Below are 54,162 nucleotides of genomic sequence, written 5' to 3' on the forward strand. Positions count from 1 at the left end.
TATCAATTTTAAATATAGAAAATTTGATAGAAAAGGTGATTATTATTTTGTTGGTGCTTCTTATCGTTTCCTTAATGATCAATTTATGAAGCCTTTAAATATAGGACCAATGGCTGGTATTACATTTAACCAGTTCTTTTTTGCATATTCATATCAGTTAACGTTAAATGATTTATCTGGTTTTAATTCAGGAACACATATGGTAACTATTGGTTTAGATTTTCTACAAGGTGCTAGTAATTGTGCATGTACAAAAGGAACGAGTCAGAGTTATTACAGGTAGATTCATTTTTTTTTATATAAACTAATCACATTAAAAAGTAATTATTACATAAACTGATTACCAATTATTTTTTATAGAACACCTGTTTTCTAATTTATGCCAATAAGTATAACCGCCTCATTATGTTGTAATTATGCTTTAACCGATTAACTAACACATACATCGGAATTATTCATTTTTAAGATTATTAATTAGTACGTTTATTACGCTATTAATCATATTATCTTAACAATGAAAAATTATTTCCACAAGGAAACGTTTGGATCTGTGCTTTTATTCATCAGGTCCAAATCGTTTAATATTAGATCTGTTATAGTAATTTTTGGATCTTTACTATTGTTTGGTGCCTTTCCTTACTTCAGCGGACAAGGGCCTGGTTTAACATTACAAGACCACGGAACTATTGGGCCATACGCAAATTTAGCGTTTCCTGACGAAGCTAATATTGATTTAAGCATATCACATAGAATTGCTTACCCTAACTTAATATTTAATTCTCCTATTGTTTTTAAAACCGTACCCAACCAAAATCGCATTATTTTGGCGCAGCTCGATGGTGAAATTTATTGGTTTGATGATGATGAAACGACCTTAACCAAAAACCTCTTAGTGGATTTAACTGATGAAGTTGGAGTCGTTCATGATGGTGGATTTCTTGGATTAGCTTTACACCCTGATTTTAATGCTGCTGTAAATCCTAAAAATTATATATACGTTTATTATACGTCCAAGAATAGCGCCGGACAAAATAGTCCGCCAGTTGGGTCTCATACAGGTCAAGGTTGTAATTGGAGTGAATCTAGAAATGAGTATCAAGGTAACTCATTAATTTTAGAGCGATTTGAAGTTAATCCAACTAATTTATCTTTTATTTTAGGCTCTAAAACAAATCTTTTTGATATAAGAATGTATGGAACAACCCACTATGGTGGTGGTATGGACTTCGGTGATGACGGTTTTTTATATCTAACTTTAGGCGATCAAGCGTCTTGGAGAAGAGCACAAAATATGACCGATAATTTAAATGGAGGTGCTTTAAGAATAGATGTAGATAAAGACCCGACTAAGAGTCATGCTCCAATTAGAAAAAACAAAATGTTGGTTATGCTGGCGAATCTTCAGGGATTAATTATTGGATCCCAAACGACAATCCTTTTTTGAGTCCAGATGGCTCTCGCTATGAGGAATATTATAGTGTCGGATTAAGGAATCCCTTTAGAATGACGAAAGACCGTGTTACTGGAGAATTTTATATTGGTGATGTTGGATTAAGCTCACATGAAGAGGTTAACGTACTTAAAAAAGGAGCTAATTATGGTTGGCCAATATATGAAGGATTCGGGTTTCGTAATACCAATTGTGCTACGATGTTAGATGGTATGCCACATGAAGAACCCTTAACAGAGTTTTCAAGAGATGACGCTAGGGCTTTAGCTGGTGGATTTGTGTATAGAGGATCAGCTATTCCTGATATATATGGAAAATATGTATGTGCAGATTATACTAGAAATGGAATTTTTACTGTAAATACAACTTCGGGTGATTACGAACAGGTATCCATCCTACAAAATGTGATTTCATTTGGTGAGGATAATGATGGTGAATTGTATTTACTTCGACATGGTACTAATAGAAATATTCATAAATTAATAGAGGGTATCGATAATGGTTATGTGCCAATGCCTCAGCTACTTTCTGATACGCAAGTGTTTTCTAACTTATCAACTCTAGAGGTCATTGATGGTGTTGTACCTTATGAGTTATACGAATCATTTTGGTCAGATGGAGCTTTAAAACGACGTTGGATTGCAGTGCCTAATAATGATGGTGTGCACAATGGAACTAATGAACAAATAAAGTATTCTGAATATAGCGACTGGGAATTCCCTCCAGGAACAGTTATTATTAAACAATTCGACTTACAGGTAGATGACAACGATCCATCAATTACTAAAAAAATTGAAACCCGATTTTCTATTGTTGATAAAGATGGTGATTGGTACTTTTTAACCTATAATTGGAATGATGCCCAAACAGATGCCATACTACAAAAAACGAGTTTAAATGAACCAGTAACTATTTCGATAGATAATTTAGGAGGTACGAGAACTCAAATTTGGCATTTTCCATCAAATACAGAATGTAGAGCCTGTCATAATGAGGTAAATAAAGGTAATCTAGGACTAAAAACTAGGTATTTAAATACAGACTATACCTACGAAGAAACAGGACTAGAAAGAAACCAATTGGTAACTTTAAGCCATTTAGGCATTATTGACCAATCCATTACTAACACTGATACAGAAAGTATAATAACAAATAAATCAATTGACGATCCGGTAGCTTCGTTAGAAGAAAGAGCAAGATCATATTTAGACTTAAATTGTGCTTATTGTCATAGACTAGATAACCCGATAAGAACTAGTTTCGATTTACGTTATTATAATAGTCTTGAAGCTACAGGAATATTATCAACAGGTATCTTAACTCCATTAGAGGTTGATCCTGATGAAAAAATTATTTATCCCGGTGATGCTTCAAAATCAATATTATATCATAAAATCAATAGTGTCGATCAAGCGATTATGATGCCACCTTTAGCCAAGTTAGAGATAGATGATCTTGGCGTTGATTTAGTAGAAGCATGGATAAATCAATTAGATACAGATATTACGGATATTACAAATAATCCGAATCCCATGAGTAATTTGGCTCTTTTACCATCAGCTGTAGTTTCTGGATCTGTTGGTCCTAATGCAGATGCAGGTAGAGGTGCGCCAAACGAAATTCTATACGATCCAATGATTAAAGCTTACAAAACATATTCGCAATATGCAGAGTATGGATGGCCATATCAGTTTAATGCTGGTACTGTTGATGAAGCTAATGGATTCTTTTTAAATGTTGAATGGCCAAATCCAAAATTTGTGAATTATATAACCATTGGAGGTGCCTATAGTAGTCAACCACAAACCAATACAATGTGGCGTGTCAGTTACCTAAGAGAAGGGAATTGGATAACTTTAGACCAAGGTAAAGGTGGTTGGATCAAATCAGGTATTTATAAATGGGGAGGTCCTAATCAAACACCTATTCTTGCAGAAGCTATCAAAGTCGTCCTATATAGCGATGGTATTAATGATCTATATAGTAGTCATTTAAGAGGAAGGGGCGGAAATTCAGGTGTAGGTGATAATAATCCTACAAATCCTTATTACAACGATGTTAATACACAGACGAAGGCAACCTTATTCCAGTTTTTGCCTTATCAGAATAAAACGACTATAGAAAGCGTAGTTGCAGGAATTCAACAAACTACATGTGATGTATCTAATAATACCTACTCACAAGACTTAATTGTAACTTATACCAACCCTCCTACTACAGGATTTTTAGAAATAAACGGTCAAAGTTTTCCTATTACAACAAGTCCACAGACAATTACTCTAACTGGATTACTGTCTGACGGACAAGATGTAGAAATTGAAGCTGAATTTACTGATGGTTATAAAAGTGTTTATTTAAGTCATGCAACCGTATTCACAGCACCAACCAATTGTGTAGACTTAATCATTGGTATTGACGAAACTCTAATTATCGATTCTGATTATACCGTTTCCGCTGTAGGTAAAATAGAAATATTTGAAGGAGGTAGTTTAACTATAACGGGTAATTTAACTATTAACGGTGAAGTAGTTTTAAATTCCATTTCTAATAAATTTTCAAGTTTAATTGTTGAAGGTATAAGTACCGGAAATATTACCTATAAGCGGCACGTAAATGCGTTTAATAGTATCACTGGTAACGATTTAATATCTACACCTGTCAGTGGACAAACCTTTGGTAATTTTGCAGTAGATAACAACCAAAATTTATACGAAAACCCAAATGACACAACTCAGAAATTGTTTGGCCCATTCGATGAAACTAACGGAACTTATAGTGTTTACGAAACAGATACAAATGTTGCTACAATTTTAGAACTAGGAATGGGATATAGAGCAGCAAGAGAAAGTTTAGACGATACCTTATATGGTACTACATTAGCTTTTTATGGAGGTGTTAAAACAGATGCTGTGACTAGAACTATTACGACTTCCGGATCTTCCTTTAACGGATGGAATTTAATAGGTAACCCCTACAGCTCTTATATAGATTTTGATACTTTCTTTAATCACAACAAAAACCAATTAAATGCTGGTGCACACCAAGCTATTTATGGCTATGATGGTAATGCTTCTAATGGTTGGACCGTTTTAAATAATTTAACAACACAACAATTAATTGCGCCAGGTCAAGGTTTCTTTGTTAAAAGCAAGTCTGGTGGTGGCTCCATTGAATTTACACCAGAAATGCGTGCTAGTGGTTCTAGCGATGATTTTATATTAGGTAGAGGAATCTCTTCTACTCATATAGGTTATTTAAAACTGAAATCGAGCACTACAAATTCAGAATACTATACTGATATTTACTTTAATACAAATGGAAGCTCTGGTTTAGATCTGGGTTATGATGCCGCGCTTTACAACAGTAACGTGCCAGCGTTTTCTATCTATACACACTTAGTAGAAGACAGTACAGGATTGCCATTTATGATTCAGGCCCTTGGTGAAACAGCAATGAGTAATGTTACCATACCATTAGGTATTCATGCCAATCAAGGCCAAGAAATAACAATTGATATTTCTGAAACTGATATACCAAACACTATTAATATTTATTTAGAGGACACTTTTAATAATACATTTACACTGTTAAACAATAGTGACTATACATTTATGGCGAGTAATGATTTATCTGGTATTGGTCGTTTTTATCTGAGATTTGAAACTGAAGTGCTAAATGTAAATAATCCTATGTTTGATGCCTTAAACATTTCAACTAATCAAATTAAGCGAACTATTGAAGTTACAGGTCAATTAGAAGAACAAACCTCATTTGTACTTTATGATATTCATGGACGTGTCATATTAATTAACAAACTAGATGTAAGGTCTACAAATCAATCTATAGATGTTAGTCACTTAAGCACAGGTATTTATATTGTAGAGTTAGAAACTGTTTCAGGAGATAAACGCATACAGAAATTAATAATCAGATAGCACAATTTCAAACTAAAATAAGGAACGCAAAATCTAATACTGATTTTGCGTTTTTTTATTTAACAGTATGTCGAATTATCATAGTAAAAAGCGCTTGTTCATATTTCAACAAAATAAGAAAACAAGTGTTTATCGTGGTAAAAAGGGATTACGTTAAGGAATATTTCTTTTAAGCTAAATAGATAAAAGAACAATACATACATTGTATAAAACTTTTAAAAACGAATACAATGGATATAATATTTAAGTACCACGATGTAGCTACAAGCGATAGATTAGAAGCACATGCTAGAGAAAAATTAGAAACACTATTAACACGATACGATTTTATCATTAGAGCCGATGTGTTCTTTAAAACAGAAAACACAACTAGTGATCAAACAGGAAAAATATGTAGTATACGATTAAGTGCTCCAGGCCCAAGATTATTTGCAGAGTCCTCATTTGACAATTTTTATGATGCTGTTTCTAAAACAGTTAATGAATTATCAAGTCAATTGGAAAAACGTAAAGATAAAATGAAAACATACTAATAAATGGGAAAGATAATGGGAGTAATTAGTAGAGATAAAAGCCAAATTAACTGTATTTATGCCAACGATTCAGATTTTGGAAAACAACTTGAAGGCTATTTAAAAGCCTCAGGAAAAGAAATTTTAATGATTAATATTAATGAAACAATGCCAACTCCAACTCAATGGCAAGAGTTGGCAGTTGATCTTAATACAGGAATTGAAAATTTCCTAGATTTTTCAAAAATTGAAAACATGAATAATAATTCTAAGTTTGATGCCAATGATTATGTCACAATTTTAGAAAATAACCCAAAAGCATTTCAAGGAGCAATTATTATTAATGGTAAAAAGACCGAACATATTACAACAGTAACTGAAGTTCTTAAATATTTTGATAGTGACAGTGCTAACATAGAGCTTACTAACCAAGCTGAAGAAATAGACCTCAATAAATCTAAAGACAGGGATAACTTTCTCTAAAATAGTTATACTTTTATTCCACAATGGATAAAAGCACACTTTTACGTTATAAAGGCTATTTAGAAACATCTACACTACTTAAAACTATTGGTTTATCTGGAATTGATCAAATTAAACTCGGTTCAGAATCTGATCTCATAGGTGATGAGTTTGAGTTTAAAAATCAACGTTTGGGTAAACTTGTGGAGGAATTTGTTTTTTGTCAACTACAACAACAAGCTTCAGTAAAATGGATTGTTGAAAATTTACAAATTCAAAAAGAACGTAAAACCATTGGTGAATTGGATGCGCTTTATTTTCAGGGCGATAAGCCTATTCACCTCGAAGTGGTTTACAAATTCTATTTATACGACTCATTAAATACATATAATGAGCCACTCGCCTATTGGATTGGTCCTAACCGGAAAGATTCGCTCTGCTACAAATTAGAGAAGCTAAAGATTAAACAATTTCCACTTCTGTTTAATAATGAAACGACTAATCAACTTCTTAAATATAATATTGACACAGCAGGTGTTTCTCAAAAACTCTGCTTTAAAGCGCAATTATTTTTACCATATAATAATCCTGAAATAAATATAGAACCACTCAACGAAAACTGCATTTGTGGATTTTATATCTCGTTTAATGCTATTTCAACGTTTAAAACCTTACAATTTTATATACCTCAAAAATTAGATTGGTTGGTGATTTGTCATAATGATGTCTTTTGGGAAGATTATGAAACAGCCAAAATTAAGATTCAAGAAGAAATTGAAGACAAGCGTTCACCATTAGTTTGGTTAAAATACAGCGAGACTAAATTCGTAAAATGTTTTATAACTTTTTGGTAATTATGAAAGAGCACAGCTACTATAAGTTATACAAACCTTATGGATATTTAAGTCAATTTGTAAATCATCAGACTAAGCGAAAATCTAAAAAACTTCTAAGTGAGTTATTCGATTTATCAAATGATATTATGGCCGTTGGTAGATTAGATGAAAAATCTGAAGGCTTATTATTACTCACCACAGATGGCCAGTTTAGTAATTATATAACAAGTTCGGCAATTGAAAAAGAATACCATGTAATGGTTGATGGTATAATTACTCCAAAACTAATTTCAGAATTGAGAAATGGTGTTGAAATTTCTGTTGAAGGAAAACCGTATAAGACGAAACCATGTAAGGCTGAAATTTTAACAGATACATCACATATTATAGAACGATTTGTTCGTGATGAACGTCATGGTATTACATCATGGTTATCCATTTCAATAACAGAAGGAAAATTTAGACAAGTGCGAAAAATGACAGCTAAAGTGGGTTTGCCTACATTGCGTTTAGTACGCGTTAGGATTGGAGATTACAAATTAGGAATTATGGAACCTGCTGAGGTTTTGCCTATTAGTTATTAGAAGCTTCCGCTGTCTCTTGAGCTGTTTTCTCTTTAATAGTAACCTTTTCATTCTGAAAAATAATGGTAGCTTTTACACCAGTAAGAAGATTCCATTCTTTAGAAGAAATCATATTACCTTTATCGTCATATACTACAAATTCCGCAGTATTTGGTCCAGACTCACCTTGGTTTAACGCCACAATATCAACGGTGTTTGTTCCCTCTACTAAGTTTACCTCTACCCTTCTGTAACTACTAGTCAGTAATAAATTACTTTTAACAACAGCGCCATTTATTAAAATCTGAACACGATCACCATCAGGATATTGATGATCTCTACAAACTATATTTACGAATTTAGTATCTACACGATGTTCTCCAAGAAATTGATCTGACATTGTTCTTATAATGCCACCTTTAACCGCTTCTTTTGTCCAACGTTTCTCATAAATTTCACTTGGACTTTTTAAACCATCATCATCGTCAGTCATTGAAAATGGTTTTTCGGTTTCTCTAATTACAAATTTTTCTTCATCTTCCTTAGAGCTCCCACCAGACTTTTCATTTTCTTTTTTTAGAATTGGTGCCACTTTCACTTTAACTAAAGAAGAATCAGTTTTCTTCTTAGATTCTTCAGCAGGAATACGAATAGATTTAGTCTCTTTATCCTTAATAACTTGGGCAAAAACCGTTGTGCTGCAAAAAATGCAGAAGATAAATGCTATGATATTAATGGTTTTCACTATTATATTTTTGTTTTTAAGTATTTGAGTAGTAAGTTACAAAAACCGTACCTATTTCAAATTAAAGATATAAAAATAGAAATCTTTACAAAAAAAGTTAAAACTTCCCGTTGAAGCTAATTCTTAACTTTCTATTATACTCTTCAAATAGCCAGTCTTTATAGTTTTGTGTACTATTCATAATACAATAACAGTACTGTTTTATTCTATATGCAATTTCATCTTGAAGATCTTTAATTAACTCTCTAGCATCATAAACATCTTCGCTATTATCAATGCATATTTGCGAATGTTGAGCAATAGAACGCTCAATTACAGTAAAGGATTTTTTACCTTCACTGATCACCTCTTTGTATTCTGACTTCACATCAAAATTTAATGTGTACGACTTTTTGAATTTCACTTTTAATGAATCTGGCATGGTATACACAAAATCGCGCTCTAATAAATCGTCATCTACAATATTTTCTAAATAATAATCGGGATGTTTAAAAATGTGTTGCCAATCTACAGGCTGATTCCAAGGTCCAAATCGCGCTTCATTATTTCCTAAATCTATGACTTGAAACGATTTTCGATCTTTATAAATTCGGCTACCACGACCAATCATTTGAAAATATAAGGTTAAAGAACGTGTCGCTCTATTCAAAATTATTGATTCTACAGAGGGTTCATCAAAACCAGTAGTCAGTATACTTACTGAAGATAATACCGCATCTGGAGTATGCTTAAACCATTTTAAAATATCTTTACGATCTTGCTTAGTGGTGGTATTATCTAAATGTTGCACATTATATCCCGCCTTTTTAAAGGTATGATAAACTTCTTTAGAGGTGTAAATTCCATTATTGAAAATCAGCGTTTTTTTACCTTTCGCCATCTCTTCGTAAGCCATTAATAGCTTAGATTGCATTAAACTATTAGTATATAATGCTTCTGAAGATTTAACCGTATAATCACCATTAATACCAATCTTTAAAGATGTAAGTCCAACATCATAATTAGAAACTTCCGCATTCGCAAGAAATCCGTTTTTTATTAAGGTTGAAATATCGTCACCAACAATTAATTTGTTATAATTATCTTTCATTGGTAGTTTAATATTACTACTCAATGGCGTTGCTGTAACACCTAAGATAAAGCAGTTTTCGAAAAACTTAAATAGTTTTCTAAACGAATTGTAATGTGCTTCATCAATAATTACTAAACCCACATTTTTTAATTCGAAATCTTTGTCCGATAAGCGATTATTTAAGGTTTCAACCATCGCTACAAAACATTGAAAATCATCTTGATCTGGAAGCGTTTTAACTTTACTATTAATTACTTTATTCTTAACATTAAAACCAGACAATACATTAGAGGTTTGTTTACAAAGCTCAATTCTGTGTGTAAGAATCACTACTTTTTTCTGATGCTGCTCAACATAACGCCTAACGATTTCAGAAAAATAACCGTTTTTCCTCCACCTGTTGGTAACTGATATAGAAGGTTAAAATCATCAGCCTCATCTCGCATTACATCAAAAATGCGATTAAGGTCTTTGATCTGATAATCATATAGACTTTTCTCAGTAGCATTTTGTTGAATGGTTCCGTTTTCTGACGACATAGAATAATTTTAGCACTTAATTAATTTTGCAAAAATAGCACATTGTAAAGGTTTATGGAATGAATTGTTAAGAAGATTTTACAAGATTGGTATCGTTATTGTGTTTAACATACTATTAACATTTAAATCAAATATTATGAAATCATTTAGAAGACATTCTGTATCGGTCAATGCAGGATCCATGGCAGACATTGCTTTTTTGCTACTAATTTTCTTTTTAGTAACTACAACCATTTCTGCAGACAAAGGTATTTTAAGAAAACTACCACCTATTTGCGATACAGCTGATTGTATAGCTAATATTCCCGAACGAAATTTATTGCGAATTTCAATGAACGAAAATCAAGAAATTATGATTGAGGATGCTATTGTTGAATTGGCTGATGTCAAAAAAATAGTTGAAACGTTTATTGATAATAATGGAATTGGAAGTTGTAATTTTTGTGAAGGCAATCAATCCCAAGAGTCATCTGATCATCCCAAAGTTGCTGTAATTTCTTTACAACTTGCTTCATTAACTAAATACGAACGCTTTATTTCGGTACAAGATGAAATTACTAAAGCGTATTACGATTTAAGAACGCGTTATGCCAAAGAAACTTATAATAAAACACCTGATCACTTAACCAAAACTGAATTAGTTGACGTACAAAGGGCCTATCCTTTTTTAGTTTCTGAAATTATGCTAAAACGATCTAATTAGAAATGGAATCTTTTGTTTGAATACAATATTCAATCTTGAGTTTCTTTTTGCCCCATTTTTTAGCTCTTTTTACATCATTACCCATATAAATATCGATGCGCTTTTTATAGCGACGATTCATTTTATCTTTAACTATATATAAACTATCAAAACCTTGAATTTTCACTTTGGTGTTGTGAACTAAACCAGAATCTAATAAATCACGAGACACAGCAATATATCGTAATCCAGGTTTTAAACTATCTCCAAAAGCGGTAATACTGGGGTTAGAATTCGTTTGGTATGCTAAAGAATTATAAGCAGTAGCAGTTACTTTTAAAGTGGTTTTATGACAAGTAGAATCTGCATTAGTATTGCAATTAAGCAAGCTAATACAGATTATCATTATAAAATAGAATCTAGTTTTCATTCTTATAAATATACATTGAAAATCATTAAATTTTGTTAAAATGAATTATGTTATACATAGTACTGTAACAAATTAAGAATTTCATCGTCTATTAAGTATAACCAATTAAAAAACAACAATTATGAGAACTTTAAACAACAATCAATTATCTAGTACTTCGACTGAAACTAAAAGCTTTGCTTGGAACCTAAAAAGACGTTACAGATAATAGCACTAAATTTCATCAATCAATCAATCAATCAATTAATTATTATGAGAGTTTTATCAAAAATCGTCAACACATCTAACAGTTTAGATGATGACTTAAAAACCATTAGAGCTTAAACTTGAATGAATTCAATTTTAAATCTAATAAAAAAGTCAGTTTCCTATTAAAGAAACTGACTTTTTTTATAATCAATAATTTGAAATTTATTTTTTGATAATCTTTTTGGTTATCGAACTTGTGCTCGTAAATAGTTTAATAAAATATATTCCAGTCTCATAAATTGACATATTCAGATTATGAGATCGATTAGATACCCAACTACCACTACTTACTTGTTGCCCTAAAGTATTGTATAATTGATAACTTACGTTTTCATTAACATGAGTTAATTCAATATTTAAATTATCAGTAACCGGATTTGGATATAAACTGATAGAATTTTCTAAACTAAATCTATTAATGCTTAATGGATCTTGAACACTAAATGTTACAGATTCATTATCAGTAAATGCACCTCCAATGATGATGTCGCTATCATTTTCATCTTTTAAACTATATGAACCATTACCAAAACGACCGCAGCAAATTCCATCACTTTGTGAGTCGCTAATTGTAAATGTATAGCATTCATTAAAATTTGGAATCGTTATAATTTCTTGGTAAGATGTGTCATCATCATAAGTATTTATTGGTCTACTATCCACTATTGTACCAGAGCCATTTACAAGGCTCCATGAGGTTTCGTCACCATAATTATCCGTTAATAAATCGAAAACAACGGTTGTGGTTGCATAAGCTAGTGATACGTTAAAATTATAAGTAAAACTATCGTTTGTTGTATTTTCATCTGCATTACCATTAGGGTTAGAGACATTAATATTAAATGAATGGCTTCCTGGTCCTAGATTAGAATACGTTGGTGTGTCCACTACCATACTTTCGCCGTTAAGCAAATTTCCTATCCAATTTATTGTGGTATTTGTTTCAGAATCTATAGAATAGGATACAGTTGCAGAAGTTAGAGGTAAAACTCCTGAGTTTATTAGTGTGACTTGTGGTGTAAAATCTTCTCCACAAAGTTCTGCTGCATTATCAGATCCTGCGCTTGCTCTAGCATCAATATCATAAGTCTGTAGCGTTGGATATTGATCTAATATTTCAATTCCAGAATTTGAAGGATCCAACCAATCGCTGAGTCTTGATGACACAGTACTCCCATAATCCCAAGCAACATCAAAACGTCCATAGACATCATAGCCACCGTTATCATTAGTACCAGAACATGCCGCATTACCGCCGTAAAGTGTACCAATTAAATGACCTGTCTCATTAAATAAACCAGAGCCTGAAGAACCTCCTTCTGTGACGCCTAAATCCCAATCTTCAATTCGCCAAACATCTGTACCATCATTATCAATCGCCCTATAACCACCTCCATCTTTTCTACTCACTTTTTGAATATCTCCACTTGGGTGATGAAAACCGAAATTTACAGCAGGTACTTGTGTCGTAGATCTATTCCAACCAACCCACACTAAGTCGTAGTTATTTTCAAAGAAACTAGCATCAATTATCTCAACCAATTCCATATCCGATTTTGAACTACTTGCTCTTAGAATAGCACCACTAACTGTTTGATTATATGTGCCGTCAGTACTATTAGTTGTGGTTCCGCACGATGGGTTTGGACTTCTCCAGTTAAATCTAAAGGACCAAGTACTTTCGCTACCTCCACAGTGATTAGCGGTCATAATATATGGTGTTCCATCATTATTTGTATTATTAATTAATGTACCAGAACACCAGTCTGTACCACCTCTTAATATTAAAGCGCCTGAAGTTTTTATATTCTCTTTTACTGTATTTAAACCATAAGGATCACTTGCTGGTGTAATATCACAATCCACATCATAATTACAGTTACCAGAATCTCCTAAACTTTTTTCAAAGGCTTTTGCCGTACGGTAACCATGGACAACTGAACCTACCGTAATTTTAGCGTCTCCAATAACATTAGCAGGCTGATAATATTCTATATATGCCGCATTACCTTCAACTAACCAAGTTCCCAAAACTTCCTCAGTATTGTTATTATGGTGTGTAAAAGGTCTTAATAAATCCTTTTTTTCGTCATTGTAAACGTAAAGTTTTGCACCTTCAGGAATCTTAAACACATCAAACATAAAATTTAATGAATGCGCTCCTTTAGAGGTATATGCCATTCTCCAAATACGGTCTCCGTTTTCTAACGTAGTCCACTCACCAACATCATTAAAGTTATGGTCTACGTAGATATCATGCCCAAATCTCCAAGGTTTAGATTTATTCTGATCATTAATAACATCTTCTTCTTGTAATTTTTTTAAATCAAAAGAAGGTAAATTAAATGGCGCTAAATCAGAGAAACCCTCTTGATTCCAACTCGGTGGTTTTATGTTATATGGAATTTGTTGCCCAAAAGATATAAGGCTTATAAATGCAAATACAAAAAGTAGTTTTAATTTCATTCTAGTTCTTTTTTAGGTATAAAAATAAGGTTTTTAATGATTTTTTAATGATAGACTTTTTGTTTTAAGACTAATTTCTAGTTATTTTTAAAAAAACAAAATCAATCATGAATAAAAAATCAATGCTCTATTTTGGATTAATTCTTACGCTTACAGTAAGTTGCAAATCAGAAACACCTAAAGAAGATGAGCTCATAGCAAAAGCTAAAGAAATACATAAACGTGTCATTACTTTAGATACACATTGTGATATTAATGTAAAAAACTTTACAGATTCACTTAACTATACTCAAGATTTAGATACACAAATTACGCTTCCAAAAATGAAATCAGGAGGATTAGATGTGGCGTGGTTCATTGTTTATACAGGTCAGGATTCATTAAATGACGCAGGCTATAAAAAGGCTTATGATAATGCGATGTCTAAATTTAAAGCCATTCATAAATTAGTTGAAGAAATTGCTCCTAACGATATAGAGTTAGCTGTAACTTCTGACGATGTAAGACGTATTAATGCCAAAGGAAAAAAAGTAGCCATGATCGGAATAGAAAACGGTTATCCTATCGGTTTAGATATTAGTAATGTTGAAAAATTCTATAATCTTGGTGCACGTTATATGTCATTATCGCACAATGGACATAGCCAGCTATGTGACAGTAACACAGGAGAAAGTGATGATGTTTGGTTACATAATGGCTTAAGTGATTTAGGTAAGGAAGTCATTACAGAAATGAATCGTGTGGGGATGATGATTGATGTGTCTCATCCATCAAAAGAATCCATGAAACAAATGATTGAATTAAGTAAAGCTCCTATTATTGCTTCTCATTCTTCGGCAAGAGCGTTATGTAATCACAGTAGAAATTTAGATGATGAACAATTAAGCTGGCTAAAAGAAAACGGCGGCGTTGTACAAACAGTTGCTTTTACATCTTATTTAAATACTGAAAAAAATGATACCCGTAATGCAGCTATGGAAGATATCCGAAAAAGCGTTACTGATTCTTTAGGTATTACTTGGTACAACTGGGGTGAGTTTAAAAAGTTAGATGAACAAACTCAAATGGAATTTATAGAAAACAGGAAAAGGGTTATGGACATTACCAATGAAAAAGTGAACCAAATAGAAGGCTTTCCAAAAGCTGTAAATGTTGATGATTTTGTAAACCATATCGATTATTTAGTTGAAAAAATCGGAATTGACCATGTCGGAATTAGTAGTGATTTTGATGGTGGTGGAGGAATTGAAGGTTGGTCTGATGCTTCAGAAACGTTTAACGTGACTTTAGAATTAGTAAAACGTGGCTACACAGAATCACAAATAGAGCAACTTTGGAGTGGAAATTTATTACGTGTTTTGGATGACGTTGAGGCTGTGGCTAAGAATATACAATCTTAAAGTGGATTAAACTATAAAACACTAGAGCCAGCAATTTGCTGGCTCTAGTGTTTTGTATAAATTTTATATAATCAAAAAGCAAACCTTAATAGTTTAATAACTCTAATAAAGCGTCCTCAAACTTCCCTTTGGCCAAATATTGATCTTCTAACTGACCTATAAATGGAATTGGAGTTTCCATACTTGCTACGCGTTTTACAGGTGCATCTAAATGTTCAAAGCACTCTTCCATTAATAATGCAGAAAGATCACTAGCAATACCACCAAATAGAGAATCTTCTTGCAAAATTATTGCTCGTCCTGTCTTTTTAACGGATTTTATAATTGCTTCCTTATCTAAAGGTTGTAAGGTTCTTAAATCAATTAGATCAGCTGAGATATCAGCGTTTTTGTCTAGAGTTTCTAAAGCCCAATGTACTCCTGCTCCATAGGTGATAATCGTAACCGCTTCACCTTCTTTTAAAAAGGCAGCTTTTCCAAATGGAATTGTAAAATAATCTGAAGGAACATCTTGACGGATACTTCTATATAAAGCCTTGTGCTCAAAGAATAACACAGGGTTAGGATCGTTAATTGCTGTAGCTAATAAGCCTTTAGCATCATAAGGAAACGCCGGATAAACGACTTTTAAGCCTGGTGTTTTAGTAAACCAAGCTTCATTGGTTTGCGAGTGAAATGGACCTGCAGCAACTCCGGCACCACATGGCATTCTAACAACAACGTCAGCTTCTTGTTCCCATCTGTAATACGATTTTGCTAAATAATTCACTACAGGGTTAAAACCAGAAGTCACAAAATCTGCAAATTGCATTTCTACTACCGATTTAATTCCTGAGATCGATAATCCCATAGCTGTTTCCACTATTGCAGATTCACAAATTGGAGTATTTCTAACTCTGTCTTTTCCAAATTCTTCAACAAAGCCTTCTGTGATTTTAAAAACACCTCCATATTCTGCAATATCTTGTCCCATAATAACAAGATCTTTGTGCTTTCGCATGGATTGTTTTAAACTTTCTGAAATAGCATCTATAAAACGTAATTCTGTAGTTTCTTTACTTGGTGTATATTCCTTGTAATCAAATGACTTATAGACATCATTTAACTCTGTTGTTTGACTTGGAATTATATTTGGTTCAGCATAAGCGGACTCTAAAGCAGCATCTATTTCAGATTTAATGTCTTCTATATAAGCTTCATCCATCTGTTGCGTGAGAATCTTTTTACTAAATAAAAAACTTCTATAATTCTCTATAGGATCTTTAGCTTCCCACTCGTCCATTAATTCTTTGGGTACATATTTAGTACCACTAGCTTCTTCATGTCCACGACGTCGAAAGGTTTTGAACTCTATTAAAATCGGACGCGGTCTCTTTCTGATACTCTCTGCTAATTTTTGAACCTTTGTGTAGGTTTCAATGACATTGTTACCATCTAAAATAAAGGATTCAATACCATAACCTTTACCTCTATCTGCTAAATGCTTGCAATTATATTGCTCATTGGTTGGTGTAGAAAGTCCGTAGCCATTATTTTCAATGCAAAAAATAACTGGTAAACTCCAAACAGAAGCGACGTTTAGTGCCTCATGAAAATCACCTTCACTAGTACCTCCTTCTCCTGTAAAAACAGCAGTTAAATTGCCGTTTTTCTTTAAAAGGTTCCCCAAAGCGATGCCGTCTGCAACTCCTAATTGAGGTCCTAAATGAGATATCATACCTACTATATTAAATTCTTGAGTCCCAAAATGAAATGAACGATCTCTACCCTTTGTAAATCCACTTGCTTTTCCTTGCCATTGGCAGAATAAACGATGCAACGGAATCTCACGTGATGTAAAAACACCAAGATTTCTGTGCATAGGTAAAATAAACTCGCTTGGTTTTAAAGCCATAGTTACACCAACGGATATTGCCTCTTGCCCTATTCCCGAAAACCACTTCGATATTTTACCTTGACGTAAAAGAATGAGCATTTTCTCTTCTATTAGTCGTGGTTTTAGCATGTTATAGTAGAGTTTTAATAACGTTTGGTTATTTAAACTTCGTTTGTCGTAGGCTATGTTACTTTTTGTAATTGTTGGCATAAAATGTTATTTCTCTTATGTTTCAAATGTAAATAAAATTGCTTCAATAAACCATTAAACACTTCAAATTGTCAATAATTCAGACTCAATTTTTAGCACTATTATTGTTACATTTGTATATTGACAAAAATTTAAACATAAATCCTATGGATAGAATACCTAGTGTAGATTTAAAAGATTTCATTTCTGAAGATCCTAAACGAAAACAAAAATTTATAAATGATATAGGAAAAGCTTATGAAGACATAGGTTTCGTAGCTTTAAAAGGGCATTTTTTTAGATGATACCTTAGTAGATAACTTATATGGTGAAGTCAAAAATTTTTTCAATTTACCTATAGATGTTAAAGAAAGTTACGAGATTCCAGGTATTGGAGGTCAACGTGGTTATGTGTCTTTTGGGAAAGAAAGTGCTAAAGGCAAAAAAGAAGGAGATTTAAAAGAGTTCTGGCATTTTGGACAATACGTTGAAGATGACGCGGAACGCAGAAAAGAATATCCTGAAAATGTTGAAGTTAAGGAGCTAGATCAATTTAATAAAGTTGGAAAGGAAACCTATCAAATGCTCGAAAAAACAGCAAAATATGTGTTACGTGCTTTGGCGCTTTATCTAAATTTAGAAGAAACGTATTTTGATAATTATATACACAACGGGAATTCTATATTAAGACCAATTCATTACCCACCTATTAAACAAGAGCCTAAAAATGCAGTAAGAGCTGCTGCTCATGGCGATATTAATCTTATTACATTGCTAATGGGAGCCCAAGGTAGAGGTTTGCAAGTGCAGCGTAATGATGGTGAATGGATTGATGCTATTGCAGAGCCAGATGAATTAATGATTAATGTTGGCGATATGTTATCGAGACATTCTAATAATAAATTAAAATCTACAATTCACCGTGTTATAAATCCACCAAGAGAGCTTTGGGGAACGTCGCGCTATTCAATGCCATTTTTTATGCATCCAGTTAGCGAAATGAAATTAGATGTTTTAGAAAGTTGTATAGATGAAGATAATCCAAAACAATTTGAAGATATTACGGCTGGCGAATTTTTAAACGAACGTTTAATTGAGCTAGGCCTTATTAAAAAGTAGTTGGCAGTATGCAGGCTTCAGTTTACAGACAACTACTGGTAATTGAACACTGAGAACTGAACATAGAACACTGAACAAATGGATTTACAAGACCAATTAAAAAATCTCTTCCCAGACCATGAACCAGAACATACGGATGATTCTGATTCGGCAAAGGAAAACTTATGGCTTCAAGATGATCCCATAATTTGCAAATATGAAAAGCGAAAAGGGAAACCTATTACCATTCTCGAAGGTTATACAGGAGCCACTGAAGATTTTAAAAAATTAGCAAAAGAGTTAAAAACAAAACTTAGTGTTGGTGGTAGTTTTAAGGATGATAGAATAATTATTCAAGGAGATTATCGCGATAAAATAATGTCTATTTTAAAAGATAAAGGCTTTAATGTTAAACGTGTAGGAGGTTAATATTTATGACTAAAAATTGTTTACATATTACCAACGGTAATAACCTCACGGATTATTTAAGAGACTTAGATTTTAAAGAAGATATCTTAACTTGGCAAGAGATGCTTTGCGAGGGGCCAACTATTCCTGCTATAAATTCTAGAGCTTTTTTAAAACTTCGTGTTGATTTTCTAAAAGAGTTTTACGAAATTGAAGTTAATACCAGAGAAATTCTAACAGAATTAAATAAATTAGATGACACTGATAAGTACACAGAGATAAACCTTTGGTTTGAATATGATTTATTTTGTCATATCAATTTATTAGGGGTTATTAATCTTTTGCATCAAAAGAATGTGAATAAGCCACTTTATTTAATTTGTAGTGGACGTGTTGAAGGTGAAAAACGTTTAAAAGCGTTAAACGAACTTAATCCTAAGCAATTAAAAGCACATTATAAAGAAAGGATATTATTAACTAAAGAAGATATTGATATAGCCATCGCATTATGGAGAACGTATTGTGGTAAAGATCATAATATTCTAAAGCCTTATATTGTTAAAAACTCTAGTTTTAAATATATGAGTAACTGCTTAAAGGCACATTTAGAACGTTTTCCTTATCAAAAAAGTGGCCTTAGTGTTATAGAAGCTAATATTCTAACTATTGTAAAGGATAATTTTATAAAATCTAAAAATCATCTTTTAGGTTATGGTCTCAATTATCAAGGTTACTATGGGTTTGGCGATATACAGTTAGCACGTATTATAGATAAATTGGATTTATTTTTCACTGAAGATGAAGAAGGAATTACACTCAATAGAAAAGGACATAAAGCTTTGTTAGGACAAAATAACTTTGCTAAAGAAATAAATAATAATATGGTTTACGGAGGTGTAAATCGATTAGCTTTTCAATTTAACATAAAGCAAAATAAACTTATAAAAACCATATTTAATGGCAATTAAAGACTCAGAACTTATTTTAAATCCAGATGGTAGTGTTTACCATCTCAATTTAAAACCAGAAAATATTTCAGATACTATTATTTTTGTAGGCGATCAAGATCGCGTAGAAAAAATCACAGCGCATTTTGATAGTATAGAATTTAGCACTCAAAAACGCGAATTTAAAACACAAACAGGGTATTATCAAGATAAACGTTTAACTGTTATTTCAACAGGAATTGGTCCGGATAACATTGATATTGTTTTAAACGAATTAGACGCTTTAGTGAATATTAACCTAGAAACTAGAGAGCTAAAAACAGAACTTACAAGTCTAAATATTATTAGAATCGGGACTTCGGGATCTTTACAGAATGATATTCCTGTAGATGCATTTTTGATAAGTACACATGCATTAGATATTAATGGTATGTTACATTTTTATCAAATTGAAGGAATCAGTAATCCTGAAGTAGAAGATGAATTTATTAAACATACGGATTGGGATAAAAACAAAGCAAGACCAATAATTATTAATAATAGTAAGTATTTAGAAAAATATTTTGAAGGTGATGAAATCCACAAAGGCATGACAGGAACTGCTGGCGGTTTTTATGGACCTCAAGGTCGTGTATTGCGTTTACCGTTGCAAGATCCCGATCTTAATACTAAATTAGATAACTTTAGTTACAAGGATTTTAGAATTACAAATTTTGAAATGGAAACTTCTGTCATTTATGGACTTTCAAAATTATTAGGACATGAAGCATTATCACTAAACGCTATTATTGCAAATAGAGCCAATGGTAATTTTAGTAAAGACCCTAAAAAAGTAGTAGATAAATTAATTTTGTATGCCTTAGAGCGTATTGTAAATATTTAATAAACCCTTTCTTTCTAAGGAACTCAGAATAAAAATGAAAAAAGTAAACATTGGTGGAGTACCAGAACACTTTAATTTAGCCTGGTATTTAACACTTAAAAATAGTGAGTACAAAGACCAAAATATTAATTTAAGATGGCACGATTACCATGGTGGAACTGGCGCTATGACTAAAGCATTACGCTCTGGAGAAATTGATATGGCTGTTATATTAACAGAAGGTATCGTTAAAGATATTATTGAAGGAAATCCTTCTAAAATTGTTCAAACTTTTGTTGAAACTCCTTTAATTTGGGGAATTCATGTTGCTGCAGATTCTCAATTTAAAACTATTGATGATATAAAAGGAAGTAGAGCCGCGATAAGTAGATACGGTTCAGGATCACACCTTATGGCCTATATAAATGCCAAAAATAATAATTGGGATATTGAAAATGACTTAAATTTTGAAGTCATTAAAAACCTAGATGGTGCTATAAAAGGTTTAACAGAAGGCCAAGCTGATTATTTTATGTGGGAAAAATTTACCACCAAACCAATTGTAGATGAAGGAGTCTTTAGACGCATTGACAACTGTCGTTCTCCATGGCCATGCTTTGTAATTGCAGTTAGACAAGAATTTATTGATAATAATGAAGCCGATTTAAAAACCATTTTAGACATCATTAATGAGACAACTTCTGAGTTTAAATCCATACCAAGTATAGACAAAACCATTGCTAACCGTTATGGACAAGAATTAGAGGATGTACAAGAATGGTTGTCGCTAACAGAATGGTCACAAAGCGTTATGGATAAAGAGACGTTAGATAATGTGCAAGAGCAACTTTATGATTTAAAGATTATCTCAGAGAAAGTAGATTATTCAAATCTGATACATAAAGTTTAACTGTACTCTTAATTTTAAGCGTAAGAAAAAAGCTGCATTTTTAACTTTTTTAACGTTTTAAAAGCATAATATTTAGATAGATAATTATTAAAAGTTAAAGTGTTTTAGATTATAATTTTCAATATTTCAAAAAATTAATTACATTTGTTTTCCTCTACATCCATATTATTGATAACCCAAATAGATAAATATGATCGTAAACATTATACTAATTTTATCTTTCTTAGTTGCTATTAACTTTTTATTATTAATCTTTAGTTGCAACAAAACATCTAAAAAAGTAGACAATAGGTTACCTCACCCTATTAAGACTGAGAAATCGCCTACTTTAGTTTCCAGTCAATTACGGACACCTCAACTTGCTCCAACTGGTAGTTAGTTTTACTGAAATGTTTATTTCCAAACCAATACCCTCTATTAGCGCTTAACGGAGAGGGATGCCCACTTTCTAAAACAATATGTTTAGAGGTATCTATTAGTTTCTTTTTCTTTTTAGCAAATCCTCCCCAAAGCAGAAAGACAACATTTGTTTTCTCTGCACTAATTGTTTTTATTACAACATCTGTAAATTGCTCCCAACCTTTCTTTTGATGACTTCCTGCATCATGTGCTCTAACCGTTAAAGTTGCATTTAAAAGTAGGACTCCTTGATCTGCCCAAGACATTAAATTACCACTTGTAGGATATGGAATTCCAAGATCTTGTTCTAGCTCTTTAAATATATTCACTAATGAAGGTGGATGTTTAATACCATCGCTTACAGAAAAACACAAGCCGTTAGCCTGACCCACATCATGATATGGATCTTGACCAATAATAACAACCTTAACGTCCTTAAAAGTACAATGGTTAAAAGCATTAAAAACATCAGATGTTTTTGGAAAACAAGTGTGCGACTTATATTCGTGCTCAATAAAAGCCATTAAATCTTTAAAATAAGGTTTTTCAAATTCTGGATTCAGATAAGTTTTCCAGCTTTGGTCTATATTTACATTCATATATTAAAACAGATTATATCTTATTAAGATCTAAATTCATCAACAAATAACTCAGAATGAAAAATCTAAAATTCCCTTCCGCACAAACCATATTGTTTATAATTGCAGGATTAGTAACACTTCTAACATGGTTTGTTCCTGCGGGAAAATATGATACTTTAAGTTATAATGAGGCATCAAACAAATTTACACGTTTAAGTCTAGATAAAGAAATAAGCTTAACAGCAACTCAAGCGTCTTTGGATGATTTAAATATTAAAATTCCTATTGAAAAGTTTACTAATGGAGATATCTACAAACCCATTAATATTCCTGGAACTTATAATAAACTAGAGCCTAAACCACAGAGTTTTTTTGATTTTGTAACCTCTCCAATTAAAGGTATTATTGAGGCTGCAGATATTATTTTCCTTGTATTAATTATTGGTGGATTAATAGGCGTTTTAAACAAATCAGGAGCTTTTGATGCCGCTATTTCACAACTAGCTATTGTCTTAAAAGGTAGAGAACCCTTACTAATTATACTAGTAACCTCTTTGGTTGCCATAGGAGGAACAACATTTGGTTTTGCAGAAGAAACCATTGCCTTCTTCCCTATTTTAATTCCTGTTTTTTTAGCGGCAAAATATGATGCTCTTGTTGGTGTTGCTAGTATTTTTTTGGGTTCTGCAATTGGCACCATGTGCTCTACTATCAATCCTTTTTCTACAATTATTGCTAGTGATGCCGCTGGTATTAATTGGACCACCGGATTATATGGCCGTATTTTTATGTTGATTTTATGCTTATCTATTACTATAATTTATATTATGCGGTATGCTAAGCGCGTTAAAAACGACCCAAGCAAATCGCTTATTTACGACCAAAGAGAACAAATTGCTCAATTGTTTACTTTAAAAGACGCGACTCATATTAATTTTAATTGGAGATTAAAACTGGCTTTGCTTGTTTTTACGAGTAGCTTTATTCTGATGATTATCGGTGTTTCAATGTTAGATTGGTGGTTTGTAGAAATGACAACTGTATTCTTAATTAGCGCTATTATTATCGGATTTATTATTCAAATCAGTGAAACCGACTTTATAGACACCTTTGTAAAAGGAGCTGGTGACCTATTAGGTGTTGCGCTCATTATCGGCATCGCAAGAGGTGTTACCGTTTTAATGACAGACGGTTTAATAAGCGATACGTTATTATATTATGCTAGCGATATTACCACCGGAATGAATAAAGGGGTTTTTGCGAGTGTTATGACTTTGATTTATTCTGGATTATCATTCTTTATTCCAAGTTCTTCAGGCATGGCTGTTTTGACCATGCCTATTATGGCGCCTTTGGCAGATACCGTGGGTGTAGGTCGCGAAGTCGTAGTTAATACATACCAATACGGATTAGGCTTATTTTATCTTGTAAATCCTACAGGATTGATTTTAGCATCGCTTGCTGTTGCTAAGATTAACTTTAGTAAATGGTTAAAATTTATAATGCCCTTGTTTATAGTATTAATTATTGTCACCTTAATCGTATTAGCGGTGTCTTCATACTTATAGTATTACATAATATCCTAAATTTGCAATTCTAAAAAAAAACGTACAATACTACATGATAAACATTCATGAAAAAACCTTAAACGACCTTGAGTTCTTTACGGTTTTAAATCAAATTAGCGCACATACACTTACAGCTTTGGGTAAAGAAGCGGTTTTGGCCATCCTTCCTTTTGAGAATAAAGATGTGTTGATGACCGAACTAGCTTACGTTAATGAATATTTATCCTCCTTTGAAAATGACAACAGAATACCAAACCACGGATTCGACACCATTGCCAAAGAATTAAAACTACTTAAGATAGAAAACACGTACCTCGAAGTGGCTGGCTTGCAAAAAATAGTTAGCATGTCTTTGACCGTTAATTCTATTTTAAAATTTTTAGAAAAATTTAAAGAGTATTATCCCAAACTTCAACAATTTGGTCAACATATTGAGATAAATACGACTATTATTGAGCAAATAGATGCTGTTGTAGACCGTTTTGGTGATATAAAAGATGATGCTTCACCTCTACTTTCCAACTTACGAAAATCTATTAATCTGCTCAAAGGTAAAATTAATAGTAGTTTTTCTTCAGCATTACACACCTATCACAATCTTGATTATTTAGATGACATAAGAGAATCTGTTGTAGATAATAAACGTGTGCTTGCCGTAAAAGCCATGTATCGCAGAAAAGTAAAAGGTGCGATAATGGGTGGTAGTAAAACCGGAAGTATTGTTTACATTGAACCCGAAACCACGTTACAACACACAAGAGAGCTCAACAATTTAGAATACGAAGAGAAAGAAGAGGTTATTAAAATCCTTAAAGAACTAACGGATTATATTCGTGTATTCTTACCACTTCTTAGAGATTACCAAGAATTTCTTATCAATCTTGATATGATTTCTGCAAAAGCAAAATATGCACAAAGCATGAATGCAATTCTTCCAGAGTTTTCTGAAGAACGCAGTATGCATTTACGAGATGCCTATCATCCTCTACTCTATTTGAATAATATAGAAAAAGGAGAAAAAACGTTTCCACAATCTATCGGTTTAGAAAAAGACAGTCGGATTATTGTCATTTCCGGTCCCAATGCAGGTGGAAAAAGTATCACGTTAAAAACAGTAGGGTTGCTTCAAGTGATGCTGCAAAGTGGTATGTTGATTCCTGTGCACGAGCGTAGTCATGTATGTTTATTTGATCGCATTCTTAGTGATATTGGAGATAATCAATCTATAGAAAATCATCTGAGTACTTATAGTTATCGCTTAAAACAGATGAATTATTTTCTGAAGAAGTGTAATAATAAAACGCTCTTTTTAATCGATGAATTTGGAACAGGAAGTGACCCAGAATTAGGAGGTGCTTTAGCTGAAACATTTTTAGAAGTCTTTTATGAACGTGAAGCTTTCGGAATTATAACGACACATTATTCCAATTTAAAATTATTAGCCAACGAATTGCCACACATTAAAAATGCTAATATGCTTTTTAATGAGAAAACTCTAGAACCAATGTATAAATTGGTAATTGGGCAAGCTGGAAGCTCATTTACTTTTGAGGTGGCACAGAAAAATGGTATTCCTTATAGTTTAATCAATAAATCGAAAAAGAAGATTGAACGCGGCAAAGTACGCTTTGATGCAACTATTGCCAAACTTCAAAAAGAACGAAGCAAATTAGAACGTACCGAACGTTCGCTTAAAGAAAACGAAAAAAAGAAGCTATCTGAAGCTGATAAATTAGAAGAAGTCAACGCAAAAGTTCAGAAGAAATTAGAGAGCTTTCAAGAATTATATGATTCTAACCAACGCTTAATTTATTTAGGACAGAAAGTTAATGACATTTCTGAAAAGTATTTTGAAGATCAGAAAAAACGTGAGTTGATGGCTGAACTATTTAGACTCGTTCAGATTGAAAACTCTAAACGAAAAAAAGTATCTGCGAAGCAAAAACGTGCGGAAAAGCATAAAGAAACTCAAGTAAAACAAGAGGCAGAAAAGAAAGTTGAAGTCATCCGTAAGAAGAAAAAAGAAGCTAAAAAGAAAGCGATACCTGTAGAAAAACCAAAGGCTATTTTAAGAATTGGTGACAGAGTACGTATGCAAGATGGTAGAGCTGTTGGTAGTATTGATACCATTGAAAAAAACAAAGCCATCGTCAATTATGGCATGTTTACAACTAACGTGAGTTTAGATCAATTAGAATTGGTTGAGGCAAAAAAGAAATAATTAATAACTCATTGTTAAATTGTAAATCCTTTTAAAACAATAGACTTACCTTTATATAGTGATATCAGAAATCCCAAAAGACAAACAACTTATTCTCTTCGATGGAGTATGCAATCTTTGCAACTCTAGTGTGTTGTTTGTTATTAAACGAGATAAAAAGGATAAATTCTTATTTGCACCGTTGCAAAGTGACGTTGGAAAAGGTATCATTAAAAAATTCAATATAGATACAAAAGACACTGATTCTATTTTACTTTATAATCCAAAAAAAGATAATTTAAGTTATAAATCCACAGCAGCTTTATTAGTGGCTAAAAACTTAGGTTTTCCAACGTATATATTATCTATATTCTTAATTCTACCTGCCTTTATTAGAAATTGGGTTTACAATTATATCGCTAAGAATCGTTATAAATGGTATGGAAAAAAGGAATCATGTATGATTCCAACTCCTGAGTTAAAATCTAAATTTTTAGCATAAAAAAAGCCTTTTCACAACCAATGAAAAGGCTTTTTTAAATTAACAACTTACTTAAAACTAATTTAAACAAAAACATATTTCAACTCAATATTGAGGGCAATAACAAGTTGGTTAATAGCACATTATTTTGTTACTACAAATATATGCACATCTTTGGTTTGCACATAAAAAACTCGATATAAGAACCTATATAATTGATTTTGGTCTTAAAAGTGTCAATTATATCCACCAACGACATTTTAGTAATACTTATCTTACTAATTGATAAGACGCGTTTACTTCCTATACCATATGGGTTACTCATTTTGAATTATAATATGGCTAGTAGTGTCATAATTTTGGATAAACATTAATACTCTAACATTATGACAACCCAACCAAAACTCTTAAAACCACTTCTTATTTTTCTGTTTCTATTAGGAACACAATTAACCAATGCCTTTCAGCAACCTAGTAAAATTAAAATGGTTACTGTCTATTTAGATGGTGCAGAAATTAACCGTGAATCGTCATTGAGTCTCAATTCTGGAAAATCCGAAATTATATTTAATGGTTTGTCACCATATATTGAAGAAAGCAGTATTCAAATTTCAGGTTTAAAGGACGCTTCCATTTTATCGATTAATTATGGCATTAACTATTTATCTAAGCAAAAGCAGAATGATTCTATTTCAGCACTACAAAATGAATTAAAATCATTAGATAATAAAATTCAGAATCAGTACGATTTAATAGCTGGTTATAATGAAGAATTAAGTCTTATTCAAAGCAATAAAAAATTAGGAAATGAAACTGAGGTTGTAAGTTTAGAAAAATTGAAGACATTTGCTACTTATTACAGAACTCGAATTACAGAGTTAAAAATGGCAACAAACAAATCTCACAACCTAATAGAAACATATAAAGTTCTGCAAGCAGACATAAACAAGCAGCTTGCAGAACTAAATGTTGATGAGAAAGTACAAACTGGGGAGATTAAATTAAAGCTGAATAGCGACGTCGCTACCTCCTTAGATTTAAAAATAAAATACAACATTAAAACCGCAGGTTGGTTTCCGGTTTACGATTTAAAAGCCGAAAAAATTAATAGTCCAATCACTTTAGAATACAAAGCACATGTTTTTCAAAATTCTGGTTGTGACTGGGCAGATGTTAACTTGGTGCTTTCAACAAGTGATCCAAACACCAATAACGAAAAACCAATAGTAAATCCGAAGTATTTAAATTTCATCAGTGCATACAGTAATTACCAATCGCAACGCGCCACCAGAAGTTATAATTACAAGTATAATCCATTGGTTAAAAATGTATCTGGAGTCGTAACATCATCTTCTGATGGTCTACCACTACCTGGAGTTAGTGTTATTGAAAAAGGAACAGCTCATGGGGTTCAGACCGATTTTGATGGTCGGTATGCTTTAAAAACAACATCGGGCAATGCACTTCGTTATTCTTATGTTGGCATGAAAACAGAAGAGTTACCGATTCATTCTAGTATTATGAATGTGACTTTAGATGATGATATTAATACTTTAGATGAAGTTGTTGTGGTTGGTTATGGCACTAGTTCAAATAGGTCATTTTCCAAAGCTGTAACAACTATTAAATCCGAAGAAATTGTAAGTAATCTTTATGGAAAAGCGTCAGGTATAACAATTAGAGGATCTAGTACTGTTAAAAGTAAAAATAACCTATTGTACATTGTTGATGGTGTTCTTGTTGATTCTAATGCAGCGAGTAAAATAGACCCAAATAGTATAGCTTCTATTGAAGTTTTAAAAGACATAAATGCTACTGCTATTTATGGTAATCGCGCTTCTAACGGAGTCATTGTGATTCATACTCAAAATAGCTCGCAGAGAAAAGTAAACGATTTAGGAATTACTGTAGAATCAGGTATCACCAATACCAGATTCGAAATTAATAAAAAACACAGTATTCCTTCAGATGGAGATATTTCGGTCATTGAAATCGATCAATTTAGCGTACCCGCGACTTACAATTATTTTGCAGCACCTGTTTTAAATGAAAACGTGTTCTTAACGGCTAAAATTGGCAACTGGGAACAGTACAATTTATTGCCTGCAGAAGCCAACGTTTATTTTGAAGGCAGTTATTCTGGTAAAACCAATATTAATCCGAGTGCAACCACAGATAGTTTAACAATTTCACTTGGAGTAGACCCAAACATTATTGTAAAACGCAAACAACGTAACGATTTTAAGAAAACCACATTTATTGGTAATAATAGAGTGATTCAAAAAGCTTTTGAAATTGAAATTAAAAACAACAAAACCTCTGATATTCAATTAACACTATTAGATCGCATTCCTAAAAGTCAAGATAAAACCATAAAAATTGATGACATAGAAACAGGAAATTCTAACTACGACGAAGACAAAGGGATTTTAAAATGGACTCTAAATTTAAAATCTAGTGCCACAGAAAATGTTAAAATTTCCTACACTGTAAAATTTCCGAAAGGTAAACGCGTTAACCTATAAATAAACACAGCCTCAAAATAAAATAGTTTCAATTAAACCCTAACTTCTGTTAGTTAGGAACGAGTTTAATTCTAATAGAAAGCTTGTCTAACTTTCTATCAGTGTCACTAATTTTGGTAGAACTACTATTTTCGTTTTGAGGCTTTTTTAATGCTTTAATAGGCGCTCTAAAAAACGAAGCATGTTCTGTTCTGTGATATCAAAATCATCATCAGATAGAAATAGAACTTTTATATCTTCAAGTAGAATATCGATATCGTCTTTAGTATAATTATGCTGCTCTAAACTCGTCGTAATTTTCTTAATGCCTTGGTAATCGTTATCACGATTAAACTCATCATGAATATCTTGAAATGTTTGCTTATCTACATTAGAAAGAATGAGGTTTCTTTCCTCAGTTTTTTCTTTAAAATCAGAATTTGCAGCAAAAAGTAAAATGTAGGCTACGAGTTCATCTCGCGTCCAGTCGATTGTGTTCATTGAATTAAGGTGTTAGGCTTCCATATTCTGTCCATGAACCATCATAGACAATTAAATTATTATAATTACATAGTGTTGCTCCTAAGGCTAAAATACAAGCCGTAATACCAGAGCCACAACTAAATACTATTTGCGTTTCATGTTCTACTAGAGGATCAAAGATGGTCTGAAGTTCATCTATCGACTTCATTTTATAACCATTAAATAATACGGTATAGGGTAAGTTTTTAGAATTCGGAATAGTGCCTCGTCGCAACCCTTCTTTGGGTTCGTCTACCTTACATAGAAAACGATCTTCAGAACGTGCATCAACAACTAAAGTGTCCTCCTCATTCCGGAATTCATTAACACCATTAAAGTCGGTCATTAAATGGGCATGGAATTCTGCTACAAAATCACCTAAAGGATAAACTTCATCTGTATAATTTTCAACTTGAAAATTTTCTTGTTGCCATTGTGGTAATCCTCCATCTAAAACAGCAACATTTTTAAAACCAAAAACTTTAAATAACCACCAAACTCTTGCACTTGAGTAAATGCCTTTATCATCATAAACCACAATCACAGAATCACTATTGATTCCTAATAACTGCGCTTCTGTTTGAAATTGTTCTTTGGAAGGTAAGGTACTTGGGAAAGGGGCTGATACGTCACTAAATTTTTGTTTAATATCAAAAAATCTAGCATTGGGAATTCGGGTTGAAACAGCACTAATAACCTTATTAATTGTGGCATCTAGCACGATTAAATTAGTGGCAGCACTGTTTTTGTGAAGCCATTCAACCGAAACTAAATCTGAATTTAAATTTTTTACTTCCAACTGATTATACATTTAATCTATGGAATTTAATACGACATGCGAAATTGCATTTCATTTTTTCGTTGCTAATTTGAATTGTATAAAGTTAAAATAATTTATCATATTTAAATATACTGAAATTTAAGAATCTAAATCAAAAGTTTCACTTGGGTTTTCATGTTCTTTATAATCTAACATATTTTCACCATCTGCAATAATAGAACAAACCGTTGCGTCACCTGTAACATTAACTACAGTTCTAAACATATCTAATATTCTATCCACCGGAAAAATAATAGCAATCCAAGCCGGATTTAACCCTACAGAACTCAATACTATAATCAACATTACTAAACCAGCACTTGGTACAGCTGCCGAACCAATAGATGCCAAAGTTGCAGTTAATACTACAGTTATTTGTTGCCCTATTGTTAAATCTATCATATGCATTTGCGCTAAAAATATAACCGCTACAGCTTGATACATACTTGTACCATCCATATTAACAGTTGCTCCGATAGGAAGCACAAAACTGCTTATTTTTTTATCGACACCTAAGTTTTCTTCTACACACTCCATAGTTACAGGAAGCGTAGCCGCACTACTCGATGTTGAAAATGCTAAAGTCTGCGCAGGACTCATCGCTTTAAAAAAGCCTTTATAAGGTATTTGCTTTACAAAAAGCTTTAAAATCAAAGGATAAATTACAAATATCATTAAGAGCAAGCCAGCTAAAACGGTCATTGAGTACCAACTCAACCCTTTAAAAATCTCCACGACTTTACCAATATCATCACCTGCCATTTTACTAACCACACCTGCTAACAATGCAAATACAAAAAACGGAGCTCCTTGCATAACAATATCAACCATTTTTAAAAAAACTTCATTAACACCATTTACTAAATTGAGTACGGGTTGTGACTTATCAGTTGGTACAAACAATAAGCAAACACCAAAAAAGATGGCAAAGAATATAATCTGAAGCATTAGTCCATTATTAGATAGGGAATGGAAAAAATTACTAGGAACAATATCTACTAAAGGTTGCAAAGGTGTTGATTCTTTACGGTCTTTAACACTATCCATTTTATCAGCAACAGCAGCTTCCTTTAATTCACTTTTAGATAATTCTGAAATCTCCTGAGCACGCTTAAAAAATTCTGGATCTTGAAGATAGTTTATACCATCTTTAATGACATGGCCTTCACTTGCTGCCCAAATTTCATAACTGATGCGGTTATCTATTCGGCTTTGTTCATCTATTAATTCTCCGGGTTTAATAACATTGACCAAAAGCAAACCTAATGAAATAGCCATAATGGTAGTTAGCAAATAAATCCCTAAGGTCTTACCTCCCATTCTACCTAAGCTCTTTGGATCACCAATATTAGCAACTCCACTAATAATAGAAAACAACACTAATGGTACAGCAATTAGCTTTAATAAATTGATAAAAATAGTTCCAAACGGGTCTATCCAATCTATAGTAAATTGACTCCAACCCATTGTGCTTGATAGTAAAGCCCAAATGATACCTAGAACCATTCCTATTATAATCTTCCAGTGTAATGCTAGTTTTTTCATCCTTACTTCCTGCGAAAGCAGGAATCTTTTTAATTAAACTTAATTATATTTCGAACCCGTTCCAGACCTCAAAGGTTTTGAAAACCGTCTTACCAATCACGAGACTCCTGTCTTCTCAGGAGTACATTATCTGCAATGACTAAAGCTGCCATGGCCTCTACAATAGGCACAGCTCTTGGCACCACACAAGGATCGTGTCTGCCTTTACCTTGCATTTCTACAATTTCACCAGCACTGTTTAAAGCATCTTGTTTTTGAATCACTGTGGCAACCGGTTTAAAAGCTACTCTAAAATAGATATCCATTCCGTTAGAAATGCCTCCTTGTATACCACCAGACAAATTAGTCTTTGTAGTTCCGTTTACATTAAACAAATCGTTGTGTTCACTACCTTTCATTTTAGCTCCACAAAATCCACTACCATACTCAAAACCTTTTACGGCATTAATAGATAACATAGCTTTTCCTAATTCAGCATGCAATTTATCAAAAACAGGTTCGCCTAAACCAATAGGTACATTCTGAATAACACAAGTTATGGTGCCTCCAATAGTATCTCCTTGTTTTTTTATGTCTTCAATTTTAGAAATCATTTTTTCTGCTGTAGCTTCATCTGGGCAACGAATGACATTAGATTCAATTTTACTAAAATCTAAATCCTGATAAGGCTTATCTATAAATATTTCACCTACTGAAGAGGTAAATGCGTTTATTTTAATATTACTAACCATTTGTTTTGCAATGGCACCAGCAACAACTCGTGATGCTGTTTCGCGGGCAGAACTTCGTCCCCCTCCTCTATAATCTCTTACACCATATTTTTTCTCGTAAGTGTAATCGGCATGACTTGGACGATATACATCTTTAATATGTGTGTAATCTTTAGATTTTTGATTGGTGTTATGAATTACAAAACCAATTGGTGTACCTGTTGTAAAACCTTCAAAAATACCCGAATAAAATTCTACAGTATCTGGTTCTTTACGTTGTGTAACTATTTTAGATTGTCCTGGTTTTCTACGATTTAACTCTTCTTGAATCGCTTCAAAGTCGAGCTTTATGCCTGATGGACAACCATCTATAATACCTCCAATCGCTTTTCCATGCGATTCTCCATAAGTGGTAAGCTTAAATAATTTTCCGAAGGAATTTCCTGCCATTGCAATTTATTTTACGCTAATGTAATTGTAAAATTATGAAAACGAAAATACCATTCCGTATTTCACATCAAATCAATGCTATAATTACATTCAAATTTTAATAATATTAAGGTAATAGAATGATAACATTTCACTCATAGTTAGTTAATTATAACATAACCTGATTGTTTAAAATATTGAAGTTCTTTGTGAAACAGATTTTATAATATTGTGAAAATAAGACGAAAAGTAGAAATAGCGGTCATCTCAGATGTGCATCTTGGCACTTATGGTTGCCATGCGAAACAGTTATTGACTTATTTAAATAGCATTGATCCAAAAAAATTGATTCTTAACGGAGACATTGTAGACATTTGGCAATTCAAAAAACGGTATTTTCCTAAGTCGCACCTAAGCGTCATAAAAAAATCATGGACTTTGCTGCTAACGGTACAGAAGTCATTTATATCACTGGTAATCATGACGAAATGTTGCGAAAATTTGCAGATACTGAAATTGGAAATGTTTCTATTGTAAATAAATTGGTTTTAGAATTAGATGGCAAACGCGCTTGGTTTTTTCATGGTGATGTTTTTGATATTTCTATTCAAAATGCCAAATGGCTAGCTAAACTTGGAGGTTGGGGTTATGATTTTCTTATTCTCATCAATCAATTAACCAACTGGTGTTCTGATAAAATGGGTAAAGAGCGTTATTCGTTATCAAAACGTATAAAAAATAGTGTAAAAGGGGCTGTAAAATACATTAAGGATTTTGAAGAAGTAGCTACCGACCTTGCTATTGAAAATGGTTACGATTACGTAATCTGCGGTCACATACATCAACCAAAAATGCTGATAAAGAAGAATAAACATGGCAAAACGACCTATTTAAATTCAGGGGATTGGGTTGAAAACTTTACAGCATTAGAATATCAATTTAAACGTTGGAAAATCTACAATTACAACGAAGATAAATTGTCTGCTTTTTATGCTGATGAAGATATTAAGGACATGGATCTTAAAGATTTAATTGCAGCCATAACCATTGTAGAGCAACCAAAATCTAAGAAAAAAATAAAAACAAATATAAAGACTAAAGTAAAGCGTCCTTTAATATACTAATCGGATGCCTTGCAAGTCTTCCTGTACCGTCTTTTATCTGATGCCTACAACTAGTTCCGTTTGCTGAAATAAGCATTTCTATAGATGCTTTTCTAACGGATGGAAACAAAGTTTGTTCTCCAATCTGCATGCTTACGTCATAATGTTCCTTTTCATAACCAAAACTTCCAGCCATTCCACAACAACCACTCGGAATAATAGTAGCCTTATAATTCTCTGGTAAATTTAAAACATCAAAACTCGATTTCTGATTCGATAATGCCTTTTGATGACAATGACCGTGAAACTTTATGGTTTTTGCTTCTTTTGTAAATTGGGATGATTTTATATGTCCTAATTTGATTTCTTGTTGTATAAATTCTTCAATTAGAAACGTGTGTTGAGCTATGGATTTTGCACCGTCTCTATCGTCCGCTAATCGGATATACTCATCTTTAAAAGTTAAAATTGCAGAGGGTTCAATTCCAATTAAAGGTGTGGTTTCTGATATTAGATTTTTAAATTTGGAAACGTTGTCATTAGCCACTTTTTTCGCATCTTTAAGTAATCCTTTTGATAGCATTGAGCGTCCAGATTCTGAATGCGAAATGATAGTCACTTTATAATTTAGGCGACTCAACAACTCAACAGCATCCACACCTATTTCGGTATCTAAATGATTCGTGAATTCATCATTAAACAAAATCACTTCTTTAATATAATTATTTCTAACTATTTTGTTTTCATAATTTTGAAACTCTTTATATAAACTTTTACTCGATACTAATGGTAAGCTGCGTTCTTTTGCTATGCCTCCAACAGATTTTATAATTGAACTTGTAAATCCATTAGAAAACATGAAATTTGTCAGCTTTGGAACCCGACTAAAAACACCATTTATTTTATTGTTATAAGCGAATAATTTAGTTCTAAAAGGCACACCATTTGCTTTCTGATACTGGTACTGAAATTCGGCTTTTAAACTCGCTACATCTACACTACTCGGACACTCACTTGCACAAGCTTTACAACTGAGACATAAATCGAAAACATCTTTTAACTCCTTATGATCAAACTTATTTACTTTCTCGGAATTTGTTAAAAATTCACGAAGTGTATTTGCACGTCCTCTCGTGGTATCCTTTTCGTTTCTAGTTGCTCTATAACTCGGACACATGGTACCGCCAAATTCGGGTAACTTTCTACAATCACCAGAACCATTACATTTTTCAGCTTCACGTAAGATGCCTTCAGATGCAGAAAAATCGAGTAAGGTTTCGATTTTAGGCTCTTCCCTTCCCACTTTATAACGGAAACTCTCATCCATAGGATAAGCGTCTACAATCTTTCCTGGATTAAAAATATTATGAGGATCAAAAGCCGATTTAATACGTTTTAGGATTTGATAATTCGCATCGCCAATCATCAGCGGAATAAATTCTGCACGGACAATACCATCACCATGTTCACCAGACATTGAGCCGTTGTATTTCTTTACTAGCTTAGCAACATCAGTTGTTATTTTGCGAAATAAGACAACATCTTCAGCTTGTTTTAAATCTAAAATGGGACGTAAGTGCAACTCACCTGCTCCTGCATGTGCATAATAAACCGCATTTTGGTTATACGTTTTCATTAACGCTGTAAACTCTGAAATATAGGCGTCCAAATCTTCCAAGGCTACAGCTGTATCTTCAATACAAGCAACCGCTTTTTTATCGCCAATTATATTCCCTAATAAACCTAAACCTGCTTTTCGTAGTTCTACAGCTTTATCAATATCTTCAGCTCTTAAAATCGGTGATGCATACGATAAATTGAGTGCGTTTACAGCGGTAATAAATCGATCAATAGCTAATTGTAATTGTTCAGGAGTTTCTGCTTTTAACTCACACATTAAAATAGCTGCCGGATTCCCTTCAATAAATTGTCTATTAACCTGTTGGGTTTTATTATGTTTGGTTAGATTTAAAATGGTATCGTCCATCATTTCACAGGTATGCAAATTGTGCTGCATAACGGTTTCAACAGACTTTAAGCACTTTGCTACACTTTCAAAATGCAAAGCTATAATAGCACTTTCATTGGGTGGTAATTCATCTAATTGTAACGTGATTTCTGTTGTAAATGCCAATGTGCCTTCACTTCCTGCTAAAAGCTGACACATATTAAAATTGGCACTTCGACTTACTTCGACTTCGCTCAGCAACCCACGCTCAGTGACCAAATCTGCACTTCGATTACAATCAACGATAAAGTTTGCACTTCGGTTATCTTCAGTGTCCAAAGTGGAAAAAACTTCAGATTTAATCAATTCATCTATCGCATAACCTGTGTTTCTTCTGTGTATTTCCGGTTTTGGAAAATTATCTTGAATTTGTTTTTGAATATTTTTAGGTTTTAATTCCTTATAAATCCCTTTATAAATAGAGCCTTCAAGCGAATTTAGTTTTAATTTTTGTTGAAATTCTTCTGACGTTAAACTTGAAAATTCAGCCTCACTGCCATCGCTTAAAATGGTCTTCAGACTTAAAACTTTATCACGTGTTACTCCATATTGAATAGATGTGGTTCCTGATGAATTGTTTCCAACCATGCCTCCAATCATACAACGGTTAGATGTTGAAGTGTTTGGCCCAAAAAACAATCCAAAAGGTTTTAGGTAATTATTCAATTCATCTCTTACCACTCCAGGTTGAACGGTTACAGTTTTATCCTTTTCGTTTATATTTAAAATTCGAGTGAAATGCTTAGAGACATCTACCACAATACCTTCCCCTACGCATTGACCGGCCAAAGACGTTCCGGCAGTTCTTGGAATTAAAGACGTATTGTGTGTTTTTGCAAAACCGATAAGATGCTTTATATCTTGGCTATTTTCTGGTAACGCAACAGCTAAAGGTAATTTTCTGTAGACTGACGCATCGGTAGCGTATAACTTACGCATTAAATCGTCGGAATGTAATTCTCCCTTTAATTTTGATTCTAAAGTTTGAAGTTCTCGGAACATTTCATTTTTCATAAGGGTTAATAATCGATTGAAACGAGTTATAAATTTGTCTTAAAAAAAAGATCAATCAATCAATTTAAGTCTAATTTTGTCGTTATGAAGATTAGCATTAAACAAGATGCTAAAATTATGAATTTAAAACTCAATATTATTATGAAGAAATTATTTTTATTAGGTGTATTCGCCATAGGATTTGCAAATTTATCTAACGCACAAGACATTGCAGAAAATGCAATTGGATTACGATTAGGTGATAGTGATGGCTTTGGGACAGAGGTCTCATATCAACGTGCGCTTGGTGGTAACAACAGATTAGAAGTAGATTTAGGTTGGAGAAGTGGAAATAATTATGATGGATTTAAATTAGCAGGTTTATACCAATGGGTTTGGAATATAGAAGGTGGATTTAACTGGTATGCCGGTGCTGGTGGTGGACTTGGCTCTTATAGTTTTGACAACTATAAGAATGAAAAAGATTATAACGATACTTTTGCGTTCATCGCTGGTGATGTTGGTATCGAATACAGTTTTGACTTTCCTTTATTATTATCATTAGACTTTAGACCTGAAATTGGGTTTGGAGATGTCAATGATGATTTGGATTTTGACATTGCATTAGGTGTAAGATACCAATTCTAAAAATTTTAAAATTATATATCTAAAACCACCTTTAACGAGGTGGTTTTTTATTCTTTTTAATTCATATGAAACAATTTGCTATTATAGGGATGGGACCAAGAGGTCTATACGCGTTAGAAAACCTTCTGATTGAGCTCAGTAAAGCTAATACACACATTAAAATACATGTTTTTGATGCGACAAGTAGCCCAGGAACAGGAAATGTTTGGGATAAATCGCAACCAGATTCAAATTGGATTAATATTACTGAACGTGCCTTAATTGGTATTAAGAAGCGACCTAAAATAGTATATAATAATGTTATAATTGATGGATTTCCGTCGTATCATGAATGGTGTCAATTTTTGCAAAACAGTAATGAACCCGATGCTTTTCCTGCACGAAACAAACTCGGAAAATATCTCAATGCGCGATACAAATCAATAGAGATTGCTTTAGAAAAATTAGAGTCTTTTAAGTTTATTAAAGCTGAAGTTAGAAACATTAATTTAAAAGATCAGAAAATAGAAATTGTAACTAATAGTAGTTCTTGGCACTATGATGATTTACTTCTAACTATCGGACACCAATCTACAGCACCATCTGACCAATTAAAAGAATGGCAATCGCATGTTGTGTCGCATAAATCCTTAGCACTTTTTGAAGATGCTTACCCAATTACTCAGCTAAAGGCTATAAAAAACAATACTAATAGTAATATAGGTATCAGAGGTTTTGGATTGGCTATGATTGATGTGATGCGTTATCTCACCATCAATGATTTCGGAAATTTTAAAGTCATTGATCAAGATACATTTGAAACCATTTATTATAAAACAAAAGAACAACAGCTTAAACTTGCTCCGTTTTCTCTAGATGGCTTACCATTAGTTCCAAAGCCACTAAACGAGACTATTGATACATGGTACCAACCGACTACTAAAGAATTAAACTTTTTTAAATCTGAGATTGAAGCTGTTGCACAACACACACCCGAAATAAATTCCATTGATTTTTTAACAGATCCTATTGCAAAAATTACGTCTCGTGTATTTATAGACTTAAAGGAAAAAGGCGTTTCGCATTCTTTAAGTCAAGCAGAATTAACGACTATTATTATAAACTGGTTGAATGATGAAAATTATAGGCATCCTTTAATTCAAGATACTAATATTTCAACCTATAAGCTGATTCAGAATTATATTGAAATGGCTTTAGGCACCATTCCTATTTCACTCGATTATTGTATCGGACAAGTTTGGCGTCATTGTCAGCCGACGTTGTATAAAGCTTTTTCGCATGCTAAAGTAAATAATGATAGTATTGAAAAAGTAATTGCCTTAGACGAGCGCAGTAAACGTTATTCCTATGGACCACCAATTGAAAGCATGCAGCAAGTTTTAGCTTTAGTTGATGCAGATATATTGACACTAGACTTTGTCACTGATCCTGATATAGAGTTGACAACGGAAGGCTGGGCTTTAAAAAATTCTAATAATAAATCCATCACCTGTTCTGTGATGATTAATAGTGTTTTGGACGCTCCGAAATTACTTGAAGTCAACACTCCTTTAATTAAAGATTTACTTCAAAATGAATTGATACAACCAGTCCATTCAAAATTAGGCATCGATACAACTGCTGATGGTTATGTCATTACACCTGAAGATAAAGACGATGTGCCTATTGCCGTTTTAGGTCGTTTGGCAAAAGGCAGCGTGATTGGTGTGGATGCTATTTTAGAATGTTTTGGACCACGTATTGAAGATTGGGCAAAAGCTTACGTACGTCAACTTAAAGATTAATTTGGTTGTTTTTCGCTAAGATATTTCCAATACCGTTTTGGGATGTGTCTGATATGAAGTATCATGTTTTTTCGAGAGGCAATATTAGTGGCTTTAAAGTAATCTTGCCAAAGTTTTTGAAATTCAAATTCTTGAGTAGCAAAAAAGGCATCATCGGTTTTTGTAAAGTTGAAATTCTCAGGAAAATCCATATTTATAAGTTCTACTTTTTCTAAATCATAGAATAATCCATAACCACGTTTAATATCATATATCACCCATTTTTGATCGGCATAACGTCTTTTAAAATGCTTTTCGATTAAAGGTAGCACGTTAAAATCGGGTTCTATGTTAGCAAAATAAATCTCATCTTTTGTTAAACGAAATCGTACAAAAGCTTCCATTCTATGTTTCTCACGTCCTACAGATTTAGCGATTTGCGCTATTTTTAAAATAGACGAATGTGAATAATCTTTATCCACTTTTTTTGCTGGGAAAACGCATAGCGTATATAATCTAAAAGTAAGTCCTCTACTCCTATTTGCTCACTTAAAAAGGCATAGTATAATTGATAACTTCCTTGCGAAGACAGTTTAGATTTTATGCCTTTCCATACCCGATTAGCTTTTGCTTCATCCGTATAAATAGTTTCAATTTCTGCAAATAAACCGTGTTGCACCGTAAATTCATTTTGAATCGTTACTGATTTCAATTTATGGTCAAAAACATAAAAAATAGCAGATAGAAAGCCATCAAACGTACCATCATATATCAGGTTTTTAGCATTCATCTACCCAAATAAATTCAATTGATTACTTAATGTTTTTTGATATTTACTAGTCGAATTTTGAAGTATAAAACCTTTTATTTTTTCTGGTGTTAAATCTCGTTTTTCAAACTGATTACTTTCACACACCATAAAGTACTGTGCTCTATTTAAAGCAACTCCTATTTTTTTGAGATGTTCCCAATTCAATTTTCTAAAGCGTCTGGCATTTATAATTTTAAACACCGACTTCATACCTAAACCTGGAATTCGCGCTAACATACGCTGGTCAGCTGTATTCACATCAACAGGGAATTCATGAAGATTTCGTAATGCCCAACTCAATTTAGGATCTACATCTAAATCTAAATTTTGATGTTGTTCGTTTAAAATTTCACTGACATCAAAACCATAAAAACGCATTAACCAATCGGTTTGGTACAATCTATTTTCACGAAGCATAGGCACAGCGCTACCTATTTGTGGCAAGCGATTATCATAACTTATAGGCACATAACCCGAATAATAGACACGCTTTAAATTATAGCTTTTATAAAAATGATTTGAAGTTTGCATAATCTGAAAATCATTCTCACCACTAGCGCCAATAATCATCTGGGTGCTTTGACCAGCAGGAGCAAATTTAGGAGTGCTTTTAATGATTTTCTTTTCGGCATTATATTGAATGATTTCATTTTTAACCTTCAGCATTGGTTTAATAAAATCTTTACGCTTTTTATCTGGTGCTAATTTTTTTAATCCGGCTTCGGTCGGAATTTCAATATTCACACTTAACCGGTCTGCGTAGAGTCCGGCTTCACGCATCAATTCATCCGACGCTCCAGGAATGGATTTTAAATGGATATAGCCATTAAAATTTTCTTCCAATCGTAATTTCTTCGCGACAGCCACCAAACGTTCCATGGTATAATCGGCACTTTTAAAAATACCTGAACTGAGAAATAGCCCTTCAATATAATTTCTGCGATAAAAATTAATGGTTAAATCTACCACTTCTTGCACTTTAAAAGCGGCACGTTTTACATCATTACTTTTTCGGGTGACGCAATAGGCACAATCGAAAATGCAATGGTTAGTTAATAGAATTTTTAATAAAGATACACAGCGACCATCTTCGGTATAGGAATGACAAATTCCCATGCCTGTTGCATCTCCTAATCCTTTGTTGGTGTTGGCGCGTTTACTTCCGCTAGACGAACACGAAACGTCATACTTTGCAGCATCTGCAAGTATTTTTAATTTTCTTGGGTACGTTGAAAAGACAAATATTTTCCTCCTAAATCTTAAGTTAAAATCTTAAACACAAAATTACTACATTAAGTAGCTTATCCTTGCTTCATTTTGTAGTAATTTAAATAATGATGGTTATTCGATGGATTTTATAATCAGGAATTCAAATGGGTTAATATTTTGATGATATCATTTAAATGTCGTCGGTTTTAAACCTTATTTTCCAAGCGTATGAAAACAATCATAATCATTACAATTTTAACCCTAAACCAAACTATGAGTGCACAGCACAAAATACCTGAAGATATAAGACCCAACGTAAAAACCGCTCTAGCTTATTACCCACAATTGAAAAACACTAGTATTGAGTTCCGATTTAAGAAAAACATTAAGAAATCGACCATGCAAGCCAGACCTACATTTGGCAGTTTCTTTAAGAGTAGAAAAAATCGAAATTATGTAATCTTAATTAGTGAAAAGTTTCAAATTGCAGACAAAGAGTTTTTAACACGACATATTCCTGATGCTATTTTTATTGGCTGGATTGGTCATGAATTGGGACATATTATGGATTACCAAAACCGAAGCAAGCTCAATCTCATTTGGTTTGGACTTAAATATTTATTATCACAAAATCATATTGTTGAAGCGGAACGTGCTGCAGACTCATTTGCTGTTGCCCATGGTATGGAAGATTATATTTTAAAAACGAAAGATTTTATTCTGAATAATGCGGATATCACACAATCGTATAAAGATAGGATTAAGAAGTATTATTTATCGCCTGAAGAGATTATGGAATTGGTAGAACATCGTGATGGTTTGGAATGAGAAGTATTGGATGTAAGTTTTATTTTGATCGCTTAATTTTTGGTGCATTTTGACGTGTATCAAAAACGTCAGCTATTTTTATAAATCTGTTTTCCAAATCCAACGAATAAATCACTTTGTAGTTTTTAAATATTAAATAGCGATAAAGATTTTTTTTATGTTTTAGCAACTCCTCTTCTTGTCCTATTTGTGGTGCATGGATCAACTTATTTGTTTCGTTGATTATCCATTTTAGATGTTTTTTAGCACTATTAGAACCTGCTTTATTTTCATAAAACTTATAAATTTCATCAAGCTGAATTTCAGCCAATTCAGACCAAATAATTTTAAAAGCCATTATTCATATTTTGCTAAAAGCTCAGTACTGGTTTTAAATCGGTTGTTTATGAAATCAGATTCAGATTTATCAATTCTGCTATCCAATTCATCTTGAGTCATCGGCTCAACGTTTCGCTCTTTATCTGACTCTTTTTCTTTTCTTAAAATTTTTTCAAGACGTGAAACAGCCCCTTCACTTTGAAGTTTTAAAAATTCCTGTACAAATTCTATTTTTCGAGCTTCTAAATTCATTTTAATCAGCTTTTTATCAAAGATACAAAATGACCAATTTAAAATTTTATTTTCTTACGTAAATGAATAATAGCGCGTGCTTAGCGATTCTATTCTCTAAATACTTAAGATTCATTCACAAAAGCTTCCCAATCTTTAAATTTTTCGTCGCCCATGACGCGTTCCATTTTTACTTGGCCGCCTTTCTTTTTGTTTCTTTCGTTCCAGTCATAAAAACGATTTGGTGAAATCACTTTAACTTTTACACCTTTTAGGGCTTTACTTCTAGCCACTTTATAATTTTTATTAGCTATTTTTAAGCTTTCGTCTAATGCGTCTGCAATGGTGGAGTTGTCAATACCTTTTAAGTCCGATCCTATATACCAATAGTGATAAAATTCATCATCGTCACCACGTTTGGCACAGATGGTATATTCAGGAATTGTAGTATCGAATTGCTCCTCTAATTCTCGCATGGCTGCATCCATTTTATTAACGGATAATTGCGAACCCACGGTGTTTAAAAAGAATTTCGTGCGTCCTGTAATTTTAATTTCGGCGCGTTCAATATTAGTGAATTCAATGGTATCCCCAATAAGGTATCTCCACGCTCCACTAACGGTACTAATTATTAAAACGTAATCTTGATTCAACTCCACTTGATCTAAAGTTAAGGCTGGAGCGCGGTCATTGAGCGAACCATCTTCATTAATATAATCGGGTTTAAAGGGCACAAATTCAAAATAAATACCATTATCGGTATTCAACTGCATGGCATCTGTTTCTGGTCTCACTTGTGTGGCAATGTAACCTTCTGATGCCAAATAGGTATCGATAACTGTGATTGGTTTACCTAACAAGGCATTAAAACTTTTCTTGTAGGGACCAAAAGCGACTCCTCCAGATGTATAAACTTGTAGGTTTGGCCAAATTTCATGAATATTATTCAAATTATGATAGTCTATCACTTTTTGAAGCATTAATTCTATCCACGATGGAATACCACTCAACGCACCAATATCCCAATCTTTTGCACGTTCTGCAATGCGCTGCACACGTTCATCCCAATCTTCAATTTGCGATATTTCTTCACCTGGTTTGTAATAACCTCTAAACCACGACGGAATATTACTCGCACTAATGCCACTGATTTCACCTTCGAGATGATCATTGTTTTCTTCTAAATCGGTAGAGCTACCGAGCATCATAATTTCCTTTTCGAAAAAATCTGCAGGTAAATCAAAATTCTTTAAGGCAAAAACCTGTTTGATTCCGGCATTTCTTATGGCATCAATCATGTCATCTGTTACCGGAATTCGTTTACTTGTTTTCCCTGTGGTGCCAGAACTCAACGCAAAGTATGAGGGTTTCCCTGGCCACGTGACGTTACTTTCGCCTTCATGGTATTTATGCCACCAGTGTTTGTTTATTTTATTGTAATCAAAATACGGCACATGCTTAGCAAAACTTTGTTGCAAATTGGCTGCTTCAAGTATGGTTTCAAAATCATAAAGCGTTCCAAATTGTGTACTCTTAGCTGCTTCAAGTAATTCTTTGAGCACTTGTTCTTGAGCTTCCTCATGAATGACTTCAGACGTAAACGTATCCTTCAGTTCAATAACTCCTTTTATAATGTTTCCTAGTATAGCCATTTTTTAATTTCAAGTTTTGATTCTATTATTATGCTGCAATTTTTCTACACGCTTCAGCACATGCTCTACATGATTTAGCACATTCTATACAGTGTTCGTGTTTATGTTCTTCGCAATGATCTGCACAATACTCACAAATTTCTGCACATAATAAGGCATATTGCTTAATGTATGCACTGTCTGACGTCATCATTTTAAGTAAAGCATCACAAGCATCGGCACATTGTATACAACATTTTGGACAGTCGTTCATGCTCTCTTTTCCTGCCATTTCCGTTAGGCAAATTCTACAATCCACTATACATTTCTGACAGGCTTCAATCGCATTTCTATAAATCGCTTTCATAATTATTGTGTTTAGAATTATTTTTACTAATATCCAATAACGACCTTAAAGAGACTATTCCGATTCCTAAAAGAATTAACCCATTTAGTAAAAATGCAAAGTGACTGCATCTTATGTAAAAGCAAATTGTATGAAGCTGACGTGATTCAACTATCAGAAGTTAAAGCTGTTATTTTTAATCTACAGGTGATATTTCGGTATTACACGGCTTGGACGCTAAAACTATTGATGATTAGATTATGGGTTTTTAAAATTTACGTTATAATTTCAAACTTAAAACTTAAGACTGATTTCTTTAAAAAACCTAAATTTCCTTAGTATCAATTTAGGAATTTCTTCGTAAAATTTATGTAGTTTTGCACATCTAAAATTAAAACAATTCACAATGAAAGATACTACTTTATCCTCTACTCACGAAGCACTTGGTGCTAAAATGGTTCCTTTTGCTGGCTATAACATGCCTGTACAATATGAAGGTGTAAATATAGAACACGAAACGGTTAGAACATCGGTTGGTGTTTTTGATGTTTCTCATATGGGTGAATTTTTAATTGAAGGTCCACATGCTTTAGAATTGATTCAAAACGTATCGAGTAATGATGCTTCTAAATTAGAAATTGGAAAAGCACAATACAGCTGTTTACCAAATGATGATGGTGGTGTTGTAGATGATTTAATCATTTATAAATTAAAAGAAGAAACATACTTATTGGTCGTTAATGCTAGTAATATTGAAAAGGATTGGAACTGGATATCCTCTAAAAACGATGTTGGTGCTGAGATGCGCGATTTAAGCGAAGCGTATTCGTTATTAGCCATACAAGGTCCAAAGGCTGTTGAAGCGATGCAGTCTATAACGAGTCATGATTTATCTGCCATAAAATTCTACAATTTTGTAGTTGGTGATTTTGCGGGTGTTGAAAATGTTATTATTTCTGCTACAGGATATACTGGTAGTGGTGGCTTTGAGATTTACTGTAAAAACACAGAAGTAAAACAAATTTGGGATAAAGTTTTTGAAGCTGGAGCTGATTTCGGAATTAAGCCCATAGGTTTAGCTGCAAGAGATACGTTGCGTTTAGAAATGGGTTACTGTTTATATGGTAATGATATTGACGATACGACGTCGCCAATTGAAGCAGGTTTAGGTTGGGTTTGTAAATTTAACAAAGACTTTACGAACAGCGACGCTTTAAAAGCAGAAAAAGAGCACACTCCTGAAAATAAATTAGTCGCCTTTAAATTAGATGAACGTGGTGTTCCACGTCATGGTTACGATATTGTAGATAGCAGCGGAAAAACGATTGGTAAAGTTACTTCTGGTACTATGAGTCCTAGTTTAGGGATTGGTATTGGTATGGGTTATGTACCAACTGTATTTTCTAAAGTGGATAGTAAAATATTTATTCAGGTGCGTAAAAAAGCCATTCCAGCAACTGTCGTAAAGGCCCCTTTTTATAAAGGATAAATTTCTAGCGTGTAGTTTGATTAATGACGAAGAAAAATTTAGATCCTCAAAAGCACCGTATATTAATACTTGGAGCTAGCGGTTATATTGGTAATGCCATTTATAAGGAATTAGGCCCTTATTTTAAAACCTTCGGAACTTATAGAACACCGACAAAAGCCTTTAAAGCCAATACTCAATTTTTTCCTTATAATTTGGAAGAAGATGATGTTTATGAAATTTTAGAGGCTTGTAAACCAACCATTATTATTTCTGCACTTCGCGGAAATTTTAATGCGCAGACTATTGTACACCAACATATTGCTGAATATGCCCTGAGCTTTGGTTCCAAGATTATTTTTCTGTCTTCTGCTAATGTGTTTGATGCTTATAGTAAATTTCCAAGTTATGAATTAGACAAAACACTAAGTCATAGTATTTATGGCCATTTCAAAATAAAAATTGAAAATTTATTATTACGTCTTCCTGAAAAACAAGTCGCTATAATTAGAGTTCCTATGATATTTGGTGCGACTTCACCAAGAATTGAGGAATTAAAACAAGCCATTTTAGAAGATGAATCTGTTGAAGTATTTCCGAATTTAATAATGAATGTGATGCTCGATAAAAAGCTGACCCAACAAATTCATTATATCATAAATAGAAATAAATATGGAGTTTTTCACTTAGGAAGTACCGATTTAGTGCATCATGATGATTATACGAAAGAAATTCTCGGTATTTTATCAGATAAAAAAGTAGTATTAAAACAAGTGTATACTACAAATGAAGACCGGTATTTAGCCGTGCTTCCAAAGTTTAATAAACTGCCTAAACACCTTCAAATTACGAGTCAACATATATTAGAAGAACTGGGGAGGTAAGTGTTCAGTGTTCAGTGTTCAGTGTTCAGTGTTCAGTGTTCAGTGTTCAGTGTTCAGTGTTCAGTGTTCAGTGTTCAGTGTTCAGTGTTCAGTGTTCAGTGTTCAGTGTTCAGTTTATAAATCAAAAAAAATATAACTAAACTTACCTTAAACGGTTTATAATTTTTATTAATTTTAAAATATAAAAATCACATTATGAAATTAGACGACGCTATCATAGAAAAGAGGTTATTACACTTACCAGATTGGGATTATTTCGACAATGCAATTCATGCCGAGTTTGAATTCGACAATTTTAAAGATTGTTTTAGTGCCATGAGCAGAATTGCTTTTGAGTGTGAGGCACAAAACCACCATCCTAATTGGAGTAATACTTATAATGTTTTGAAAATAACGCTATCCACGCATGATGAAGATGGTGTCACACTTAAAGATTTCAAATTAGCAGAAGCGATTGAGGCTATTGTGGAGGTTGAGGAATAGTTGATGGTTGATGGTTGATGGTTGATGGTTGATGGTTGATGGTTGATGGTTGATGGTTGATGGTTGATGGTTGATGGTTGATGGTTGATGGTTGATGGTTGATGGTTGATGGTTGATGGTTGATGGTTGATGGTTGATGGTTGATGGTTGATGGTTGATGGTTGATGGTTGAATTTAAAAATCTCGGAGTGGTTAAACAACTATAATCTAACTTTATTATATAAAATGAAGTTTTTGATAGAGATTATTCTAATTAGGCGTCATATGTCAAGTTTTAGACGGTTTTAATCATGAATCTTATATTTTTTTACATTTAGCGTCATTCTATTCAAACAATTTCAATATTTTCTTAGATTTGCTATGGTTAAAATTTCACTACCTATAATTTCAGTGTTATTTTTTATACACGACACAAAAACATAATCGTTAACAGATTCCTGCTTACAGGAACTAAAAATATATTTAAGATGGGAAGAGCTTTTGAGTTTAGAAAAGCAAGGAAAATGAAACGTTGGTCTGCTATGAGCAAAGCCTTTACACGTATTGGTAAAGATATTGTAATGGCCGTAAAAGAAGGTGGTTCAGATCCTGATAGTAACTCGCGTTTAAGAGCTGTTATACAAAATGCAAAGGCTGTAAATATGCCTAAAGACAACGTAGAACGTGCTATAAAACGTGCTTCAGATAAAAGTCTAGGAGATTTTAAAGAAATTCTTTTTGAAGGTTATGCACAACATGGTATTGCTGTTCTTATAGAAACTGCTACAGATAATAACACGCGTACGGTGGCTAATGTGCGTTCTTATTTTAATAAAACGGATGGTAGCTTAGGGACTTCTGGATCTGTTGTTTTTATGTTTGATCATACCTGTAATTTTAAAATTAAAGGAGATGATTTAGACTTAGAAGAATTAGAATTAGAGTTGATTGATTCTGGCGTTGACGAAATTTTTGAAGATACCGATGAAGATGAAAACGGAGTTGAACATACTAGTGTTCTGGTTTATGCACCATTTGAGAGTTTTGGAAAAATTCAGGCTTACTTAGAGGAAAACAATATAGAAATCATTTCCTCTGGTTTTGAACGTATTCCGCAAGTGACAAAAAAGATAACAGCAGAACAAGCAGAAGATGTTGAGAAACTTTTAGAGAAATTAGAGGAAGATGATGATGTACAGAATGTATATCACACTATGGAGGAAAGTGCTGAGTAATTTGAAGTGTATTTTGTCACTGCAGGTGACAACTATTTTGCTATAATTAGTAGCTTTTTTTGAGTTATTCAAATAATGATCAAACACACAAATTTCTATTATTTTGAGAGGTTTGTGTGTTTAATAGTGTTTTATTTTATCAGTAAGCATAAATTCTTGCCAAGTTATTAGGACAAATTTATCTATATTTTTTTCTTTTATTTTCAAAAAACCATATTCATAAGCAAATAGATATATATCTCCTTTTTTATTTTTCCAATAATGAGTAAAAAAATTAGGATTAAATCCTTCTTCTATAAGTAAGTTTTCTCTTACTGTAACTTTTCCTCCTTTATTATATTTTTTTAATATTTTTCGATTTAATTTTAGTTGATTGTCTACTTTATTATAGAATCGTTCAGGTTCTTCTTTTGATTTTTTATATTGATAAGCACTTTTGCACTGTGGGTCACAAAATTTCTTATCAATTCTTCCAATTAGTTCGCTTTCACAGTACACACATTTTCTAGTCAATTTCATATTAACCGTATTTTATACGAATATTACCCGAATAAAATACAACTAATTAATTAAATGTCAGTATTTTGCTATTAAAAAACAGCATGACACTACAAAAAAGTATCACATTAAAGCATTTATTTATAGATGGGCGTAAATATATTGGACTTCAATTTAATTCAAGTAAAATTATAGAATCTCTTGTCAAAACGCTTCCTAATGTACTTTGGAGTGATGATCTACTTTTGCATTATTTACCTAATACTAAAAATAACTTAGACTTAATTTTCAAAGCTTTTTATGGTATTGCTTGGGTTAATGGAAACTATTTTTTTTCAGATAAGGTAGTAAATGAAAATAATCCAGAGCTAAATTTAGAACGTTACAGAAAACGAATTCCTAAACCAGGTATTAAACAATGTCCTGAAAATTATTTATTAAAACTAGAACTTAAAAGATATTCTGATAATACAGTACGTAATTATGTTTCATCTTTTGAAGCATTTATAAACCATTATTATGCATATGACCCAATCACATTAAATGAGAATGATGTTAGGGAATATTTACAAAAATTGATTCAGAAAGACAGATCTAATTCGTATATAAATTTAACTATTAACAGCATAAAATTCTTTTATGAAGTTGTACATGAAATGCCTAATAGGTTTTATTCTATTGAAAGACCACGAAAAGAAAAAAAGCTACCTGAGGTTTTATCTAAGGAAGAAATTATAAAAATTATAGCAAACACAAACAATTTAAAGCATAAATGTATTGTAGGTTTACTCTATTCTTCCGGACTTAGAAGAAGTGAGTTATTAAATTTAAATGTAACTGATATTGATAGTAAGCGAATGGTAATAAAAATAAATAATGCAAAAGGAAATAAAGATCGTATTTCTTTATTGAGTCCAGTTATTTTAAAAGATTTACAACAATATTATAAAGAATATAGACCTAAAACTTATCTTTTTGAAGGGGTTAAAGGTGGAAGATATAGTGCGACTAGTGTTCTTACTATTGTTTCTAAAGCTGCAAAAAAAGCTGGTATATTGAAAAAAGTTTCACCTCATATGCTTAGGCATAGTTTTGCTACTCATCTCTTAGAAAACGGAACTGATATTAGACATATTCAGATTTTATTGGGTCATAACTCAACTAAGACAACTGAAATTTATACTCATGTTGCAAATAGATCGTTTATGGAAATAAAAGATTTATTATCTTAGCAGACATAACGTGGATATAATCAATAGTCTATATCCAGTTGTTGTGCAACATTTGAAAAAAAATAGAGAATGACCAAATTTCTTTTATTATTTCACGATTTTGGATCTAAAATCTTTACTCAAATAGAATTTAAATCAAATAAAGTTCCGACAGATTTTATCGAACTAACGAAACTTGACGATTATGAAATGTACCAATACATTCAAAGTGGAAATACGTACGTTATGACCGAAGAAAGATTGGAAAAGGAAAATATACATTTCGAAAAATTAAAACGTGAGAAAAAAACGTGGTTTGGTTTTTATAAAAAGACTGTAACCGATTTATTGATTATGCCAAATCAGGAATTCTATTATCCATACGAATCTGGTAGTTACTTATATTTATTTACTAAACAGAAAATAACAAAAGCTGAAATTGAAAATTGGCTGAATAGAGAATTCCCAAGTAGATTCGGACATATTGACGAAAGATTTGAGGGATTTGAGAATTTACTAAATGAAGAAGATTATTTAATCGCAACTAACCACGATTTGCAACGACAATTTGGTGTGATTGGAAAAAAAGAAAAGTAAACCTAATAATTAAAAATTTAAAAAGCAAATTTGAGTGAACTTGAATTGAAAAATTTTGAAAAATAAAACGGATAAAAACGTTGCACAACACCGTGTATAATTAATTGCTTTGGCTAGTCATTATCACGAAAATTCCTCTGGAATTTCCTCTGGTTCGTTTTTGTTTACTAACTTAGTTGCTGAAACACGCAACTAACCATACACATAATCGTTAGCAGCAATGCTATTCGTGCATTTTTGCCTAGTTTATTTTTCGGAGATTTTTTTTTAGACTTTTAAGTCAGATAAATTAAAAAAACTCAACTTATTAAAACTCAGTTGACGTCGGACTTGTTTCTCACCCGCCAAATTAAAGCCTGTGAGATCGTAATCGCTAATCAGCATAACGACGTCGGACTGACAAGCAGAACGTGCAATTCTGAACGTTAAAATGAAAAACTGGACTTATAAAAACCTCATTTGACTTTGGACTTGTTTCTTATCCGCCAAATTCTGTTCTGTTGGGATCTAAGTCACTCATCTACTCTACTACGTCGGACTGACTAGCAGAACCTGCAATTCTGAAACTTAAAATAAAAAACTGCTGCTAACACCGTGTATAATTAATTGCTTCGTTTCTGAGCATCTGGAATATTCCTGCGGAATATTCTCAGGTTCGTGGGTTTTTGTTAACTTAGTTGCTTAACCACGCAACTAACCATACACCGAACCGTTGGCAGCAATGCGTGTGCGGCAAAGTCCAACTCTAAATTGGAACTTATACAAATCTAAATTTTGAGAATAAAATAAAATTGGAATTTCAAAACTTTGGAATGAAAATCACAACGCAGGAATTATAAGCAGAACGGAAAATTACGGTTGAAAAAATAGCTACATCGCTATAAAAAAGCCTAGTTACTTTTTCGCGATATTTTTTGACTTTTAAGTAAGTAAAATCAGAAAAAATGGAGTCGGAAATTTTAATTTCTTGCGGAACTAAATTGGAATAATTATCTAATTCATTAAACACGAGAACTAAAATTTGATAAGTTTCCTAGATATTAAAAATATAGCGCAGGATATACAAGCTGTGTGGAAAATGCGTGTCTGATTAGCAACAACGCAGGATTAAAAAATAAGCACGGCTGCCAACACCGTGTATATTTAATTGCTTTGTTTCTGCTTATCTGGAATATTCCTTCGGAATATTCTCAGGTCCGTAAAAGTTTACTAAATTAGTTGCCAAACCACGCAACTAATCATACACAAACACGTTGTAAACAAGCTAAAGAAACATATGAACTTCATTAAAAAACTTTTCGGAATAAAGAAAAATGAGGAAGAAGAATACTCTGGAAATTTTATCGTTGCAACTCTGAATGATAAAGTAATGCCTATCGACCGAGGAGAAATTTATGAAGACCCATTAGACGAGTTTCTTCAATCAAAAGGAATTGGAGAAGTGACTGGTGGAGGAACTATGCAATTGAAATCTGGAGAATTGGAATATTGCGATGTTGAAATCCAACTAAACTCGGATGAAATCGATGAGAATCAAATAAAAGCAATAATTGAAAAATTAGAGGAACTTGGAGCACCAAAAGGCTCAAAACTTACGATAGAAAAAACAGAACAAAAAATAGAGTTTGGTAAAAAAGAAGGATTAGGAATTTATCTTGACGGAATAAATCTGTCTGATGAAGTTTATAAAAGCTCGGACTCTGAAGCTTTGGCTGTTGAAATAAGAAGATTAGCTGGAATTGAAGACAATACTCTTCGATATTGGCAAGCTAACACAGAAACTGGATTGTATTTTTATGGAGATTCATTTGAACATATTAAGAATTCGATTAATGACTTTGTTAGTTCACATCCAGAATGTGAAAATTGTCGAATTGAACAAATAGCATAAAAGCCAGTTTACAACACCGTGTATAATTAATTGCTTGGTCACTGTCGACTTACGAACATTCCTGCGGAATATTCTATCTGTGATTTATTTGCTAAATTAGGTGATTAACCACGCAACTAACCATACACAACAACGTTAGCAGCAATGCAATACGTACATTTTCGCCTAGTTTATTTTTTGGAGATTTTTTTTTAGACTTTTAAGTCAGATAAATTAAAAAAACTCAACTTGTTAAAACTCAATTGACGTCGGACTTGTTTCTCACCCGCCAAATTAAAGCCTGTGAGATCGTAATCGCTAATCAGCATAATGACGTCGGACTGACAAGCAGAACGTGCAATTCTGAACGTTAAAATGAAAAACTGGACTTATAAAAACCACATTTGACTTTGGACTTGTTTCTTATCCGCCAAATTCTGTTCTGTTGGGATCTAAGTCACTCATCTACTCTACTACGTCCGACTGACTAGCAGAACGTGCAATTCTGAAACTTAAATAAAAAACTGCCGCTAACACCGTGTATAATTAATTGCTTCGTCTCTGAGCATCTGGAATATTCCTTCGGAATATTCTCCGGTTCGTGGGTTTTTGTTAACTTAGTTGCTAAACCACGCAACTAACCATACACAATACCGTT

General features: G+C 32.8%; 43 protein-coding genes and 4 pseudogenes (1 of these 47 running past the window's edge). 29 read left to right on the plus strand and 18 right to left on the minus strand.

What is annotated here, in order from left to right:
* The 7 genes from ADIWIN_RS17695 to ADIWIN_RS17725 all read left to right on the plus strand — a co-directional run.
* Nucleotides 1-283: the 3' portion of a PorP/SprF family type IX secretion system membrane protein gene (locus ADIWIN_RS17695; RefSeq protein WP_020897243.1), read on the plus strand. Its footprint begins 701 nt before the window's first position; the window shows 283 of its 984 coding nt (coding positions 702-984); its start codon lies beyond the left edge, outside the window; it ends in the stop codon at nt 281-283.
* 231 nt (nt 284-514) lie between these two features.
* The gene (locus tag ADIWIN_RS17700; RefSeq protein ID WP_081669602.1) at nt 515-1,444 is read left to right on the plus strand and encodes a PQQ-dependent sugar dehydrogenase; all 930 of its coding nucleotides are present in this window, start codon (nt 515-517) and stop codon (nt 1,442-1,444) included.
* Nucleotides 1,441-5,385: a DUF8693 domain-containing protein gene (locus ADIWIN_RS21700; RefSeq protein WP_081669603.1), complete on the plus strand. Its 3,945-nt coding sequence runs from the start codon at nt 1,441-1,443 to the stop codon at nt 5,383-5,385. Before ADIWIN_RS17700 ends, ADIWIN_RS21700 begins: the two co-directional genes overlap by 4 nt.
* Before the next feature lie 230 nt (nt 5,386-5,615).
* Nucleotides 5,616-5,918 carry a ribosome hibernation-promoting factor, HPF/YfiA family gene (gene hpf, locus ADIWIN_RS17710; protein WP_020897246.1) on the plus strand — a complete coding sequence of 101 codons (303 nt, stop codon included), beginning with the start codon at nt 5,616-5,618 and terminating at the stop codon, nt 5,916-5,918.
* A 3-nt stretch (nt 5,919-5,921) separates the two neighbouring features.
* Entirely contained in the window at nt 5,922-6,380 is a 459-nt protein-coding gene (locus ADIWIN_RS17715; RefSeq protein ID WP_040757680.1) for an arsenate reductase family protein, read from the plus strand.
* A 23-nt stretch (nt 6,381-6,403) separates the two neighbouring features.
* On the plus strand, nt 6,404-7,213 hold the full coding sequence (locus tag ADIWIN_RS17720; protein ID WP_020897248.1) for a DUF1853 family protein: 810 nt from the start codon (nt 6,404-6,406) through the stop codon (nt 7,211-7,213).
* A 2-nt stretch (nt 7,214-7,215) separates the two neighbouring features.
* Complete coding sequence (locus ADIWIN_RS17725; protein WP_020897249.1) at nt 7,216-7,779, plus strand: pseudouridine synthase; 564 nt, start codon at nt 7,216-7,218, stop codon at nt 7,777-7,779.
* On the opposite strand, the gene ADIWIN_RS17730 is transcribed toward ADIWIN_RS17725, so the two are convergent.
* Entirely contained in the window at nt 7,769-8,503 is a 735-nt protein-coding gene (locus ADIWIN_RS17730) for a hypothetical protein (protein ID WP_020897250.1), read from the minus strand. The two genes, ADIWIN_RS17725 and ADIWIN_RS17730, sit on opposite strands and share 11 nt — an antisense overlap.
* A gap of 97 nt (nt 8,504-8,600) precedes the next feature.
* Nucleotides 8,601-10,114 (minus strand): annotated as a pseudogene (locus tag ADIWIN_RS17735) (DEAD/DEAH box helicase).
* Nucleotides 10,115-10,250: 136 nt separating this feature from the next.
* On the opposite strand from ADIWIN_RS17735, the gene ADIWIN_RS17740 reads away from it, so the two are divergent.
* Complete coding sequence (locus tag ADIWIN_RS17740) at nt 10,251-10,817, plus strand: ExbD/TolR family protein (protein WP_040757696.1); 567 nt, start codon at nt 10,251-10,253, stop codon at nt 10,815-10,817.
* Here the strand turns inward: ADIWIN_RS17740 and ADIWIN_RS17745 are convergent.
* Together ADIWIN_RS17745 and ADIWIN_RS17750 are read right to left on the minus strand one after the other, a co-directional pair.
* Nucleotides 10,810-11,226: a 3D domain-containing protein gene (locus ADIWIN_RS17745; RefSeq protein WP_040757681.1), complete on the minus strand. Its 417-nt coding sequence runs from the start codon at nt 11,224-11,226 to the stop codon at nt 10,810-10,812. The genes ADIWIN_RS17740 and ADIWIN_RS17745 overlap by 8 nt on opposite strands.
* A 411-nt stretch (nt 11,227-11,637) precedes the next feature.
* The gene (locus tag ADIWIN_RS17750) at nt 11,638-13,941 is read right to left on the minus strand and encodes a T9SS type A sorting domain-containing protein (protein ID WP_020897258.1); all 2,304 of its coding nucleotides are present in this window, start codon (nt 13,939-13,941) and stop codon (nt 11,638-11,640) included.
* A 107-nt stretch (nt 13,942-14,048) separates the two neighbouring features.
* On the opposite strand from ADIWIN_RS17750, the gene ADIWIN_RS17755 reads away from it, so the two are divergent.
* On the plus strand, nt 14,049-15,341 hold the full coding sequence (locus tag ADIWIN_RS17755) for a dipeptidase (RefSeq protein WP_020897259.1): 1,293 nt from the start codon (nt 14,049-14,051) through the stop codon (nt 15,339-15,341).
* 85 nt (nt 15,342-15,426) lie between these two features.
* Here ADIWIN_RS17755 and ADIWIN_RS17760 read toward each other — a convergent pair whose 3' ends face one another.
* Nucleotides 15,427-17,427 (minus strand): alpha-ketoacid dehydrogenase subunit alpha/beta, encoded by a 2,001-nt coding sequence (locus ADIWIN_RS17760; RefSeq protein WP_020897260.1) that lies wholly within the window; start codon nt 17,425-17,427, stop codon nt 15,427-15,429.
* Between the two features lie 146 nt (nt 17,428-17,573).
* On the opposite strand from ADIWIN_RS17760, the pseudogene ADIWIN_RS17765 reads away from it, so the two are divergent.
* The 5 genes and pseudogenes from ADIWIN_RS17765 (at nt 17,574) to ADIWIN_RS17785 (ending at nt 21,631) form a co-directional block, all read left to right on the plus strand.
* Nucleotides 17,574-18,525: pseudogene (locus tag ADIWIN_RS17765) on the plus strand (isopenicillin N synthase family dioxygenase).
* Between the two features lie 78 nt (nt 18,526-18,603).
* Nucleotides 18,604-18,933, plus strand: coding sequence for a translation initiation factor (locus tag ADIWIN_RS17770; protein WP_020897263.1), 330 nt, complete (start codon nt 18,604-18,606; stop codon nt 18,931-18,933).
* Nucleotides 18,934-18,938: 5 nt separating this feature from the next.
* On the plus strand, nt 18,939-19,880 hold the full coding sequence (locus ADIWIN_RS17775; protein ID WP_020897264.1) for a hypothetical protein: 942 nt from the start codon (nt 18,939-18,941) through the stop codon (nt 19,878-19,880).
* A complete protein-coding gene (locus ADIWIN_RS17780; RefSeq protein WP_020897265.1) occupies nt 19,870-20,742 on the plus strand; it encodes a nucleoside phosphorylase in 873 nt (290 codons plus the stop codon). Before ADIWIN_RS17775 ends, ADIWIN_RS17780 begins: the two co-directional genes overlap by 11 nt.
* A 34-nt stretch (nt 20,743-20,776) precedes the next feature.
* The gene (locus ADIWIN_RS17785; RefSeq protein WP_020897266.1) at nt 20,777-21,631 is read left to right on the plus strand and encodes a substrate-binding domain-containing protein; all 855 of its coding nucleotides are present in this window, start codon (nt 20,777-20,779) and stop codon (nt 21,629-21,631) included.
* Between the two features lie 323 nt (nt 21,632-21,954).
* Here ADIWIN_RS17785 and ADIWIN_RS17790 read toward each other — a convergent pair whose 3' ends face one another.
* Entirely contained in the window at nt 21,955-22,629 is a 675-nt protein-coding gene (locus tag ADIWIN_RS17790; protein ID WP_020897267.1) for a uracil-DNA glycosylase, read from the minus strand.
* 56 nt (nt 22,630-22,685) lie between these two features.
* Here ADIWIN_RS17790 and ADIWIN_RS17795 point away from each other — a divergent pair, with 56 nt between their 5' ends.
* The 4 genes from ADIWIN_RS17795 to ADIWIN_RS17810 all read left to right on the plus strand — a co-directional run bounded on the left by ADIWIN_RS17795 (nt 22,686) and on the right by ADIWIN_RS17810 (nt 29,385).
* Nucleotides 22,686-24,179 carry a YfcC family protein gene (locus ADIWIN_RS17795; RefSeq protein ID WP_020897268.1) on the plus strand — a complete coding sequence of 498 codons (1,494 nt, stop codon included), beginning with the start codon at nt 22,686-22,688 and terminating at the stop codon, nt 24,177-24,179.
* Between the two features lie 52 nt (nt 24,180-24,231).
* Nucleotides 24,232-26,400 (plus strand): endonuclease MutS2, encoded by a 2,169-nt coding sequence (locus ADIWIN_RS17800; RefSeq protein ID WP_020897269.1) that lies wholly within the window; start codon nt 24,232-24,234, stop codon nt 26,398-26,400.
* Between the two features lie 58 nt (nt 26,401-26,458).
* Nucleotides 26,459-26,881 (plus strand): thiol-disulfide oxidoreductase DCC family protein, encoded by a 423-nt coding sequence (locus tag ADIWIN_RS17805; protein WP_040757682.1) that lies wholly within the window; start codon nt 26,459-26,461, stop codon nt 26,879-26,881.
* Between the two features lie 365 nt (nt 26,882-27,246).
* The gene (locus ADIWIN_RS17810) at nt 27,247-29,385 is read left to right on the plus strand and encodes a DUF4139 domain-containing protein (protein WP_020897271.1); all 2,139 of its coding nucleotides are present in this window, start codon (nt 27,247-27,249) and stop codon (nt 29,383-29,385) included.
* Between the two features lie 147 nt (nt 29,386-29,532).
* Here the strand turns inward: ADIWIN_RS17810 and ADIWIN_RS17815 are convergent, their stop codons facing one another.
* The 4 genes from ADIWIN_RS17815 to aroC all read right to left on the minus strand — a co-directional run bounded on the left by ADIWIN_RS17815 (nt 29,533) and on the right by aroC (nt 33,411).
* On the minus strand, nt 29,533-29,865 hold the full coding sequence (locus ADIWIN_RS17815; protein ID WP_020897272.1) for a hypothetical protein: 333 nt from the start codon (nt 29,863-29,865) through the stop codon (nt 29,533-29,535).
* Nucleotides 29,866-29,869: 4 nt separating this feature from the next.
* Complete coding sequence (locus tag ADIWIN_RS17820; protein WP_040757697.1) at nt 29,870-30,685, minus strand: sulfurtransferase; 816 nt, start codon at nt 30,683-30,685, stop codon at nt 29,870-29,872.
* A gap of 120 nt (nt 30,686-30,805) precedes the next feature.
* Nucleotides 30,806-32,251 carry a dicarboxylate/amino acid:cation symporter gene (locus ADIWIN_RS17825; RefSeq protein ID WP_020897274.1) on the minus strand — a complete coding sequence of 482 codons (1,446 nt, stop codon included), beginning with the start codon at nt 32,249-32,251 and terminating at the stop codon, nt 30,806-30,808.
* Nucleotides 32,252-32,340: 89 nt separating this feature from the next.
* Nucleotides 32,341-33,411 carry a chorismate synthase gene (gene aroC, locus ADIWIN_RS17830; protein ID WP_020897275.1) on the minus strand — a complete coding sequence of 357 codons (1,071 nt, stop codon included), beginning with the start codon at nt 33,409-33,411 and terminating at the stop codon, nt 32,341-32,343.
* Between the two features lie 210 nt (nt 33,412-33,621).
* Between aroC and ADIWIN_RS17835 the strand changes: the two are divergent.
* Nucleotides 33,622-34,514: pseudogene (locus ADIWIN_RS17835) on the plus strand (UDP-2,3-diacylglucosamine diphosphatase).
* On the opposite strand, the gene ADIWIN_RS17840 reads toward ADIWIN_RS17835, so the two are convergent.
* Nucleotides 34,486-37,515, minus strand: a complete 3,030-nt coding sequence (locus tag ADIWIN_RS17840; protein WP_020897277.1) for an FAD-binding and (Fe-S)-binding domain-containing protein — start codon at nt 37,513-37,515, stop codon at nt 34,486-34,488. The pseudogene ADIWIN_RS17835 and the gene ADIWIN_RS17840 sit on opposite strands and share 29 nt — an antisense overlap.
* Nucleotides 37,516-37,656: 141 nt before the next feature.
* Between ADIWIN_RS17840 and ADIWIN_RS17845 the strand changes: the two genes are divergently transcribed.
* Together ADIWIN_RS17845 and ADIWIN_RS17850 are read left to right on the plus strand one after the other, a co-directional pair.
* Nucleotides 37,657-38,142 carry a hypothetical protein gene (locus ADIWIN_RS17845; RefSeq protein ID WP_040757699.1) on the plus strand — a complete coding sequence of 162 codons (486 nt, stop codon included), beginning with the start codon at nt 37,657-37,659 and terminating at the stop codon, nt 38,140-38,142.
* 65 nt (nt 38,143-38,207) lie between these two features.
* A complete protein-coding gene (locus ADIWIN_RS17850) occupies nt 38,208-39,926 on the plus strand; it encodes an FAD/NAD(P)-binding protein (RefSeq protein WP_020897279.1) in 1,719 nt (572 codons plus the stop codon).
* Here ADIWIN_RS17850 and ADIWIN_RS22365 read toward each other — a convergent pair.
* Both ADIWIN_RS22365 and ADIWIN_RS17860 read right to left on the minus strand, forming a co-directional pair.
* Nucleotides 39,923-40,695, minus strand: a pseudogene (locus ADIWIN_RS22365) (TIGR03915 family putative DNA repair protein). The gene ADIWIN_RS17850 and the pseudogene ADIWIN_RS22365 sit on opposite strands and share 4 nt — an antisense overlap.
* Nucleotides 40,696-41,961: a putative DNA modification/repair radical SAM protein gene (locus tag ADIWIN_RS17860; RefSeq protein ID WP_040757683.1), complete on the minus strand. Its 1,266-nt coding sequence runs from the start codon at nt 41,959-41,961 to the stop codon at nt 40,696-40,698.
* 192 nt (nt 41,962-42,153) lie between these two features.
* Between ADIWIN_RS17860 and ADIWIN_RS17865 the strand changes: the two genes are divergently transcribed.
* On the plus strand, nt 42,154-42,753 hold the full coding sequence (locus tag ADIWIN_RS17865) for a hypothetical protein (RefSeq protein WP_235047144.1): 600 nt from the start codon (nt 42,154-42,156) through the stop codon (nt 42,751-42,753).
* A gap of 19 nt (nt 42,754-42,772) precedes the next feature.
* Here ADIWIN_RS17865 and ADIWIN_RS17870 read toward each other — a convergent pair whose 3' ends face one another.
* The 4 genes from ADIWIN_RS17870 to ADIWIN_RS17885 all read right to left on the minus strand — a co-directional run bounded on the left by ADIWIN_RS17870 (nt 42,773) and on the right by ADIWIN_RS17885 (nt 45,300).
* Nucleotides 42,773-43,090 (minus strand): type II toxin-antitoxin system RelE/ParE family toxin, encoded by a 318-nt coding sequence (locus ADIWIN_RS17870; protein ID WP_020897284.1) that lies wholly within the window; start codon nt 43,088-43,090, stop codon nt 42,773-42,775.
* Nucleotides 43,090-43,323: a hypothetical protein gene (locus ADIWIN_RS17875; RefSeq protein ID WP_020897285.1), complete on the minus strand. Its 234-nt coding sequence runs from the start codon at nt 43,321-43,323 to the stop codon at nt 43,090-43,092. Before ADIWIN_RS17875 ends, ADIWIN_RS17870 begins: the two co-directional genes overlap by 1 nt.
* 104 nt (nt 43,324-43,427) lie before the next feature.
* Nucleotides 43,428-44,954 carry a GH3 family acyl-acid amido synthetase gene (locus tag ADIWIN_RS17880; protein WP_020897286.1) on the minus strand — a complete coding sequence of 509 codons (1,527 nt, stop codon included), beginning with the start codon at nt 44,952-44,954 and terminating at the stop codon, nt 43,428-43,430.
* A 28-nt stretch (nt 44,955-44,982) separates the two neighbouring features.
* Entirely contained in the window at nt 44,983-45,300 is a 318-nt protein-coding gene (locus tag ADIWIN_RS17885) for a four-helix bundle copper-binding protein (protein WP_020897287.1), read from the minus strand.
* Nucleotides 45,301-45,685: 385 nt separating this feature from the next.
* On the opposite strand from ADIWIN_RS17885, the gene gcvT reads away from it, so the two are divergent.
* From gcvT to ADIWIN_RS17910, 4 genes are all read left to right on the plus strand, one after another.
* A complete protein-coding gene (gcvT, locus tag ADIWIN_RS17895) occupies nt 45,686-46,768 on the plus strand; it encodes a glycine cleavage system aminomethyltransferase GcvT (protein ID WP_020897289.1) in 1,083 nt (360 codons plus the stop codon).
* Between the two features lie 23 nt (nt 46,769-46,791).
* Nucleotides 46,792-47,631, plus strand: a complete 840-nt coding sequence (locus ADIWIN_RS17900; protein WP_020897290.1) for a sugar nucleotide-binding protein — start codon at nt 46,792-46,794, stop codon at nt 47,629-47,631.
* A gap of 195 nt (nt 47,632-47,826) precedes the next feature.
* The gene (locus ADIWIN_RS17905) at nt 47,827-48,114 is read left to right on the plus strand and encodes a 4a-hydroxytetrahydrobiopterin dehydratase (RefSeq protein WP_020897291.1); all 288 of its coding nucleotides are present in this window, start codon (nt 47,827-47,829) and stop codon (nt 48,112-48,114) included.
* Between the two features lie 467 nt (nt 48,115-48,581).
* Nucleotides 48,582-49,328: a YebC/PmpR family DNA-binding transcriptional regulator gene (locus ADIWIN_RS17910; RefSeq protein WP_020897292.1), complete on the plus strand. Its 747-nt coding sequence runs from the start codon at nt 48,582-48,584 to the stop codon at nt 49,326-49,328.
* Between the two features lie 120 nt (nt 49,329-49,448).
* Here ADIWIN_RS17910 and ADIWIN_RS17915 read toward each other — a convergent pair whose 3' ends face one another.
* Nucleotides 49,449-49,847 carry a hypothetical protein gene (locus tag ADIWIN_RS17915; RefSeq protein ID WP_020897293.1) on the minus strand — a complete coding sequence of 133 codons (399 nt, stop codon included), beginning with the start codon at nt 49,845-49,847 and terminating at the stop codon, nt 49,449-49,451.
* A gap of 83 nt (nt 49,848-49,930) precedes the next feature.
* Between ADIWIN_RS17915 and xerA the strand changes: the two genes are divergently transcribed.
* The 3 genes from xerA to ADIWIN_RS17930 all read left to right on the plus strand — a co-directional run bounded on the left by xerA (nt 49,931) and on the right by ADIWIN_RS17930 (nt 53,525).
* Nucleotides 49,931-51,058: a site-specific tyrosine recombinase/integron integrase gene (gene xerA / locus ADIWIN_RS17920; RefSeq protein WP_020897294.1), complete on the plus strand. Its 1,128-nt coding sequence runs from the start codon at nt 49,931-49,933 to the stop codon at nt 51,056-51,058.
* A gap of 69 nt (nt 51,059-51,127) precedes the next feature.
* Nucleotides 51,128-51,634 (plus strand): hypothetical protein, encoded by a 507-nt coding sequence (locus tag ADIWIN_RS17925; protein WP_020897295.1) that lies wholly within the window; start codon nt 51,128-51,130, stop codon nt 51,632-51,634.
* Nucleotides 51,635-52,910: 1,276 nt separating this feature from the next.
* Nucleotides 52,911-53,525, plus strand: coding sequence for a hypothetical protein (locus ADIWIN_RS17930; RefSeq protein ID WP_020897296.1), 615 nt, complete (start codon nt 52,911-52,913; stop codon nt 53,523-53,525).
* Nucleotides 53,526-54,162 lie beyond the last annotated feature (637 nt).

The organism is Winogradskyella psychrotolerans RS-3, from assembly GCF_000427335.1.
Classification (GTDB): domain Bacteria; phylum Bacteroidota; class Bacteroidia; order Flavobacteriales; family Flavobacteriaceae; genus Winogradskyella; species Winogradskyella psychrotolerans.

What these genes read in the sequence shown, in the direction of transcription:
- ADIWIN_RS17910 (WP_020897292.1), top strand. Translation starts at nt 48,582, where the DNA reads ATGGGAAGAGCTTTTGAGTTTAGAAAAGCAAGGAAAATGAAACGTTGG.
- ADIWIN_RS17880 (WP_020897286.1), bottom strand. Translation starts at nt 44,954, where the DNA reads ATGGCTATACTAGGAAACATTATAAAAGGAGTTATTGAACTGAAGGAT.
- ADIWIN_RS17915 (WP_020897293.1), bottom strand. Translation starts at nt 49,847, where the DNA reads ATGAAATTGACTAGAAAATGTGTGTACTGTGAAAGCGAACTAATTGGA.
- ADIWIN_RS17905 (WP_020897291.1), top strand. Translation starts at nt 47,827, where the DNA reads ATGAAATTAGACGACGCTATCATAGAAAAGAGGTTATTACACTTACCA.
- ADIWIN_RS17720 (WP_020897248.1), top strand. Translation starts at nt 6,404, where the DNA reads ATGGATAAAAGCACACTTTTACGTTATAAAGGCTATTTAGAAACATCT.
- ADIWIN_RS17865 (WP_235047144.1), top strand. Translation starts at nt 42,154, where the DNA reads ATGAAAACAATCATAATCATTACAATTTTAACCCTAAACCAAACTATG.
- ADIWIN_RS17770 (WP_020897263.1), top strand. Translation starts at nt 18,604, where the DNA reads ATGGATTTACAAGACCAATTAAAAAATCTCTTCCCAGACCATGAACCA.
- ADIWIN_RS17900 (WP_020897290.1), top strand. Translation starts at nt 46,792, where the DNA reads ATGACGAAGAAAAATTTAGATCCTCAAAAGCACCGTATATTAATACTT.
- ADIWIN_RS17700 (WP_081669602.1), top strand. Translation starts at nt 515, where the DNA reads ATGAAAAATTATTTCCACAAGGAAACGTTTGGATCTGTGCTTTTATTC.
- ADIWIN_RS17715 (WP_040757680.1), top strand. Translation starts at nt 5,922, where the DNA reads ATGGGAAAGATAATGGGAGTAATTAGTAGAGATAAAAGCCAAATTAAC.
- hpf (WP_020897246.1), top strand. Translation starts at nt 5,616, where the DNA reads ATGGATATAATATTTAAGTACCACGATGTAGCTACAAGCGATAGATTA.
- ADIWIN_RS17810 (WP_020897271.1), top strand. Translation starts at nt 27,247, where the DNA reads ATGACAACCCAACCAAAACTCTTAAAACCACTTCTTATTTTTCTGTTT.
- ADIWIN_RS17825 (WP_020897274.1), bottom strand. Translation starts at nt 32,251, where the DNA reads ATGAAAAAACTAGCATTACACTGGAAGATTATAATAGGAATGGTTCTA.
- ADIWIN_RS17745 (WP_040757681.1), bottom strand. Translation starts at nt 11,226, where the DNA reads ATGAAAACTAGATTCTATTTTATAATGATAATCTGTATTAGCTTGCTT.
- gcvT (WP_020897289.1), top strand. Translation starts at nt 45,686, where the DNA reads ATGAAAGATACTACTTTATCCTCTACTCACGAAGCACTTGGTGCTAAA.
- ADIWIN_RS17885 (WP_020897287.1), bottom strand. Translation starts at nt 45,300, where the DNA reads ATGAAAGCGATTTATAGAAATGCGATTGAAGCCTGTCAGAAATGTATA.
- ADIWIN_RS17775 (WP_020897264.1), top strand. Translation starts at nt 18,939, where the DNA reads ATGACTAAAAATTGTTTACATATTACCAACGGTAATAACCTCACGGAT.
- ADIWIN_RS17800 (WP_020897269.1), top strand. Translation starts at nt 24,232, where the DNA reads ATGATAAACATTCATGAAAAAACCTTAAACGACCTTGAGTTCTTTACG.
- ADIWIN_RS17780 (WP_020897265.1), top strand. Translation starts at nt 19,870, where the DNA reads ATGGCAATTAAAGACTCAGAACTTATTTTAAATCCAGATGGTAGTGTT.
- ADIWIN_RS17930 (WP_020897296.1), top strand. Translation starts at nt 52,911, where the DNA reads ATGAACTTCATTAAAAAACTTTTCGGAATAAAGAAAAATGAGGAAGAA.
- ADIWIN_RS17755 (WP_020897259.1), top strand. Translation starts at nt 14,049, where the DNA reads ATGAATAAAAAATCAATGCTCTATTTTGGATTAATTCTTACGCTTACA.
- ADIWIN_RS17845 (WP_040757699.1), top strand. Translation starts at nt 37,657, where the DNA reads ATGAAGAAATTATTTTTATTAGGTGTATTCGCCATAGGATTTGCAAAT.
- ADIWIN_RS17850 (WP_020897279.1), top strand. Translation starts at nt 38,208, where the DNA reads ATGAAACAATTTGCTATTATAGGGATGGGACCAAGAGGTCTATACGCG.
- ADIWIN_RS17760 (WP_020897260.1), bottom strand. Translation starts at nt 17,427, where the DNA reads ATGCCAACAATTACAAAAAGTAACATAGCCTACGACAAACGAAGTTTA.
- aroC (WP_020897275.1), bottom strand. Translation starts at nt 33,411, where the DNA reads ATGGCAGGAAATTCCTTCGGAAAATTATTTAAGCTTACCACTTATGGA.
- ADIWIN_RS17740 (WP_040757696.1), top strand. Translation starts at nt 10,251, where the DNA reads ATGAAATCATTTAGAAGACATTCTGTATCGGTCAATGCAGGATCCATG.
- ADIWIN_RS17870 (WP_020897284.1), bottom strand. Translation starts at nt 43,090, where the DNA reads ATGGCTTTTAAAATTATTTGGTCTGAATTGGCTGAAATTCAGCTTGAT.
- ADIWIN_RS17785 (WP_020897266.1), top strand. Translation starts at nt 20,777, where the DNA reads ATGAAAAAAGTAAACATTGGTGGAGTACCAGAACACTTTAATTTAGCC.
- xerA (WP_020897294.1), top strand. Translation starts at nt 49,931, where the DNA reads ATGACACTACAAAAAAGTATCACATTAAAGCATTTATTTATAGATGGG.
- ADIWIN_RS17725 (WP_020897249.1), top strand. Translation starts at nt 7,216, where the DNA reads ATGAAAGAGCACAGCTACTATAAGTTATACAAACCTTATGGATATTTA.
- ADIWIN_RS17790 (WP_020897267.1), bottom strand. Translation starts at nt 22,629, where the DNA reads ATGAATGTAAATATAGACCAAAGCTGGAAAACTTATCTGAATCCAGAA.
- ADIWIN_RS17925 (WP_020897295.1), top strand. Translation starts at nt 51,128, where the DNA reads ATGACCAAATTTCTTTTATTATTTCACGATTTTGGATCTAAAATCTTT.
- ADIWIN_RS17875 (WP_020897285.1), bottom strand. Translation starts at nt 43,323, where the DNA reads ATGAATTTAGAAGCTCGAAAAATAGAATTTGTACAGGAATTTTTAAAA.
- ADIWIN_RS17840 (WP_020897277.1), bottom strand. Translation starts at nt 37,515, where the DNA reads ATGAAAAATGAAATGTTCCGAGAACTTCAAACTTTAGAATCAAAATTA.
- ADIWIN_RS17750 (WP_020897258.1), bottom strand. Translation starts at nt 13,941, where the DNA reads ATGAAATTAAAACTACTTTTTGTATTTGCATTTATAAGCCTTATATCT.
- ADIWIN_RS17815 (WP_020897272.1), bottom strand. Translation starts at nt 29,865, where the DNA reads ATGAACACAATCGACTGGACGCGAGATGAACTCGTAGCCTACATTTTA.
- ADIWIN_RS17795 (WP_020897268.1), top strand. Translation starts at nt 22,686, where the DNA reads ATGAAAAATCTAAAATTCCCTTCCGCACAAACCATATTGTTTATAATT.